This window comes from Pararobbsia alpina (assembly GCF_902859895.1).
Taxonomy (GTDB): Bacteria; Pseudomonadota; Gammaproteobacteria; order Burkholderiales; family Burkholderiaceae; genus Pararobbsia; species Pararobbsia alpina.
Map to the genome: position 1 here is coordinate 1 of NZ_CADIKM010000010.1, position 57,362 is coordinate 57,362.

Sequence of the window (57,362 nt, forward strand, 5' to 3'; positions counted from 1 at the left end):
AGAGAGTAAACGCGATCCGCCGCCAGTTTACAAGCGCCGCTCTATGTCATTGAAAGTAAACACGCTTTTTCGCGACCGAGACTCGCCAGTCAAGATGTGTATAACGAGATGCCTACACCCAGGCCTTCCCGAATCTGGCGGAACAAGGCCCTCTCGTGTTCGTCATTCCTCCGGGCGCGACAGCAGGCGGCATTCTTGATTTCTGGGAGCGCCCCATCACCGACACTGGCCAGACCGGGCCGGACAAGGGCAAGGGCGGCAAGTATTTGATACTCGGGCCGAACGACCCGGACATGCACCCGGAGGGTTACTACGTATTCCGTTCGAGCACGAATAACGTCTGGTCAGGACAACGTGCGCTGGACCCGGACCCCGCCAAGGTAAAAGAGGTCATCGCAGGTTTCAATATCTACCCTTACAGTCAGCGGGACAACCCGCCCCCCGCCAGGCACGTGTCTCCCGAAGGCAAGAAGTGGATGGCCTTCCAGCCACGCGGAATGGACTATTGGCGGTTGCTGGCGAAGACGATTGACAGTGAGCCGGTGCAGGAGCGCGACCGGCTGATGATGGCGATGCTCGTGCCACTTGGCATCGAGAAAGGTAAGCCATTCCAGCCCGACGCACGCCAAACGAAGATTCTGACCCAAGCTGTCGAAGTCGGCGAACTCACGGCGCGGGCAAATGGCTACGCGAAGCGATTCCCGGGCTCAACCGTGTGGCCGGGGCATCAGTGGGAGTACTCGCTGTTCCTGAAGAACACGAATCAGGAGTTGCCTGACCGCACACAACTCGACGAGCGTGCCTCGTGGTTCTATGAAGCTGTGGGTGTTACGGACGGGATGATGGGAAAAATCGTCGGCGCTGGCCAAGTCTATCTGGAATCCCAGAAGGACAGCACCGGCGCGTGGCTCGATGGCGGCAAGCAGTATTCGCTGCATGTTCCACCGAATGCCCCGGTGGCCCAGTTCTGGTCATCCACCGTGTATGACAACGAAAGCCGCACGCTCATCGATACCGGCAGCTACCCGGGCAGATCATCGAGAGACGATATCGTCAAGAACGCTGACGGCTCTGTGGACCTGTATTTTGGTCCCGTTCCTCCGAAAGGCAAGCCTCGTTCGAACTGGATCAAGACGTTGCCTGGAAAGGGTTGGTTCACCTATTTCCGGCTGTATGGCCCGACGCAGGCATACTTCGAAAAGACGTGGGTTCTATCGGATATACAGCCATCTCATTGAGTCGGCAAACCGAAGTTCAATGACGCTCGCGGGTCAGGTGCCGCGCGGTGGGAGAAAGCACATGAAGGCCCTGGTCATCGAACATAACGGCGAGCCGTCAGAGGTAGTCCATTCGCGTGATTTGCCCGAGCCCACGCCCGGGCCAGCTGAAGTGCGCGTGAAGATGCTGCTGGCGCCCGTGAACCCGTCCGACTTGCACGTCATCCGCGGACGTTTCGCCCCTCAGCGTCAGCCCGAACTGCCCGCCTCGCCCGGGTCCGAGGGCGTCGGAATCATCGACGCCGTGGGCAGCGACGTGCCGCGCACGCGGGTCGGAGAGCGGGTCGTTTTGCTGGACGTGCCCGGAACCTGGAGAGAGCAAGTCATCAGTCCGGCCGCCCGCGCGATACCTGTACCGGCGGCGATCTCCGACGAGGACGCCGCACAGGCCCTGGTCAACCCGATGACGGCATGGGCAATGACGATGTTGGAGCACCAGCTTGGACGCGGCGACTGGCTTGTCCAGAGCGCGGCCGGCTCGACGGTCGGTCGCCTCGTGCTGCAGATCGCGAAAGCGGAGGGGTTCCGCACCGTCAACCTCGTCCGCCGTGAAGAGCAGGTCGCAGAGATCCAGGATCTTGGCGGTGACATCGTGCTATGCACCGCGGACGAAAGCTGGCCCGAGCAGCTGAAGAAAGCCACCGGCGGCAACGGCATCGTGAGCGCGATCGACTGCGTCGCCGGCCGCACCGGCGCCACGCTTGCGCGTCAACTGGCCCCGAACGGATGCCTGCTCGTCTACGGAGCCTTGTCGTCGCACCGCCAGACCGACCCGGCGGCCTTCGAGATGCCGATTTTCGCCCCGGCGCTCGTCTACTCAGGTGCCGAGGTGCGTGGCTGGTTCCTCTTCTCGTGGCTCGCACGCAAGGGGGTGAGTGAAGGCAGCCAAGCGCTGCGCGGCCTGCTCGATCGCATGGCTGCGGGCAGCTTGAAGCCGCCGGCAGCGCGCCGCTACCCCGTCGATCGCGCACTCGAAGCCTTCACGGCCGCGGAGCGCGCCGCACACGACGCCAAACCGCTGCTGACGTTCGTGGAGGTCTGAGCTTTGCCGTGTCACACCGTGGTGTATGTAAAACGCGAGCAATCCGACGAAAACCGCGAAGCGCTGCTGGCGGGGTACAAAGCCGCGTCGTACGCCTCGATGATTACGGCAATTTGTGCGTCAATTGGTACCAACGTTACGAGTTGATGGATCGTGCGATGTCGCTATTGCTGAGGGTCTAAGCAAGGGCAGAAACTGGTCGGCGATGCGACCGTTTGCATAGTCCGAAATATGATCGCCATAGCTGTAGAGAAACTTGCCGTTCATCGCAATAGGGCACACGCCGCTCTTCAAATCACATAGCACAGATGCCGGATCGTAAACCAGCAGGTCAGGATGGCGTTGTTTCACCTGCTCGATAACGGCTCGATAAGAAGTCGTCCGCGAGAGATTCTTCTGATAGCTGATCGCGCACTTGGCGCTTGCGTTGATGGCTGTGACTCCCAATGCCGCTCGCACGACGTGCAGCGCCAGCGGCTTGCGGTCCATGCAGCTGCGCGGATCCGGCAGGGTCGGATTGTCGACGACCAGCGCGACGTGTTTACCGGCACGTTGCAATGCACTGATCGCACTGTCCAGCCCATCGAGGGCCGCAGACGGATCGCGGCGAGAGTCGCCGGTCCTTTCGTACGTCTGCCCCGTCAATACACGCGCCGCGGTCACCAGCACGACCGTCCCGAGATCGGGATTTGCAATCAGCGCGTGCAAGGCCTTCTGATCAGCCATCACGCAATCCTTCGAATCGTCGCCCACGTATGAGGATGTGCGGCGCATTCCGACCATGGGAGCACAACTGGGACGGCCGATGATCGTCCAGCTTTGACCCGGTGACGATTCGCGCACCAGCCCCCAATAGAGGGCATCGGCCTTGCTGTCGCCCCATACCGCGTAGTGGGATACGGCTCGCTTGTCGGTCTCGCAGAATTGGAACAGGTGCTGATCTGCCGACGCGACACCGCAGCTCGCTTTGACAAACTCATGCCCGGCGCCAAGCTTCGCGGTATTCACATCCGCGTTCGGACTATAGCCTTTGCGGAAATCAAGCCCGTCTCGCATATAGGTCATTTGACCCAGATAAGCGACGACAAGCATGGCAAGGCAGGGCACGAGCACTTTGGCAATGCGTGACGGACCGAACCGAACCGGCCGTTCCACCACGATCGTGGTGAGCCAGGCGAGCCCGACACTGATCGCGACAATTCCCCTGCGCACGAATGCGGGCGAATTGCCTCCTGCGATGATCGTTGCATAGGTCAGCAAGACCCAATGCCACAGATACAGCGGATAGCTGATCTTGCCGAGCCCAACCGCAACCGGATGCGCAAGTACGCGTTGGTTGACCCAGCCCTCGATACCGGCGCCGATCAGCAGGCACGCGCCCAATACCGGCAACAACGCCCACCAGCCTGGGAAAGCAAGCTGGGAATTGAACCCGATGAAAGAGCCGATGCACAATGCAAACCCGAGCGTCGACAACACATTTTGATATTGCGGCGCGAGCAAGATCCGAAAACCTCTTCGGTCTTGCAGTTGTGGCAAGTGCGCGAACAGCGCACCGGCGAGGAGTTCCCACACGCGGCTGCCAGGCAGAAAAAACGCCGCCGCCGCATGGTGCGGAATCAGCAGAACATTCAAAACGAATGAAAGGATGGCGACGCCGACGATCGTGATCAGCACGCGACCGCGCTTGAACGCAAAGGCAAGCAGGAGCGGCCAGAAGACATAATATTGCTCCTCGACGCTCAGTGACCACAAATGCAATAACGGCTTGGTGTCGGCTGCCTGGTCGAAATAACCCGCCTCGCCCCAGAGTACCCAGTTTGATACGAAGCCAACGCCGGCAATGATATGTTTGCCAAGCTGCTTGAATTCGCCGTTGAACAGGCAGAACCAGCCGAGCACGTAAGTCGTAGTGAGTACGAGAGCCAAGGCCGGGAAGATTCGCCGCACGCGGCGCGCGTAAAACGTCGCAATGCTATATCGACCTGCCTGTAGGTCGGTGCACAGAATCCGAGTGATCAGATAGCCTGAAATCACGAAGAACAGATCGACCCCGACAAATCCGCCCGGCAAAAGACGCGGGAACGCATGAAAGAGCACGACCGCCGCGACGGCAACGGCTCGCAAGCCATCGATATCAGGCCGATACCGCGGACGACCTGTTTCAGTCGCCTCGATGGGCGACATGTTCTTTTGACTCATTTTCATTGTGCAGGCCTGCCCTGCTTGCATGTGAACTTTCCGGCCTACCGAGCCGACTGCGCAAGCGGACCTCGTGGACCCCAGGGAGAGCGACTCAGACGCGCTCCCGCTACTTCGCCATTTCGAAGCTGCAGTACCAGCAATTACTCGTTGACGCAGCTTCTAGTCAGCCACGACAAGGGCGGCAAGGTAGGCGTTTGCAAAGTAGATGTTTTCCGGTTTCGCCCTGGTCATCCAACACGATCGAGGGCGCCCAATGCGCTCGTCTTACGCACGCATTAGTCCTCAGTTAACGGCAGGCAGATAAAAGTCTGAAGCGCAGTGACAGCTCTTGATGCGCTGACTTGAGAGAGTGGAAAACAGGACGTGGCCCTCACCTTCCGCCAACACGGTCGAGAGCTGCTGCGCATTATAGAAGGCAAACTCGAATCAGCACAGTCGTTCGAAACGGACGGCGAGCGCATCGTTCGTATCCATGTGCAGCGCAACCCTGAAAAGCTCGCAGGCTTCTCGAACTCAGCAATCCGCTGAAAAAGAGCACAATCGAAGAATCGATCCGTAATCTCGTGTCGATCCGGGCGTCGCAACTCAATGGCTGTGGATTTTGTCTGGACATGCACGTGAAGGAAGCGCGTATTCATGGCGAGCGCGAACTGCGCATCCATCACCTTGCGGCGTGGCGCGAGTCGACGCTCTTCGCGCCGCGCGAACGCGAGCTCTCGGACTTGACGTTCGAAGTGATGGTCATCAACGGATGGAACCGCGCGAACGTCGCGTTCAAGACGGCGCCGGGTTCGTCCGATAAGGCATCCGGTTTCGAAAAGGCGAGCCTCGTCTGAGCGGACGGGTTTCGCTGTTTCTTCAGTGTCGGCCCGCACGGACGGGCCGCGTCACTCAGGAGGACACTACCATGCATCGTTTGAAAAATAGCGCTCTGGCCTTGCTCGTCGTGGTGGGCTCGTCGATGGGCGTGGCTCACGCCGCGGCGCCCGCCGCAATCGTCGCGTCATTGATGACGCAGCCGCTTGACGACTATCCGGGCAAGGAAGTTCAGTTGATTACCGTCGAGTATCCTCCGGGTGCCGTGGACCCCGTCCATCGGCATCATGCGCATGCTTTTGTCTACGTACTGGAAGGATCGATCGTCATGCAGGTCAAGGGCGGCAAGGAAGCAACGTTGACGCCCGGGCAGACATTCTATGAGGGTCCTAACGATATTCACACGGTAGGACACAATGCAAGCCAGACGCAGCCGGCCAAGTTCATCGTGCTGCTGCTGAAGGACAAGGGCGCGCCCATTCTCGTTCCTGAGAAGTAACCGCATCTGCACGCCGCTCTTCCGCCTTGAAAAAAACGGCGGACCCTGTCACAAATGGTAGCGCGAATACGTCTAGTCGCCATGGACTCCACGACACGCGCTTCCATGCCTTTTTGCGCTTTGCTGCCAGTCCGAAACCGAGGCTGGGAATGACGTCCAACTTATTGTGGTGGAGCGGCGAAAATGACTAAGAAATTTGGAGCGACATCGACGACGGACGACGTGCTCTCAGGCGTCGATCTTCACGGCAAGCGAATTCTCGTAACGGGTGTTTCCGCGGGACTAGGCGTGGAGACGGCACGGGCGCTCGCAGCGCACGGGGCGAGCGTTATCGGCGCAGCCAGGAACCTTGAAAAAGCGAAGGAGGCGATTGATGAAGCGCGGCGCGATTCGGCCGCGGCAGGCGGCCGCATCGACCTGATTTCACTCGATCTAACCAGCCTCGAGAGCGTCCGGGCTTGCGCTGACAAGCTGCAAGAGGAAGGCAAACCCCTTGACGTCATCATTGCGAATGCGGGCGTGATGGCGACTCCCTTTGGCAAAACAGTAGACGGATTCGAGACGCAGTTCGGCACCAATCATCTGGGGCATTTTGTGCTCGTGAATCGGGTGGCCTCGCTGATCCCGTCTGGCGGTCGAGTAATCGCACTGGCGTCGTCGGGGCATCGCTTCGCGAACGTGGACCTCGACGACCCCGGCTTTGAGCGTACGCCTTACGAACCGTTCGTTGCCTATGGGCGCGCCAAGACGGCAAATATTCTTTTTGCGCTTGCTTTCGATCAGCGACATCGGGCACGCGGCGTGCGGGCAGCCGCAGTTCATCCCGGAGGGATTCAAACAGAACTCGCGCGTCACATGGAAGAGAGCCAAATGGCGGCGTTTCTGGAAGGAATCAACAATCAGCTTGCGTCGGAGGGAAAAGGACCGTTCCAGTTCAAGACCGTCCCGCAGGGGGCGGCAACTTCGGTATGGGCCGCAGTGGTGGCGTCAGCCGAAGACATTGGAGGTCGATATTGTGAGAACTGCCATGTGAGCGAGATCGTTGCCGACGATGTTGTCATTACACCCGTCAGCGAAGGCGTTCGACGCTATGCGCTTGACCCTGCAAGCGCTGATGCGCTCTGGCGCAAGAGTGAAGAGATGGTTGGGGAATCGTTCTGACACTGTACTTCGAGCGCTGTCGTATCGCTCCGACAAAGTACCTTGTATTGATTCCCTCGCGCCTCTAAGCGGGAATGCGGAAGTCATTTTGTCGGAGAAGCCGGGGGCTTTCGACATCCTTCGGGCATTGTGGTCACGCCTGAAGTACACATATCCCTGCCCTCATACGGCTTCGCGCAGCGCACACAAGGTCCGGACGATTTCATCGACGCAGGTGGACGGATTGGTCATTCCTCGACCCTCTTCGCGTGCTCGAAGCCGTGCCGCATGGGCATATGCCCGGTCGAGATGCGGCATGGTCGCCTCAAATGTGCCACCGCGGCCTTTTTTATAGTCGCGGATGTGGTCGCGAAGCAGGCGAACGACATCGTCGCGATGAATATGGCCCTCGTTGGCCTGGAAGTGAAGCAGGAGCCACAATTCGAAACACGGATTGGAAGGTATAGCGGTGAAAGCAATTGGCTCTCCGAGATCGTTCCGGTGCCGCTGGTGGAGCGCCTGCGAGGCGTGTAGTGCGTTGACGTAACTTTGATGATCGTCTCGGTCAATCACACAGAATACTTGCTCCCATTCAGACGTTTCGAGGCATCGGTCGCGGGCATATCCGACTACCTGTTGCGGACTGGTTCCATACGGGCTGTGACACACTTGGATATGTGCGGAGCTCAGGCCATAAAATCTTCGAATCTCTTCGAAGTATTTCACCTCCGTTTTTTCTCCTTCAGTGACCACGAGAATCCGGTCGTATGTCGGGCGTTTCGGATTCTTCCGCTCAAGCTGTCTGGCTTGCCGTTGTCGCGGATGGTTGTCACGTCCCAAGAGGTTTTTCTCCGGGCACAAAATCCGAGGTCAGGGGCAACGCACCATATCGCCCTTGCAAGTATCCGCGCTCCAACGCCTCGTGCTTGCGTGGACTGAAATCTGTTAGCGGCACGAGTACGCTTGCATGCTCACGATTCTTCTCCATGAACCAAACTTGATCGCGTCGGAAGATATTGGCATCGAGCAGTGACGTGTCATGGGTCGTAAAGATCAATTGCGCCGCAGTGCTACTTCCCGCCGGCCGATGGAACAGTTCAACGAGAAAGCGAACGATATACGAATGCAGACTGCTGTCGAGTTCGTCGACGACGATCACGCGCGCGGCGTTGAGCGCTTCGATCAGCGGGGCGGCGAAGGCAAAAAGTCTCTGCGTCCCTGCGGATTCCTCTTCCATCTGAAATGCGGCCTCTCCCCCTGGTCCCTTGTGGAGGAAGACTGGGAAATTCACCTCCGCCTCGGAGACCGCGTGCCGGGGCTCGCCGTCAGATACTTCGAACCTGAGCATATGTTGCTTGCGCTTGTGCACCGAGACATCGAAGATTCCGACATCGGCGGCGCCGAGGAACGCAAGCAGGGCTGGTTTCTCGACGGCACTACTGGCCCACGAGGTCGATTGTTCGAAAGGCGGCTGGCTTCCCGCGCCGAATACCACCAGACGCTCGACGATCCAGTCGTAGACCGGTCGGAGGCTCTCGCTATTGAGCTGGATAGCCGTCGATAGAAAAAGGGCATTGCGCCGAGTTGCCTGCTGCCAAACCTTGCGCGTCCCGACAAACGAAGACCCGAAGTGATAGACATCCGCTTCGGTCTTCTTGTCGAACTTTCGCTCGAACCAGACCTGGGGCTTTGAGGCCTTGTACACGAGCAGCCATTCTTCATGGATGCCATCAGGTAACAGCGCGAACCCGTACTGGTAACGGATGCCCTGGAGCAGAAACGTGAATTCAAACTCGGAGGGCTGGGCCGACGTTTTCGCATCAAGCTTGAACGGCGCCTGGTTAAGTGGCTGTCCAGGCATCAATGAAGCCGATGTCCTGACGGCGATCTGCGCAAACTGCATCGCCATGATCAGCGCGGACTTTCCGCTCGCATTCGGTCCGTAGATCACCGCGCTGCGCACAAGCGTCGGGAGCGACGTTATCCCGGTCTCGACGGTGTTGGCGTCTCTTTTTTCTTTGTCTTTGCTCGCGGTCATGCTGAGGCACAGATCGTCCCTGATCGACCGGAAGTTTCGGACCCGAAACTCGACAAGCATATATCACCCCCTGAATTACTCATGATTTTGCACAAAAAACGCGAAAACTCAATCTATTTTTAGTTATCGACCGGTTGAGCGCCATGGGATCACAGCTCGCCGACATCGTGATGCCAGTGTTGCATCGGTATGTTGCTTCGCCGATCACGCGCGGAAAATGCGAACGCCGCTGCCGGTCACCGGCTCGGGCGTCGCTCAGACAACCGATTGGAAAGCGGCTTCTTCCCTGATTCGAAGATGACGCACTCGCCTTGATTCGATCTTTTTGTGATCGACTGCCGATAACAAGACAGCGATTATCAAGCGGGGCGACGAAACCTAAGATGCTCCCAGGTTTGGGTACAACCCGAATCGTTTCGCGACCGTGCCGTTGGCACACTAGAGAAAGGAGCATCGCAATGCATATCCGCACGAGCGGCACGAGGATTCACGTCAGGGACCAGGGGGAAGGCGAACTGGCACTGGTGTTTCTTCACTATTGGGGCGGATCGTCCCGCACATGGGACGGCGTTGTCGCGGAGCTATCGAGCCAGTACCGGACCATCGCCACCGACCATCGTGGATGGGGTGATTCGGACGCGCCCGTGCACGGCTACACGATTGCCGATCTCGCGAACGATGCACAGGATGTCATCGAGGCACTGAGTCTGCGGCGCTACGTTGTAGTCGGTCACTCAATGGGTGGGAAAACAGCGCAATTGCTCGCGACGCGCCGACCGAACGGACTGGAGGGTGTCGTGCTGGTCGCACCGTCACCGCCTTCTCCGATGGTCCTGCCCGACGAGCAGCGCGCAGCGATGGCTAAAGCCTACGATTCGCGCGAGTCCATCGAGTGGGTGCTGGACAACGTACTCACAGCGAACGCGCTTGAACCACACTATCGTGAGCAGGTCGTCATCGATAGTCTGCGCGGCGCGCCGCAAGCCAAGGGTGCGTGGCCCAATGCCGCCATGCTGGAAGACATCACGGGCGACGTCGGGTCCATCAATGTGCCCGTCATGGTGATTGCAGGCGAACTGGACCAAGTCGATCGCGTAGAGACATTGCACAAGGAACTGCTACCCCGGATTGCAAGTGCTCGCCTGTGCGTGTTGCCGGACACCGGACATCTTTCGCCGCTAGAGGCTCCTTCTGCACTAGCGACAACTATCCGGCAGTTTGTCGGCGAACTGGAATCGGCACGATCACTAGTAAGCCCGACACGCCGGGCGACGATGGGATACGGAAGCTCAATCTCCAACCCGCTAGGGATCAGTCAAGCCCCCGACGTTGCTACCCAGTAGCATCCGTGCGTGTTACCGCCTCGGGGCCTATGAGCGCGCGCCCGGACTCGCCGTGGGTCGAGGCGTGCGTACCTTGCGTTGTGGCGGGATGTGATCCCACGGTGGCTCGTCGCCAAAGGCAGCGACCAGATAGTCGAGTAAGTGGCGCACTTTGAGAGGCATATGACGTGCGCTCGGATAGACCGCCTGGATCGCCAGTTCCGACGTGTGATACTCCGGCAGCAGCTCGACGAGCTTCCCACGCGCGATCTGTTCTCCAAAAACGAATGTCGGCCCATAGACGATACCGGCTCCGGCGAGCGCTGCTGCAAGCAACATCTGGGTATTGTTGGCTGCCATCCGGCATGGACCACTGACAACGTGCGCACGCTGTTTCGCATCGACAAGCGTCCAGTCTCCGACGGACACGGCTTCACTAAACGTGAGCCGCGGTGCCTGCCGCAGGTCGTCCACGCTACGCGGCGTGCCGTGGCGCCTGAGGTAGTCTGGAGATGCGCAAATGACCATTCGACACGATGCGAGCCGGCGAGCGACCAGCCCTGAATCGGGCAAACGCCCTATCCGGACGGCCAGGTCTACGCCGGCTTCGAGCAGGTCGACGTAGCGGTCGCTCAACGACACTTCAATGTTGACGTGCGGGCGCTTGTGTCGCTTGATCAGCGCGTGGAGATCGTCGTTCGTCCCGCGCGCCTCGCGCATTGTGCTGGTATCACCGTGGCAGCCTGAAACTGACCAGTCGAGCAATGCCGACAATTCACCCCATGAAACTTTCGTCGGCGCATTATGATTGCCGTTTCGACACGAAAAACTGACGCGTCATGAATGACAACGCTCCTCATTTTTTGCAACCCACCTTGGTCGGTGAGACAGTCGAACTCCAGCCCCTTCACCAGAATCATGCCTCCGCTCTGCTAGACGCCGCGGCGGACGGTCAGTTGTGGAACATGAAGGTGACTGTCGTTCCGGGACCGGAGACCGTCGACAAGTACATCGCTTTCGCATTGGAAGGGCGGCAGCTCGGGACTATGATGCCATTCGTGATCGTCAGGCGCGATACCGGCTTGCTCGTTGGCAGCACGCGTTTCTGGAAAATCGACCGTGCGAATAGAAAGCTGGAAATCGGGCACACGTGGTTGAGTCAGTCAGTCCAACGCTCGGGTGTTAACACTGAAGCGAAGTACCTTCTATTGGTTCATGCATTCGAGATCATGCAGTCTGTCCGGGTGCAGTTCACTACAGACGAACTCAACGAAAAATCGAGAGAAGCGATTCTGCGCATCGGAGCAAAGCAAGAAGGAATTGTTCGACACGAGCGCATCATGCCGGATGGCAGGAAACGCAACTCCATACGTTTCAGCATCATCGATTCCGAGTGGCCGGACGTGAAGGCAATGCTGCAAGAGAAAATCGCCCGCCCCTCTCTGCGCTGACCGTAAGTGGACGCCAAGATTTCCCTGTGAACGCCCGCTATTTGGGAAGACTCATGCCCTCGCCCGGCTCGCAAAGCTGAATGCAAGTACGAGTCCGTAGACAGCGGCCAGCACGGCGACGACCAGCCTTCACGGCTGGCTCATACAGCCCCAAAACTGCGATATTCCTCTTCCGCTCGTCTATAACTATCCGAATACGCAGCTACGCGCCCCGATTTGGTGGAGGATCGATCGATATGGCAAACGGCAACTGCGACGTCGTCATCGTTGGTGGCGGGTTGGGTGGAGCGGCACTCGGTCGCGCATTGGCGATTCACGGGATCCGCGTGCTGATCGTCGAGCGCGAGACATCGTTCAAGGATCGCGTTCGCGGCGAGGGCATGCTGCCGTGGGGCGTGGTCGAGGCGCGCGCACTCTGTATCGATGGGCTGCTGTTCGAGAGCGGAGCGCGTGAAATCCGATGGTGGAAGCGTTATCTCGGGTCGGTGGCGCGCGATGGCCGCGACCTGATGGCCACTACGCCGGGGCGTTGCGGTTGCCTCAACTTCTACCATCCTTCTATGCAAAGCACGCTGCTTGACGCCGCCGAGGCGGCAGGTGCCGAGGTACGTCGCGGTACGGCGGTCGTCGCGGTGGAGCCGGGGAATGCGCCGATCGTGACCTTGCGCTCGGATAAGCGCGACGAGCGCGTGTCGGCCCGCCTGGTCGTCGGCGCGGATGGTCGCCGCTCGATCGTGCGCAGCGTGGCGGGCTTTGTCTCGAATCAGGATCCGGCGCGGCTCGTGATTGCTGGCGTGCTACATGAAGGTCTCGCCGCGCCGGACGACGCGGTCCAGTATTTTCAGAATCCGCCGCTCGGGCAGGGGGCGTTGCTCTTTCCGCTCGGCAAGCAGCGGTTTCGGTCGTATTTTGTGTCCAGCACCTCGCAGCGGGCGCGGCCGATCAGCGGCAGCCAGCATGTCGGCGTCTTCATCGATGCGTGTGTCGAGACCGGCATGCCCCGCGATTGGTATGCCGGCGCCAGTGTGGCTGGGCCGCTCGCCGCGTTTCCCGGCGCCAGTTGGGTCGATCATCCGTATCGTGAAGGCGTCGTGCTCGTCGGGGATGCGGCCGCAACCAGCGACCCATCATGGTGCGGACTCGCGCTGACGTTGCGCGATGTCCGGGTGCTGCGCGACTGCCTGCTCGCGACCGACGACTGGCATGCCGCGGCACATGCGTACGCGCAACAGCACGACAAGTACTACGGCGCTCTGCATCGCGTCGAAGACTGGCTCACCCGGCTGATGTACGAAACCGGCCCCATCGCCGACGAGCGACGCGCGCACGCAATGCCTCATCTCGCGAAGGAGCCAAGCCGTGCGCCGGATCTGCAAGGGCTCGGACCGGAGACGCCAAGCGACGACGAGGCGCGCCGCCGCTTCTTTGCTGAGGATGTCGGTTCGACCGCGATTTTGACGCGACCTTAACGGCAATTTGTATAACCTTACAGCAGGCAATTGAAATCGGCGGCGCCATGACACACCCCATGATCAGCCTTCGTGCTCTCCTCAAACCGGGTAAGAATCCGATACAGCACCGGTCACGTCCTGTGACCAACCGCAACGTGATGATGCACGTCACCCTCGACGCGCAACACGCCACCCCACTCCGTCAGGCTCTGACCCGCGATTGCTCCGGTCAGCCGTGGACGATTCGCCTCGCACCGCTGCCTGGAACGGAGCGCATGCGGCTTTCGCTCTACCTGCCCAAGGACGCGGTGAGCGGGGCGATCGAGCGGGTCGCGCATCTGGCTCCGACTGCCGAAGTGGGGCAACTGTTTGAAGTCCCAGACACCCCTACCGACGCCTGGCGGGATTTGATGAACCCTGCGTCCCCTCCGGTTACCGACACGACCGCTCAACCGGGCAAATTGGCGGCTCGAAAGGACAGTATTGCGCAACTGCTCTCGCAGGATCATGTCCTGCTCGGTCTCGAAGTCGACAACCGTGAGTCACTCTTCGTGCAGCTCGGCGACTTCTGCGAACAACGCTTCGGGCTGTCGGCGGCGGCCGTGACCGCGGGTCTTAAAGCGCGCGAAGCGTTGGGCTCGACCGGGCTGGGCCAAGGGGTCGCCGTTCCACATGGCCAAATCAGGGGTGTGCGTCGGGCCATGGCGTTGTATGTTCGTCCGGCGACTCCCCTTCCCTTTGATGCGCCCGACGGAAGTCCTGTGACCGATATGGTCGTGCTTTTGGTCCCGGAATGGGCCAACAGCACGCACCTGCATCTGCTAGCTGACGTAGCGCAACACTTCTGCGACCACAACTTCCGGGAGCAGCTCCATGCCTGTGCCGATGCACGGGCCGTGTGCGAGTTGTTTGCCGGCTACGACGTATCGTAGGCCGCACGGGATGGTCCAAAGACATCGCCTACAGGCGCTATGCCACGGATATCAACGGCGGCACTTCGAGCATAAAGGCGCGCTACCCGCGCATGCGTCGAGTAGGTGGCTTCGTGGATTCGGTCCCGTCGTCGAGTCCTTCGAGATAGCCCTCTCGCTTCAAGAGGTCCGATAGGCTGTCATCCTCCATCGCATACACGCCGCGTGCCGCACGCCAGACGAGTCCCTTTTCCTGTAGAGCGGTGAGGGCTTGCTGCACGTTGGCCGATGAGAGTTCACTGTCGCTCGGAAAGTCCGTGAGTGCGGTTCGATATTTTTCGAGCGTCCGCGATTCAAACGGTGCGTAGCCTTTTCCCGTCGCGGCAAGGACGCGGAGAACAGCAGACTGAATCGGCGTAAGGCTGTGAAAGACGTCCAACAGGTCATCGTTGGCTTGCGCAATCTGCCCCTCTACGACTTCAGCGAACCGACGCTCTACGTCTTCAAGCTTGAGCGATAAATCGAAACGAAGCTGATCTGCGGCCGATCCGAGAATCTCGGGCCGGTTGCCGGCCTGCCTGAAAAGCGGGGCGACCAGCTCCACGGTCAATTTGGCCGGGAGATCGGTCGTGTTATCGCAGAACCACTTCACGTAGTCTTCGCCTAGCGGCGGGAAGTCGATGAGAGGTGCCCCGAAAAACGCTTGGTCCTTGCTTGCGCGCAACATAGCGAGTTTGTCGCGGTTCGACCCGGTACAGACCACGCGCAGGCCGAAATGAGCGGCATTGAGGTCGTCCCGCGCCGCCTTGAGTGAGAACATCGCGTCATTGCCCTGCTGCGTCGTGATTGCCTGCTGCGCTTCATCGATGATCAGAACAATCGGGCCTTTGGCCTCGTCCGAAAGCGCGGCGAGCGCCTGGACGAGCGATACATCCCGACCTAGCCCAATCCGATCCAGCGAAAAGTCGACGCCGCCCAGCTTCGCGCCCGCAATCCCGATGCTCTTTGCAAGTCTCGTCAACGTGAACTCGCTTTTCGCCAGTTCAGCGCGGATAGCTGCGACAATAACCTCCCCAGCGTCGGCCTTTCGATCCGCCCACAGGTCGACGTAGATCACCCGTGCACCCTGGCTTTCGAGGGCAGGCGCAAAATCTGCCCGCATGAAGGTGGTTTTGCCTGTTCGCCGGGGCGCAGCCAGGAAAAGCCCCGAGGACGACGCGGACGTTGGCGAGACGTGCAAAACCTGCTTCGCCAGGCGTGTCGCAAGCTCCGTTCGGTTGAAAATCTGTCCGCCTTCGAAACCTTGAGTGCTGGTAGCCATTGACGCCTCCGTACCATTGCGCTGTGAGTTTATGGCTAATTATAGGCAATTATAGTTGTTTATAGATGCCTATCCTTTCCGGTTCGTTAGCTGGCTTGCCAGCCTCCCGCGCACACCCATGGCGAGCACCCACGAACCGTACACAACGCGTTCTGGAGTTTTTCCCGACCGCCACCGCAACTCGTTCGCCGCCCATCGCCGGCGAATCGAAAAAACGCAAATAAGAAAAAAGCCCGAGTGCCAATGGCACACGGGCTTCAATCAACAATATTGAGACTTAGGAGGGTCTAGAACGGAATATCGTCGTCCATTTCATCAAACCCACCACCCGCCGGCGCGCTCGATCGACCACCGCCGCCCGCAGCACCGCCACCGCCTGCACCGCCGCCCGATCCACCACGGCTGCCACCCGATGCCGCACGAGCGCCACCACCCGACGAACGCGCTTCCGACGGTTCGCGATAGCTACCTTCATCGCCACCACCGCCGCCACCGCCCGCACCACCCCGCCCACCGAGCATCTGCATCTGCTCGCCGACAATCTCAGTCGAATACCGTTCCTGACCAGCCTGATCAGTCCACTTGCGCGTGCGAATGCGGCCCTCAACATAAACCGACGACCCCTTCTTCAGGTACTCGCCCGCCACCTCCGCCAGCCGGCCAAAGAACGCGACCCGGTGCCACTCGGTCAGTTCCTTCATATCGCCGCTCGCCTTGTCCTTGAACCGATCCGTTGTCGCGAGCCGGATATTGGTCACGGCATCGCCGCTCGGCAGATAGCGCGTTTCCGGATCGGCGCCCAGATTGCCGACAAGTATCACTTTATTGACGGATGCCATGATTTCTCCTCTGAATACTTAAAACTATATCGATGCGCGCTGCCGCCCAAGTCGACCAAACGACCGGCCCCGGAACGGTCCGTCACGAACGCGGCCGTCACGCGTGATTCACGCGCGCGTCCACACCACGAGTCGCCAAGGACGTCATTCTACGCACGCTGCGAGTCCGCAAGAAACCAGAGTTTCTGTGCCAGTCTTAGTGCTTTGTACTTGCCGCCTCGGCCCGCGCGCGCTGCGGGGGCCGAGCCATGGTGGCCGCCACGATCAGCCATGCAAATACGAACACGGAGCAGACAGTGAACACCGAGCTTGCGCTCACATGGGCAAGCAGCCACCCACCACCCGCGCCGCCCACGGCATAACCCAAAGACTGCGTCGTGTTGTACACCCCCATCGCCGCCCCCTTGCGCTCACCCGGCGCGAGCTTCGAGACGAGCGAAGGCTGCGAAGCCTCGAGCACGTTGAAACCCAAAAAGTAGATCAGCAAGAAGATCGCGACCGTCCAGATGGTATGCGGCATCGTCGCAAGCAGGATCTGCCCGGCGAGCAGCAAGGCGATCGCCGCGAGCATCACGGGTTTCATGCGTCCATGTTTCTCGGCCACGATGATCGCCGGCACCATCAGCACGAACGACAGGCCCATCACCGGCAGATAAAGCACCCAGTGATGCACGACCGGCAAGCCCGCCTCGACGAGCGCACGCGGAATCACGACAAACAAGGCGATCTGGGTCGCATGCAACACGAACACGCCGAAGTTCAGGCGCAGCAGTTCGGGGTTGTGAAGCACGGTCCGGAACGGCGCCTTGTGGTGAACCGGTTTCACACCCGGATCGGGCACCACCCAAAACACCACCGCGATCGCTGCGACGGCCAGCACGGCGATCAGCAGGAAAATGCCTTTCATCCCGATCCAGCCGAACAAGGGCGCAGCCGCCACGATGGCGACCGCATACGAGATGCCAATGAACCCGCCAACCATCGCCATCGCCTTGGTGCGATTCGCCTCGGCAGTCAGGTCGGCGACAAACGCGATCACGGCGGAGGACACCGCGCCGAGTCCCTGCACGGCACGTCCGAGAATCAACCCGTTCATATCGTGCGCGAGCGCGGCGATCACGCTGCCGAGCGCAAAAATCGCCAGGCCGGTGGCGATCACGGGCTTGCGGCCCAGACGATCCGATAGCCAACCGTAAGGAATATAGAACAGGGCCTGAACAAAGCCGTAGATGCCGATCGCCAACCCGACGGTGGCCGCGTTCTCTCCGCCCGGCACGGTGCGTGCGTAAATCGTAAACACCGGGATGATCATGAACAGGCCCAGCATGCGCAGCCCGATCACGGCCGCCAACGACATGCTCGAACGGAGTTCCTTGGGGCTCATCCGCGATGCGGCCGGGGGGGTGAAAGTGGTCTGCGACATGGGAATAGCTAGGCGAATGGCAAGGGAGAGGCGGTCTGGGTGGACCGATCGGCCCGCCGCAAAAGTGGTTATAGTAGCAGGTTTGGCCCCCCCTACTTTCGGCAGGTTCATGGAACAAATCCGGATCCGTGGCGCACGTACCCACAATCTGAAGAACGTCAATCTCGACTTGCCGCGGCACCAGCTCGTCGTGATTACAGGCCTGTCGGGATCGGGAAAATCGTCGCTTGCGTTCGATACCTTGTACGCGGAGGGCCAGCGCCGCTACGTCGAAAGTCTCTCGGCCTACGCGCGCCAGTTCCTCCAATTGATGGAAAAACCGGACGTCGATCTCATCGAAGGCCTCTCGCCAGCGATTTCGATCGAACAGAAGGCAACCTCGCACAATCCGCGCTCGACGGTCGGCACGGTCACGGAAATCCACGACTATCTGCGGCTGCTCTACGCGCGTGTCGGCACTCCGCATTGCCCAGACCACCACATCCCGCTGCAGGCGCAAAGCGTCTCCCAGATGGTCGATGCGGTGCTCGCGCTGCCCGAGGACACGCGCCTGATGATTCTCGCGCCGGTCGTCGCGAACCGCAAAGGCGAGCATCTCGAACTGTTCGAGGCGATGCAGGCGCAGGGGTTCATCCGCTTCCGGATTCGTTCGGGCGGCGGGACGACGAATGAAGGCGAGGCAAAAGTCTACGACGTCGACACCCTCCCCAAGCTCAAGAAGAACGACAAGCACACGATCGATGTGGTCATCGACCGCCTCAAGGTCCGCGCGGACATAAAGCAGCGGCTCGCCGAGTCGTTCGAAACGGCGCTGCGCCTCGCCGACGGCCGCGCGATCGGGCTCGAAATGGACAGCGAGCGCGAACACCTGTTCAGCTCGAAGTTCGCCTGTCCGATCTGCTCCTACTCGCTGCAGGAACTCGAGCCGCGACTGTTCTCGTTCAACAATCCGATGGGCGCCTGCCCTGATTGCGACGGGCTTGGCCAGATCACGTTCTTCGATCCGAAACGGGTCGTCGCGCATCCGTCGCTATCGCTCGCCTCGGGTGCGGTCAAAGGCTGGGACCGCCGCAACCAGTTCTACTTCCAGATGCTCCAGGGCCTCGCGGCGTTCTACGAATTCGACATCGATACGCCGTTCGAAGACCTTCCGCCCGCGACACGCAAGGTCATCCTGCACGGTTCGGGCAAGCAGGCGATCCCGTTCACCTATATGAACGAGCGCGGACGACCGCAGGTTCGCGACCATGCCTTCGAAGGGATCATCCCGAATCTCGAGCGCCGCTATCGCGAAACGGATTCGGCCGCGGTCCGCGAGGAGCTCGCGAAGTACCAGAACAACCAGGCTTGCCCCGCATGTGAAGGCACGCGCCTGCGCACCGAGGCGCGCCACGTGAAGCTCGGCGACGGTGAAAACGCCCGGCCGATCTACGAGGTCAGCAATATGCCGATGCGCGACGCGCTCGGCTATTTCCTGACTTTGCGTCTTGAAGGCTCCAAGCATGAGATCGCCGACAAGGTGGTCAAGGAGATCACCGCACGGCTGAGCTTCCTGAACAATGTCGGGCTCGACTACCTGTCGCTCGACCGCAGTGCCGACACGCTCTCGGGCGGCGAGGCGCAACGCATCCGGCTCGCCTCGCAGATCGGTTCGGGCCTCACGGGTGTCATGTATGTGCTCGACGAGCCGTCAATCGGGCTGCACCAGCGCGACAACGACCGGCTGATCAAGACGCTCAAGCATCTGCGCGATCTCGGCAACTCGGTGATCGTCGTCGAACACGACGAAGACATGATCATGGCCTCGGACCACGTGGTCGACATGGGCCCCGGCGCCGGCGAGCATGGCGGGATCGTGGTCGCGGAAGGCACGCCCGCGCAGATCAAAGACAATCCCGCCTCGATGACGGGCCAGTACCTGTCGGGCGTGCGCTCGATCGCCCTGCCGGCAAAACGCAATGCGCCCGGCGAACGGCGGCTCTCGATCGTCGAAGCCTATGGGAACAATCTCAAGCACGTGACGCTCGACCTGCCGGTCGGACTGCTCACCTGCGTGACGGGCGTCTCGGGCTCGGGCAAGTCGACGCTGATCAACGACACGCTCTATCACGCGGTCGCGCACCACCTCTACGGCTCGGCGGCTGAGCCCGCCCCCTACGAGTCGATCGACGGTCTCGAGCATTTCGACAAGGTCATCAACGTCGACCAGTCGCCGATCGGCCGCACGCCGCGGTCAAACCCGGCGACCTATACGGGTCTGTTCACGCCGATTCGCGAACTCTATGCGGGCGTGCCGTCGGCCAAGGAACGCGGCTATGAGGCGGGACGCTTCTCGTTCAACGTCAAGGGCGGCCGCTGCGAGGCCTGCCAGGGTGACGGCGTGCTCAAGGTCGAGATGCATTTCCTGCCGGACGTCTATGTGCCCTGCGACGTATGCCATGGCAAGCGCTACAACCGCGAGACGCTCGAAATCCTCTACAAGGGCAAGAACATCAGTGAAGTGCTGGACCTCACGGTCGAGCAGGCTCACGAGTTTTTTCGGCCGGTGCCGGTCATCGCGCGCAAGCTCAAGACGCTGCTCGAGGTCGGGCTCGGCTATATCCGGCTGGGCCAGTCGGCGACGACCTTGTCGGGCGGCGAGGCGCAGCGTGTCAAACTGTCGCTGGAACTGTCCAAGCGCGACACCGGCCGCACGCTCTATATACTCGACGAGCCGACCACCGGCCTGCATTTCCACGATATCGCGCTGCTGCTCGAAGTGATTCACCGGTTACGCGATCAGGGCAATACGGTCGTCATCATCGAGCATAATCTCGATGTGATCAAAACGGCGGACTGGGTGATCGATCTCGGGCCGGAAGGTGGCGCGGGCGGCGGCCAGATCATCGCCCAAGGCACCCCCGAGCAAATAGCAGCGGCGAAGGCAAGTTTTACAGGGCACTATCTCACCCCGCTGCTCGAACGCAACGTGCAGGCGGCGCTCGGCAAGGTTTGAGCGCGGCGCGGCGCTTGCTGGAGGAGCGTCCAGGCAGGGCATGCCGCCGTGCTTGTCAACCAGGCTAACGAAGGAGAACATGCAAGGAAGTTCACCAGAGGAGCGTATCGACCGGCTCGATAGACCGGGCATTGCGCTCATCCGGGCGCGTGGCACACGAGCATGGAGCAAGTCAGGCCCGCTCGTTGCGAGCAGAAAGAGTGACGGAAACGTCGACAGAACGGCACGACACGGCAATCCGTGCTGCCATTCGATTGAAATCAGGATGCCTTCCAGAGCATCCACGGAGGTTACGCGATGTCACGTCAGGCGCCAAATGTCCGCAAAGACAAGCTCGAGCGACCCGCATCGCGGGATACCGGGGCGCAAGACACTGTGCGCCCCGAATTGAGCGCGGAGCGGCGCATGCCCGCACGGGCGCTTCGCACGTTCATTCAGGAGCCCCTGCTGTTCACGAAGATCGAGATCGCGAGTTTTCTACTGGCCGGTGTCGCACTGGTCGCGATCATGCAGCTTCACCTTCTCTCGGGCGTCCTCTCCGGCCTGCTCGTGTTCCAGTTGATCAACCTGACGGCGCCGCTACTGGCCAAGCGGCTTTCGAGCAAGCGCTCGCTCTGGTTTTCGGTCGTGCTGCTGTCGGCGGCCATCATCGGACTCCTGGCCGCGGCGATTCTCGGCACGATCGAGCATATCGAGCGCGCGGTCCCGCATGCGCAGGCGCTGGTCCAGCAGCTTACGGGCATTCTCGACGATGCGCGCAACCGGCTGCCCGAATGGGCGCAGGTCTATATGCCGACCGACAACGCCGATATACGTGACAAGGTGTTCAACTACGCGCGCACCCACATAGTCGATTTGCAGCAGGGCGGCATGAGCGTCGCACGGACTTTCACGCATATCCTGATCGGCATGATCCTCGGAGCGATGGTCGCGATCAGCGTCGCGTCCAATCACGCGCATAAACTGCCGCTGACGGTCGCGCTGGTCTCGCGTGCCTCGCGCTTTGCCGATGCGTTCCGGCGCATCGTTTTCGCGCAGGTGAAGATTTCCTTCATCAACACCGTGTTCACCGGCATCTATCTGGCCGTCGCCTTGCCGCTCTTCCACGTGGGCCTGCCGCTCACCAAGACGCTGGTGCTGCTGTCATTCGTGGTCGGCCTGCTGCCGGTGATCGGCAACTTGATCTCGAATACGGCCATCTTCGTCATCTCGCTGTCGGTCAGCTTGCCCATCGCGATTGCATCGCTGGTGTTTCTCGTGCTGATTCACAAGCTCGAATACTTTCTGAACGCACGGATCATCGGCGGCGAAATCGAGGCAAAGGCATGGGAGCTCCTGCTCGCCATGCTCGTGATGGAAGCGACCTTCGGGCTGTCGGGCGTCGTCGCGGCGCCGATCTTCTATGCGTACATCAAGCGCGAACTGATCATCGCGCGGCTGGTGTGAAGGGCTGCAGCTTCAGGCTCATTGTCTGAAGCTGCCTGCCCCCTGCTTGCCGCCTTGCCTACTTGAACACCACTGTCTTGTGCCCGTTGAGCACGACGCGGTGTTCGACGTGCCACTTGACCGCCCGTGCGAGTGTGACGCACTCGACATCGCGGCCGATCGCGCTCAGTTGATCCGGATCCATGCCGTGATCGACGCGCTCGACTTCCTGCTCGATGATCGGGCCTTCGTCGAGAGCGCCCGTCACATAGTGAGCGGTCGCACCGATCAGCTTCACGCCGCGGTCGAACGCCTGGTAGTAGGGCTTGGCACCCTTGAAGCTCGGCAGGAACGAATGGTGGATATTGATCGCGCGCCCTTCGAGCCGCCGGCAAAGCGCGGGCGACAGGATCTGCATATAGCGCGCGAGCACCACGAGATCGATCTGCTGTTCGTCGAGGATTTCGACGATGCGCGCCTCCTGCGCGGCCTTGGCTGTGTCACTCGCACCGGCAGCGAGCGGCAGATGGTGGAACGGCACGTTGTAGCTGGCCGCGAGCTGATAGAAATCCTTGTGGTTCGAAACGATCGCGGAGATCTCGATCGGCAACTGGTCAGTCCGATAGCGGAACAGCAGGTCGTTCAGGCAATGGCCGATCTTTGACACCATGATCAGCACGCGCGGCTTGACGCCCGCATCGTGCAATTCCCAGCGCATCCCGAAGGTATCGGCGAGCACGCCGAAGTCTCCGCGCAGCTTCTCCTCGCCCGGATCGCCACCGATCTGCTGGAAGTGCACGCGCATGAAGAACTCGCCCGTATAGCGGTCGCCGAACTGGGCCGAGTCGATGATGTTCGCGCCACGCTCGAACAGGAAGCCGGATACCGAATGAACGATGCCCGGCCGGTCCGCGCACGACAGTGTCAGGATGAAGCTGTGCTCGGTGGTCATGCCCTGAATTCCTTTTATTGCTCTGTGTGAAATTGCCCGAGAGATTACCTGAAGGATCGTGCGAGGGGCGATTGGGGCACTGTCCGAAACCCTGTCCATGCCCTGCCCGAAGTACCCGAAGTACCCGAAGAAGTGCCCCGAAGCACTACCCAAGCACTACCCAAAGCACTGCCCAAAGCACTGCCCAAGCACTACCCGAAGCACGGCCCGAAGGATTCCCCGAACGACGACCTCCGAGCTTACCGAAGTAACTGCTCGCCGGCCTCCATGAGCGGAAACGTCGCCAGCCCCGCCAATTCCGCGCGTGTGCCGGCGTCGAGCGCTTCATGCCGGTCCATCCAGTCGAGCGCGGCGAGACTCGCGTCGACCGTCATCCGTGCGTCGGCGATCCACTCCCGCACCTGCGCGATTCCGGCAAGCCGGTGATCGGCCACTTCGCCATCCTGGTTCCGCGGCACGAAGTCCGCATCGAGGTCGAGGTCGAAAATAAACAGCTGCTCGGCCTGCGTCCCCTCCTCGATTTCCTGCAGCACGTGGAGCGTGCCGCCGCGAACGGCCCGCCTGGCCAGGTCTTCGGGGAGGCCGGATTCCTCCCAGCATTCCTTGTACAACGTCTGCTCGACGCCATACCCCCATCCGATGCCGCCGCCGACCAGATTGTCGAGCATGCCTGGATCGGTTGCCTTGCTCAGGCTGCGGCGCGCGATCCACATTTGCGGCGCCTGTGCGTCGGCCAACCGCACGATACCGTTCAGGTGCGCGGCGAAGGTCTGGGTGCCGAAGAATCGAGAAGCCGCGCGTTCGATGAACGCGAGTGGCGGATCGTCGAAGCGGTTGCGCACTGCATAGATCTCGTTGCGCCAACCCGTGATCCGGCCGCGCGCGGCGAGCGCATCGATCACGCCGCCGAGCGCGCGGCTGCGTGCGTCGACGCTCGTCAGCGCGCGTGAGAGCTCGACGCCTCGCGGGCCAATATGGAATACCGACTCCGAACCCGCGAGCAAGGGCAGATCGGTACGGCGAATCCAGCCGACCTGTGTCTCGCCGATCAGAAACGGCAGATGCCGGCTCGGCTCGAAACGGCGCGCGGCCGTCAGGCAAGGAAAGCGCATCAGTCCCCCTCGAACTCGCAGATCGTGAACACCGGCAGGCCGCTGGCCCGCAGGCGCTGCGCACCACCGAGGTCGGGCAAGTCGATCAGCGCCGCGGCCTCGATCACCTTGGCGCCGAGCCGTTCGAGCAGGGCCTTGCCGGCGAGCATCGTGCCGCCGGTTGCAATCAGGTCGTCGATCAACACGATCCGGTCGCCCGCGTCGCAGGCATCCGCATGGATCTCGACGGTCGCACTGCCGTATTCGAGGTCGTACGACTCGTGCACGGTCTTCCAGGGCAATTTGCCTGCCTTGCGGATCGGTACGAAACCGACGTTGAGTTCATAGGCGACGATCGGGCCAATCAGGAAGCCGCGTGCATCGAGGCCCGCGACATAGTCGAGCCTGGCATCGAAATAGCGGTCGACGAAGATGTCGACCAGCGTGCGCAAGCCCCTCGCGCTCTTGAGGACCGGCGTGATGTCGCGAAACTGAACGCCGGGCTCGGGCCAGTCCGGCACGGTACGGACAAGGCTGCGCACATAATCGCGCGCATCGCTGCGCTGCGTCGGCAATTCCGACATGGTGACTCCATTTGTAAAAGATCAGGCGGTGTTCGGCTGGCTGCGCCGGTTTACCGACAATAGTTGTTCAGCTTTCGAAAGCGCGTCGGGCAAACCGCGCAATACGAGGATATCGTCCGCGCGCAGGCGCGTACTCGGGTCCGGTTCGACACCCCGGATGCCGTGGCGGCGAATCGCCGTCACGCTCACCCCGAGCGAATCGAGCTCGAGGTCGCCGAGCGTGCGGCCGACTGCGTCGGCATTGCCGGGCAGCGATACCGATTGCAGACGCACGCCTTCGTGATCGTAGTCGTCTTCCTCGTCGTCGGCACCGTGAAAATAGCCGCGCAGCAGACTGTAACGCGCATCGCGCATTTCCTCGACCCGTCGCAGCACGCGCCGCATCGGCACGCCGACGAGCACGAGTGTATGCGAGGCGAGCATCAGGCTGCCCTCGACGATCTCGGGAATGACCTCGGTCGCGCCCGCGGCGATCAGTTTATCCATATCGGCGTCGTCAACGGTGCGCACGATCACCGGCAGCGCCGGCACGAGCTCGTGGACGTGATGCAGCACTTTGAGCGACGACGGCGTCTCCGCATAGGTAATCGCGATCGCGGCCGCGCGATGCAGCCCGGCCGCGATCAGCGCCTCGCGCCGCGCCGCATCGCCATACACGACTGATTCGCCGGCCGACGCGGCAGCGCTCACTCGATCCGGATCGAGGTCGAGCGCCACATAGGCCAGCCCTTCCTGTTCGAGCATGCGCGCGAGGTTCTGGCCGCTGCGGCCGTATCCGCAGATGATCACATGGCCGCTGGTCTTGATCGTCTGCGTCGCAATCTTCGTCATCTGCAGCGACTGCCGCAACCATTCGGTCGAGGACAATCGCATCACGATGCGGTCGGCATTCTGGATCATGAACGGCGCCACGAGCATCGAGAGAAGCATGGCCGCGAGGACCTCGTTGAGCAATTCAGGCGGCACGAGCGGATTGCCCGAGATCACGTTGAGTATCACGAAGCCGAATTCACCCGCCTGCGCGAGGCCGATGCCCGTACGCATCGCGACGCCCGGCGACGCGCCGAACAGCCGCGCGAGGCCGGTGATGAGCAGGGCCTTCGCGAGGGTCGGCGCGATGAAGAAGAGGAGGACCATCCACGGATGCGCGACCAGGATCGAGGGATTCAGCAACATCCCCGTCGTAATGAAGAACAGCCCGAGCAGCACATCGCGGAACGGCTTGATGTCGTCCTCGACCTGATGGCGATAAGGCGTCTCGGCGATCAGGATCCCCGCGATGAACGCGCCGAGCGCCATCGACAGCCCGAGCTCCGCCGTGACGAAGGCAATGCCGAGCGTCACGAGCAGCAGGTTCAACATGAAGAGTTCCTGCGAACGGCGCCGCACGACGAGATTGAACCACGGCGTCATGAGCCGCTGGCCGACCCAAAGCAGCAGCGCGAGCGCACCGACGATCTTGACGGCTGCGAGCATCAGCGATTCCGCCAACTGGCTGGGATCGCCGCCGAGGGCCTCGAGCAGGATCAGCAGCGGGACCACCGCGAGGTCCTGGAACAGCAGCACGCCCATGATGTTGCGGCCGTGCGCGGAATCGATTTCGAGCCGCTCGGCCAGCAGCTTGGTGACGATCGCCGTCGACGACATCGCCATCGCGCCGCCCAGGGCAAGGCTCGCCTCCCAGCGGAACGGCATGAAGAAATTGAGCAGCAAGCCCGCGCCCATCGCGATCAGGATGGACAGCACCACCTGAGCGAGGCCGAGCCCAAACACGATCTGGCGCATCGCGCGCAGCTTGGCGAAGGAAAACTCAAGCCCGATCGAGAACATCAGGAACACGACACCGAACTCGGCGAGATACTGGACGTGTGGCGCATCCGTTGCGACACCGAATGCATGCGGACCGATCAGGATGCCCACCACGAGATAGCCGAGTATCGGCGGCAGGTTCAGACTGCGGAATACCACGACCCCCACGACTGCGGCAGCCAAAAGCAAGAGGGTCAATTCCAGCGGTGAAGTCATCCGGGCTACGTCTCCAGGTTGCATCGAAGGGCCGGAACCGCCTGTGCGGCTTGGCTGGAAGGGCTTTGTTATACTCCGCGCATGATAGCGAAAATCAATGGCAATCGGGCACTGGAACTGGCGCGCGACGTACTGGAGACCGAAGCGGAGGCGATCCGTTCGCTCGTGGAACGTCTCGACGAGAACTTCGTGCGAGCGGTTGAAATCCTGTTGGGATGCAAGGGACGCGTGGTGGTCTCAGGGATCGGCAAATCGGGGCATATCGCAAGAAAACTCGCGGCGACGTTCGCGAGCACGGGCACGCCCGCGTTCTTCGTGCATCCGGCTGAAGCCAGTCATGGCGACCTCGGCATGGTAACCGCCGACGATGTCTTCGTTGCGTTGTCGAACTCGGGTGAGACCGAGGAACTGCTCAATATCGTGCCGCTCGTCAAGCGCACGGGTGCGCAATTGATCGCCATGACCGGCCGTGCCGAGTCGAGCCTCGCAACGATCGCGAACATTCATCTGGACGCGCGCGTCGACAAAGAGGCCTGCCCGCACAATCTCGCGCCGACGGCGAGCACGACGGCCGCGCTCGCGCTCGGCGACGCGCTCGCGATCGCCGTGCTCGATGCGCGTGGCTTCAGCCCGGAGGATTTCGCGCGCTCGCATCCGGGCGGTATGCTCGGCCGGCGCCTGCTGACCTTTGTGCGTGATGTCATGCGCACCGGCGAGCGGATCCCCCATGTGGGCCTGCACGCGACGGTGGCCGAGGCACTGCTCGAAATCACCCATAAGCGCATGGGGATGACGGCGATCGTCGATGACGCATTCCACGTCGCGGGCATCTTCACCGATGGCGACCTGCGCCGGGTGCTTGGCAGCAATGGCGATTTCCGCAATCTGCCGATCACCGAGGTCATGACGGCACGTCCGCGTTCGATCGGCCCCGACCACCTTGCGGTGACCGTCGTCGAAATGATGGAACGCCACCGCATCGGCCAGATGCTTGTCGTCGACGAGAGCGGCGTGCTGATCGGCGCGCTCAATACGATCGACCTGCTCGAAGCAAAGGTAATGTGATGAGCGAGCACGACCCGGCAGCTACGCTGCACACCCCCATCGCCCGCCCGGTCGCTGAGCCGGCGACGGATGCAAGCGGGCGCGCCGCGCGCGTGCAATTGATGATCTTCGACGTCGACGGGGTGCTGACTGACGGGCGCCTCTACTTCGGCCCGCAAGGCGAGATGCTGAAGGCTTTCGACACCCTCGACGGTCATGGCGTGAAACTGCTGCGCGGGGCCGGCGTGCAGACCGCGATCATCACGGGACGCAGTTCGCAGATCGTCGCGAGCCGCGCGCGCGAACTTGCGATCGACCACGTGTTCCAGGGCGTGCACGACAAGACGGCCGCGTTCGCCGAACTGCTGGCGGCCACCGGCATTGCCGCGGCCGATACCGGCTATATGGGCGACGACTGGCCCGATCTCGCCGTGATGCTGAAGGCGGGTTTCGCCGCGGTGCCCGCGAACGCGCATGTCGAGCTCCTGCGCCGCGCGCACTTCGTTGCGAGCGCGCGCGGCGGATATGGCGCGGTTCGCGAGGTGTGCGACCTGATCCTGCGTGCACGCGGCTACTACGATGTGCTACTCGACCATGCGTGCGGAGGCGCGGCATGACACGTCGCATCCGCCTGCTCCAGTGGTTGCCGGTGCTCGCCATGGCGGCCCTCGCGGCTAGTACCTACTGGCTCCTGCACCTCAATCTGCCGACCATCACGCATCAGCCAATCCGGCCGAAGAGCCATACGGCCGACTATTTCGCCGACAACTTCTCGATCACGACGCTCGACGTGTCCGGGCAGACCCAGTACCGGATCAATGCGACGAAGATGATCCACTATGAGGACGACGACAATATCGACGCGACGCTGCCGTCGATCCGCGCCTTCAACCCGGGCCAGCCGGACGTGACCGCCTTCGGCAACCGCGGCGTGATCAAGGGCGACGGTTCGATCGTCGATCTCTACGACGATGCGCGCGTGCTGCGCGCACCCGGCAGCGGCGACCCCGCGATGTCGGCGTATTCCCAACATTTCAAGGTGCTTGTCAATGACGACATCGTGAAAACCGAAAAGCCGGTTAAACTGGTGCGCGGACCGTCTGTCATGACGGCGAGCGGCATGATCTACAACAATGTCACGCGAGAAATGCACCTGCTCGGCCAGGTGCGCGGCCAGATCGCCGCGTCGGACACGCTACCAGGCAGCTCGAAATGACGCGCCCGCGGTGGTCCACTCGCTCACCCGACCAGCACAATTTGACGCGCTCAATGACTGACCCGTTTGTTCGCCGCTCCCCTCGCAGGGAGCGACTGCTCACCGCACTGGCGGTGCTGTTTGCCGTTCTGTTGCCCGGCGCAGCGGCGCATGCCGAACGCGCGGACCACGACAAGCCGATCAATATCGAAGCCGACAACATGACGTACGACGACCTCAAGCAGGTCAACGTCTTCATCGGCCACGTCGTGCTGACCAAGGGCACGATCCTGATCAAGGCGGATCGCGTCGTCGTGACGCAGGACCCCCAGGGCTATCAGTACGCGGTCGGCACCGAGGACGCAGGCGGCCTCGCGTATTTCCGGCAAAAGCGCGACGGCGTGGACGAATACATCGAAGGCAATGCCGAGAAGCTCGACTACGATGGCAAGCGCGATTTCACGACCTTGACGAGCCGCGCGACGGTGCGCCGCCTGCAAGGTCTCTCCAAAGTCGTCGACACGGTCAGCGGCGACGTGATCACCTACGACGGCCAGAAGGACTTCTACACGGCGAGTGCGACCGGCACGCCGACCAGCTCGGGTAGCGGCACCGGCCGCGTGCGCGCGATGCTCGCGCCGTCGACCAGCACCGGCGCCACCGCAGCCGCAAGCGCGGCCTCGGCCACCGGCGCCGCCGCAGCCGTACCCGCGAGCGCGGCCTCGGGCACCCGTGTCGACGGCAAGGGCAGTCCCGGCGGGCAAAGCGGTGCGGCCAGCGGCGGCAGCAGCACCGGCAGCAGCAACGACGGCCTATCACTGACGCCGAGTAACAAACTTCCCGGGACGAACAAGCCTTGAACGCACCCGCGCTTCCCCAGTTCAACGCGCCCGGCACGACCGCCACGCTCAATGTACGCAACCTGCAGAAGCGCTACGGCGCGCGTACGGTGGTCAAGGACGTTTCGCTCGACGTCAAGAGTGGCGAAGTAGTCGGGCTGCTCGGCCCGAACGGCGCCGGCAAGACGACTTCGTTCTATATGATCGTGGGCCTGGTATCGCTCGACAACGGCGATATCGTGCTCAATGACCACTCGATCAGCAAGATGCCGATTCACCAGCGCGCGCGGCTCGGTCTGTCCTATCTGCCGCAGGAAGCATCGGTATTCCGCAAGCTGACCGCCGAGCAGAACATCCGCGCGGTGCTCCAGCTGCAGGTCGACAAGCAGCTCAAGCCGCTGACGGCGCAGGACGTGACCGAACGCGCCGAAGCGCTGATGGAAGAACTCCAGATCGCCCATCTGCGCGACAGCCCCGCGTTGTCGCTGTCGGGCGGCGAGCGGCGGCGCGTCGAAATCGCGCGTGCGCTGGCGACCAATCCGAGCTTCATCCTGCTCGACGAGCCGTTCGCGGGGGTCGACCCGATCGCCGTGCTTGAAATCCAGAAGATCGTGCGCTTCCTGAAAGGCCGCAACATCGGGGTCCTGATCACGGACCACAATGTGCGCGAAACGCTCGGCATCTGCGACCACGCGTACATCATCAGCGACGGCAGCGTGCTCGCGGCCGGCGCGCCGACCGAAATCATCGAAAACGAACGCGTGCGCCGTGTCTATCTCGGCGAACATTTCCGGATGTAGGTCACGGGCTCGTCGACCGAGGCCAAGGGCGAATCGCGATTGGGGCCCTTGGGTATTGCCCTGGTGACGCCCCTCCGGAGACCCCGCTGTGCTTGCCCCAATGCGGCAGCACAGCGGCACCACGGCTTTTCTTCAGGCCTCTGCACGCCGCATGCCCCCGGGTTCGCCGCCGAGCCCCTATCCCCGCCTCCCTAGTGCCTCGTTCACCCCGCGTCAAGCGCTCTTGCATGGGCTTTTTAGGAGGTTTCCGCTGCGCTGCAAACTCTCTACAATGATTAGGTCCGTCGTCGGAGGCATCGGCCTGACCGACCGCCGACGAGGAACCGACGGACCCCATATCCAGCCATGAAAGCGAGCCTCCAACTCCGTCTCTCACAGCATCTTGCGTTGACCCCGCAATTGCAGCAGTCGATCCGCCTGCTGCAATTGTCGACGCTCGAACTGCAACAGGAGGTGGCCACCGCCGTCCAGCAGAATCCCCTGCTCGAGAACGACGAGGACTGGCTCAGCAGCCCCTTACGCGTAACCTCCGACGGCGCACTGCTGGCATCGCAGCAAAGCGCGCCGTCGACCGCGCCCGAGGCACCGGTCGTGTCGAGCTCGAGCAGCAGCAGTAGCAGCACCGATGGCGAGGAAGGCCGCGAACGCAACGGCCTCGACGATTTCAGCAACGGCGCGGGCGATAGCGATACGCCGTGGAGCCTCGACGACTATTCGCGGCCCGGCAGCGGCGCCGACGACGACGATATGCCGCCGATGCAACTCCAGGAATCGAGCACGAGCCTGCGCGACCATCTTGGCGTGCAGCTCCGCCTGACCAATGCGAGCCTGCGCGACCGCGCGCTCGTCACCTTCCTGATTGAATCGCTCGACGACGATGGCTATTTGTCGGTCTCGCTCGACGAAGTCTGCGCCGACCTCCCAAGCGAACTCGAGATTGACGCGGACGAGGCCGGCGCCGCGCTGGCCCTGTTGCAGAGCTTCGATCCGCCAGGTGTCGGCGCGCGCTCCGCGTCCGAGTGCCTGAAGCTGCAACTACTGCGGCTCGAGAGTTCGCCGGTGCGCACGCTCGCGCTCGAAATCGTCTCACAGCATCTCGAATTGCTCGCTGCGCGCGATTTCACGCGTTTGCGCAAACAGCTCAAGGCCAGCGACGACGAACTGCGCGATGCTCACGCGTTGATCCGCTCGCTCGAGCCATTCCCGGGTGCGGCCTATGGCAAGGCCGAGGCCGACTATGTAGTGCCCGATGTGATCGTGCGTAAGACAAAGGACGGCTGGTTCGCCGATCTCAATTCAGACATCGTGCCGCGTCTGCGTATCAATCACCTGTATGCCAATATTCTGCGCAACAATCGCGGCGATCCGGGCAGCGGATCGCTGCGCCAGCAACTGCAGGAAGCGCGCTGGTTGATAAAAAACATCCAACAACGCTTCGAAACCATACTGAGAGTTGCCCAGGCCATTGTCGACCGGCAGAAGAATTTTTTTGTCCACGGCGAAATTGCCATGCGCCCCTTGGTCTTGCGCGAGATTGCTGATACGCTGGGTTTACACGAATCAACGGTTTCGCGTGTGACGACCGGCAAGTACATGCTCACGCCCTTCGGGACGCTCGAGTTCAAGTATTTTTTTGGTTCACACGTGTCGACCGATACCGGCGGGGCTGCTTCCTCGACGGCGATCCGCGCGCTCATCAAGCAACTGATAGGAGCTGAAGAACCGAAGACACCCCTTTCAGACAGCCGTATCGCTGAATTGCTGGCTGAACAGGGCTTCGTGGTCGCGCGCCGCACCGTGGCCAAGTATCGCGAAGCTTTGAAGATTCCGGCAGTCAACCTGCGCAAGTCACTATAGCCTGCGGCAACCCGCTGTGGGCATCACCCGGCCGTGACGCCTCGTGCGATTCTGGCCGGCCGACGAAGAGCGCGCCTCGACGAGATCTCAGCAAGCCTCGGCTGGCCTGGGTATCGATTGCCGGACGTTCTCCGCTTGCCAGCGCAGCCCGCTGTCAGGCGGGAGGCTCAAGCCGACCGACGGAATCGCGCAGAATACTGCGTTGCGGCTCTCTGTACGGAGAGCACTATGAATTTGAAGATCAGTGGGCACCATCTCGAAGTCACGCCCGCACTGCGCGAATACGTGACGACCAAGCTGGACCGCGTGCTACGCCACTTCGATCAGGTGATAGAGACCGCGGTACTACTGACCGTCGACAATCATAGGGAAAAGGAGAAGCGCCAGAAGGCGGAAATCAACCTTCACCTGAAGGGTAAGGATATCTTCGTGGAGATCTGCGACGTCGATATGTATGCGGCAATCGATCTATTGATCGACAAGCTCGATCGGCAGGTGCTGCGCTACAAGAACAGGATTCAGGGTCATCCGCACGAGGCGCTCAAGTACCAGAGCGAAACTTTGCTCAACGAACAGCCCGCAACGTAGTTCCAACCGAGCGGCACGGCCTGGGAACCATGGCCGGACCGTCGGGACGAATTCACCCCCCGTATCGCCCTGTATCGCCCCGCATCGCGGGGCGATGTCGTTTCCGGCGCGTCGAATTGCGGCCCTGCCTCTCGGCCTTTTTTCTAGCCCGGTTTAAGCCTCATTCCCACCCGCGAGCCGATCCCTTGCAGCGCGGGGGGTTCTGCGTCGCACCATCGCCCGTTTGGCTGACATATAATGTCCCGACTCTTTACGGGGACAAATACAGCCGGAGTACGCGACACGCCGCGCCGAATGCAAATGGTCAATTCGAAGCGTCGTGCCGGATGCGCCGTCCAGAGCGCGATCCGCCTGCCAATATGAATCGTCTAGCCAAACTTCTACCGCTCGAAAACGTCGTCCTAGGCCTTGCCGTTACCAGCAAGAAGCGCGTGTTCGAACAAGCCGGCCTCATTTTTGAGAACCAGCACGGAATCGCGCGCAGCCTCGTTACCGACAATCTGTTCGCACGCGAGCGGCTTGGTTCGACTGGACTCGGCGAAGGCGTGGCCATCCCGCATGGCCGCATCAAGGGGCTCAAGCAGCCGCTTGCCGCATTCGTGCGGCTCCACGAGCCGATCGCCTTCGAGTCTCCCGACGGCCAACCGGTCGGCTTGCTGATTTTTCTGCTCGTACCCGAACAGGCTACGCAGCAGCACCTCGAGATACTGTCCGAGATTGCGCAATTGCTGTCCGATCGCGAAGCGCGCACGCGGCTGACCACCGAGACTGACCGGACCGCTGTCCATCAGTTGATTACCGCGTGGCAACCCTGATGCGCCGCTGCCGCCCCGGCCCCATGTGGGCCCATGTCAACGACCGCGGCTGATCGCCGCGGCCCCCCCATACCGTAGACCATGGACACGTCAAGCATCAATGCGCAAAGCATCTTCGACGACAATGCGGCGTCGTTGAAACTCAGCTGGCTTACGGGTCATGAGGGGTGGGAACGCGGCTTTCTACCCGAGACGGTCGCCACCGCAACGTCGAGCGCCGACCTCGTCGGCCACTTGAACCTGATCCATCCGAACCGGATCCAGGTGCTCGGCGATGCCGAGATCGAGTACTACCAGCGCCAGTCGGAAGAGGACCGCCGCCGTAACATGGCCGAGCTTATCGCGCTCGAGCCGCCGTTCCTGGTCGTCGCGGGCGGCATTGAAATCCCGCCCGACCTCGTGCTGCGCGCGACACGCTCGTCGACGCCGCTGTTCACGACGCCGATGTCCGCCGCGGCCGTGATCGACAGCCTGCGGCTCTATATGTCGCGCATTCTCGCGCCGCGCGCGACGATGCATGGCGTATTTCTCGACATTCTCGGTGTCGGCGTGCTGCTGACCGGCGATTCGGGCCTCGGCAAGAGCGAACTCGGCCTCGAGCTGATCAGCCGCGGCCACGGCCTCGTCGCTGACGACGCGGTCGACTTCGTGCGGCTCGGTCCCGACTTCGTCGAAGGCCGTTGCCCCCCCTTGCTCCAGAACCTGCTCGAAGTCCGCGGACTGGGCCTGCTCGATATCAAGACGATCTTCGGCGAAACCGCCGTGCGCCGGAAGATGAAACTCAAGCTCATCGTTCAACTGGTGCGCCGTCCCGACGGCGAATTCCAGCGGCTACCGCTCGAATCGCAGACCATCGACGTGCTCGGCCTGCCGATCAGCAAGGTCACGATCCAGGTCGCCGCGGGCCGCAACCTCGCGGTGCTCGTCGAGGCCGCCGTGCGCAACACGATCCTGCAACTGCGCGGCATCGATACGCTGCGCGACTTCATGGACCGTCAGCGGCTGGCGATGCAGGATCCGGACAGCCAGTTTCCCGGCAAGCTGATCTGAGCGGTCGGCTTGCATCGGCGGGGTTGCATCAACCGAGTTGTGTCGGCCAGATTGCATAAACCGGCTTGCCTCGGGCGGCCAGGTCCGAGGGCCGCATGCGAAGTCCGAACCCTGTCCGCGATCCCATTCTGACGGTATGATGGGGTGAAACTCCTTTTGCCCCATGCGTATTATTCTGATCACCGGGATCTCCGGCTCCGGCAAGTCCGTCGCGTTGAACGCACTTGAAGACGCAGGCTACTACTGCGTCGACAACTTGCCTGCCGGCTTCCTCCCCGAACTCGCCGCCTTCCTCTCGCGGGATGGTCAGACACGTCTGGCCGTCGCGATCGACGCGCGCTCGGGCGCATCGATCGCCGACCTGCCCGCGGTGATTCGCGAGCTGCGCACACAGCATCAGGTCAGCGTGCTGTTTCTGACCGCGAGCACGACGGCACTGATCCAGCGCTTCTCCGAGACGCGCCGCCGCCATCCCCTGTCGGGCAACGCCTCCAACGACCCCGGCCTTGGCGCCGACTCGCTTGCCGATGCGATCGAGCGTGAACGCGACCTCCTCGCGGGGCTCGCCGAACTCGGCCACCAGATCGACACGAGCAATCTGCGCGCGAATGTGCTGCGCGCCTGGGTCAAGAAGTTCGTCGAGCACGAGCATTCCGGTCTGCTGCTGATGTTCGAGTCGTTCGGCTTCAAGCGCGGCCTGCCGCTCGACGCCGATCTCGTGTTCGATGTGCGCAGCCTGCCCAACCCCTATTACGACCATCGCCTGAGACCGCTCACGGGCCTCGACCGGCCGGTCATCGAGTTTCTCGAGGCCGAGCCCGATGTGCTCGATATGATCGACGATATTTCGTCGTTCCTGCACAAATGGCTGCCCCGCTTTCGTGACGACAACCGCAGCTACCTGACCGTCGCGATCGGCTGCACGGGCGGCCAGCACCGGTCGGTGTACATCTCCGAGACGCTCGGCAAGCGCTTTGCGGGTGAAGCGCAGGTATTGGTCCGGCACCGCGAGATCGCACCGCCGGACGATCTCAGGAAAACCGCCTGACCCATTGCATCACGATGCGGAGCGCCATGTCATCCATCCTTGCCGACCTGCCGCTGTTCCCGTTGCATACCGTGCTTTTCCCCGACGGCCTGCTGCCGTTGAAGATTTTCGAAGCACGTTATCTCGACATGATGCGAGACTGCCTGCGCGAACAATCGCCGTTCGGCGTCTGCATGATCAAGACCGGAAATGAAGTCGCGCGACCCGACGAGCCGACCGTGCCCGAGAATGTCGGCTGCCTGGCCCATCTGGTCGACTGCGATGTTCAGGAATACGGCCTGATGCAGATCAGGGTCAGGGGCGGCCAGCGTTTTCGCCTGCTCTCCACGCGGCTCGAGCCGAGCAGCCTGTTGCGCGGCATGGCCGAACCGATCGGCGATGACTCGGTGCCCCAGGGTACGCAGCATCTCGCCGCGCATGCGGCGTGTGCCGAGGTACTCGAGCGCATCATCAAGGGCGTCTCCGAACGCGACCCGGCCAATGTGCCGTTTTTCCAGCCCTATCGGTTCGACGACGTGGTCTGGCTATCGAACCGGCTTGCCGAAATTCTGCCGATTCCGCTGCGCGCGCGGCAGAAGCTCATGGAGATCGAAGACGCGGAAGCGCGGCTCGAAATCGTGCACCACTTCATGCAGCAGCATCAGATGCTGTAGCGATCGGGCAGGCCTGCTCCCGCGGTCGAAGCGCGAGGTCGTCTCCGGGAGACGCTGGGCAACGCCCAAGCCGGATCATAGGAGCGTTCCTGTAAGCCCCTGCAGAAGCTTCTTGACTGGCGCGGGCAGGCCCACCGAGTCGAGATCCGCAAGCGCGACCCAGCCTGCCTCGGCCTCGGCGAGCTGAAGTGTCTTTGCGGCAACGGGCAAGTCGAGCAGCAGCGGTTCGATCTCGAGCCGGAAATGCGTGAACGTATGCGAGATTGGCGTCAGGGGCTGGAGTTCGACCGCACTGTCGTTGATGCCGATCCGGTCGGCGATGCGCGCAAGCGTCGCGGTGTCCTCCCCTTCGGGCAGACTCCAAAGACCGCCCCAGATTCCGCTCGGCGGCCGACGCTGCAGCCAGACCTGTGCGCCACGCCTCATGACGAGCATCAGCGTATGCCGCACGGGCACCGCCTTACGCGGCCGCGCGGCGGGTAGCTCGCGCTGGCGCCCGGTCGCGTTCGCCACGCAATGAGCGGCAAACGGGCACCGCGCACAATCGGGCCGGCCACGTGTGCAAAGCGTCGCACCAAGGTCCATCAGCCCCTGCGTGTAGGCATCCATGCCCACATCGCCCACGGGCGGCAACAGCGATTCCGCAAGCAGCCACATCGCGTTCTCGATTTTCTTTTCGCCCGGAAATCCTTCGATGCCGAACACGCGTGCGAGCACGCGTTTCACATTGCCATCGAGAATCGTCTCGCGCACGCCGAACGAAAAGGCCGCGATCGCCGCGGCCGTCGAGCGCCCAATACCGGGCAGTTCGGCGAGGCGTTCGGCCGAGATGGGAAATTCGCCGCCATGCTGCTCGACGACGGCCTGCGCGCAGCGGTGCAGATTGCGTGCGCGCGAGTAGTAGCCGAGCCCGGCCCACAGGCTCATCACGTCGTCGATCGGCGCCGCCGCAAGTGCTGCGACTGTGGGAAAGCGCTCGAGAAAACGCGCGTAGTACGGAATCACCGTCGACACCTGGGTTTGCTGCAACATGATTTCCGACAGCCATACCCGGTAGGCATCACGCGTGTTCTGCCAAGGCAGGTCGTGACGGCCATGCTCGCGCTGCCAGGCAATGAGGGTTGGCGCAAAGCCGGCGACCATCGATTCGCGCGTGCTGGCGGGGCCCAGCGTCTGGGCAAGCGAAACGGCCTGTTCGGTTGCGGTTTTACGGCGGGTGGCAGACAAAGGCTTCATCGTCGAGGGTTCAATGCCTTGCGAGTGGGGCGTGTTGGACGGATCATTGGACGGATCATTGCACAGCTGATCGCGCGACTCTTTGCACGACTCATGAAGCGGCCATGCAGCTATCGCAGACTATGGCACACGGCATGGACCGATTCGCTCACCGCTGGCACTGAATGCAGTAGAACGTCGAACGCTGCCCCTGCACGATCTGCCGGATCGGCGTGCCGCATACACGGCAAGGTTCGCCCGCGCGGTCATAGACAAAATAATCGAGCTGGAAGTAACCGCGTGCGCCATCGCTGCCGACAAAGTCGCGCAGCGTACTGCCACCCTTGGTAATCGCCTCGGCGAGCGTATCGCGAATCGCCTCGGCAAGCTTTTCATAACGCGCCTTCGAAATGCGTCCGGCTGCGCGGGCGGGATGAATGCCGGCGCGAAACAGACATTCCGAAGCATAGATATTGCCGACGCCGACCACGATATCCCCCGCGAGCAAGGCCTGCTTGATGGACATTGAACGTCCACGCGTCCGGTCGAACAGAAGCTGCGTCGTGAATTCGGGCGAAAACGGCTCGACGCCGAGCGGCAACAGCAAGGGATGCCGGGCCACGTCGCCCGCTTCACGCGGATGCCAGAGCACCGCGCCGAACCGTCGCGGATCCCGCAGCCGCAGGACACACTCACCGAATACGATATCGACGTGATCGTGCTTCTCGGGCCGCGTCTCGAGCGCCGAGCGCGGCAGGATTCGCAAGGTCCCGGTCATGCCGAGATGGACGATCAGCCAGCCCGTGTCGACCTCGATCAGTAAATACTTGCCGCGCCGTTCGACGCGCTCGACCCGGCGCCCTGCGAGCATCGCATCGAGGCCGGACGGAATCGGCCAGCGCAAGGCCGGCGTACGCACATCGATGCGCTCGATATGCTGGCCGGTAATGTGCGGTGATATGCCGCGGCGAGTGACTTCGACTTCCGGCAACTCTGGCATCTTGAAATGGTCTGCTGTCTTACGAGCGGGGCAAGTTGCGCGTTATTGTAGCCACCCGCGTTACAATCAATGCAAACCTGGCCCGGATATTTATGGACTTCTCTTTCGCGGAGCTTCTCACGAAGCGGTCGATGCCCCAAAACTCACCAACGCGCGCTTTAACCCGTTTCAGCGCTGCGATGCTGGCGGCCTTTACTCTGATGGTTTCCGGCGCGCAGGCGCAGCAACCCTCGAGCGATCCGGACGACGACGCCGTGGCGAGCTCCGTCGTCAGCAATGTCACGGCCAATGACGAGAAGGACCTGCCGGACGTCCCGCTTACGGGAGAGATCCTGTTCCAGGTGCTGGCCGCGGAAATCGCGCTGCAACGCGGCGAACCGGCGCCCGCCTACCAGACTTATATTGCCCTCGCGCGCTCGACAAAAGACCCTCGCATGGCACGCCGCGCGGCCGAGATCGCCTTGCGCGCGCAGAGCCCGGCGGACGCGCTGACGGCCGCCCGGCTCTGGCATGAATATTCGCCGAGTTCGAATTCCGCCGCGCAGCTTTCCGCGTCGCTGCTCGTGCTCAACGGCAAGCTCGACGAAGCCCGGCCGCTGCTTGCGGCCCAGCTCGCGGCAGTGCCCGAAGAGCAGCGCACGAGCGCGATCGTTTCGCTGCAATTGCTGATTTCGCGCGGCCCCGATCGCGAGGGCGGCCTCAAGCTGCTGCAGAACCTGCTGCAAAACGATATGACGCGGCCCGAGACGCCGCTCGTTATCGCGCGCCAGCAATTGATCGCCGGCGACCCGGTCGGCGCGCGCCAGTCGCTCGAACAATCGCTCAAGCTCAAGCCCGATTTCGCGCCGGCTGCCTTGTTGCTTGCCCAGATCGGTCCGGATGAACGCAAGGAGGCGATTGCGCTGATGGAAAAGGCGGTGGCCGCCGCCCCGACCTCGCGTGACCTGCGCACGACGCTTGCCCAGCTCTATCTCGGCGACGAGCAGATCGACAATGCGCGCAAGCAATTCGAGGCCATGCGCAAGAATGATCCGAACGATCTCGCCCCCCTGCTTGCACTCGCGCTGATCGACCTTCAGCAGAAGCAATACGACCAGGCGAGCACCTATCTCCAGCAATACGCGGTGGCTGCTGAGAAGCAGGGCACCTCGTTGCGCGTCGATGCGGGCCAGGCCTACATCTACCTTGCTGAAATCGAGATCAGCCGGAAGGACTTCGCAGCTGCGGAAAAATGGCTCGACAAGGTCAGCGAGAACAGCCCGGAGTTCGTCACCGCCCGCATCACGCGCGCCCAGGTCGTGGCCCAGCAGGGCGACATCGACGGCGCCCGCAAGGTGCTCGCGGCCTTGCAGCCGCTAGCACCGAGCCCACGCGACGAGGCCGCAATCGCACGCGCCGATGCCGGCATCCTGTTCGACGCCAAGCGCTACGCTGAGTCGCGTGCGCGGCTCGATGGCGCGGTCGCCGAGTTTCCGAATGATCCGGACCTGCTATACGACCGTGCGATGTCCGAGGAAAAGCTCGCCGACTGGCCCGCGATGGAAGCCGATCTGCGCAAGCTGATCAGCATGCAGCCGAACAATCCGAACGCCTACAATGCGCTCGGCTATTCGCTCGCCGATCGCAATGAGCGACTTGCCGAAGCAGAGACGCTCGTCGAAAAGGCGACCGCGCTGTCGCCTCGCGATGCCTTCATCATGGACAGCCTCGGATGGGTCAAGTACCGCCAGGGCGACAAGGACCAGGCGATCACCCTGTTGCGGCGCGCGTACCAGATCCAGCCGAATGCCGAGATCGGCGCTCACCTCGGCGAAGTGCTCTGGGTCGCGGGGCATCAGGACGAGGCGCGCCAGGCCTGGAGCGAAGCACTCAAGCTCGAGCCGGGCAACGACACCGTGCTTGGTACGCTCAAGCGCCTCGACGTTCCGTCACCCTGATATGCGCGCGCTCCCATTCCACGCCGCGCTTTCGGCAGCGGCGCTCGCGCTGCTGCTGAGCGCCTGCGCGCCGACACAGGTGCGGCCGCCTTCGGCTGAACAGACCGCCGCGACCGCGCGCACACAGGTCGACTACGATGGTCGTTTTGCCATCAAGTACAACGATCAGAACGGTACCGAGCGCAACGCCTACGGCAATTTCACCTGGCATCAGCAAGGCGACACGATCAATATCGAACTCAAGAGCCCGCTCGGGCAAACCCTTGCGATCATCGAGTCCGCACCGTCGAGCGCCACGCTCCAGTTGCCGAACAAGCCGCCGCAGTTCGCCGCGAAAGTCGACGACCTGATGCGTGATGCGCTCGGTTTCTCGCTGCCGGTCTCAGGGCTGCGCTACTGGCTCGAGCCAGCGCCCGCGCCAGACTCGAAGGCGACTATCGAGACCGATCCGCACAACGGACGCATCAAGCAGCTGGAGCAGGACGGGTGGACCGTCGACTATTACGAATACACGCCCGAGAACAACGTGAAACGGATGAATCTCTCGCATGAGAATCCACCGCTTGCGATCCGGCTGGTACTCGACCGCTGACCCGGCGCGCATCGGGCAACGACCGGGCGCGCTGATGGCTCTGGTTTGGCGCTCGACGCGCCCTTGCCTGGCTCCTGGTTCCTTGCCTTCGGCCCTGCATCCCTGAGACGCTTTTTTCCGCTCCCACGAACACGCTTCATCGATCCCGTGACAACTGCATATAGCGCGACGCTGCGCGACTGCCCAGCCCCCGCGAAACTCAACCTGTTCCTGCACATCACGGGCCGCCGTCCCGACGGCTACCATACGCTGCAGACCGTGTTCCAGCTCGTCGACTGGGGCGATGTCCTTCATTTCGGCCGCCGCGACGACGGCGAGATCCGGCGTGTCAGCGAGCTCGCGAACGTGCCGGCCGATACCGACCTCACCGTGCGTGCCGCGCGCCTGCTGCAGGCGCATACGGGCACGCGCTACGGCGTCGACATCGAGATCGACAAACACCTGCCGATGGGCGGCGGCATCGGCGGCGGCAGCTCCGACGCCGCGACCACGCTGCTCGCACTGAATCGCCTTTGGCAGACCAGCGTGCCGCGCGCCGAATTGCAGCAAATCGCCCTCAAGCTTGGCGCCGATGTGCCGTTCTTCATCTTTGGACAAAACGCATTTGCGAGCGGAGTCGGTGAAGATCTTGAAGCGGTCGAATTGCCCTCACGGCACTTCCTCGTGGTTACACCGAATGCACATGTTCCGACTGCGGAAATTTTTTCGGATCCGGAATTGACACGTTCCAGTCAAGCCGTCACAATGACGGACTTTCTTGCACAGAACGCCAGCACGAAGGGATGGCCAGACAGTTTCGGCCGGAACGACATGCAAAACGTGGTTGCAAAAAAGTACGAAGAAGTTGCGAAAGTGCTCGATTGGTTGGATATAATCGCGGCCTCGCGCATGACGGGTTCCGGGGCGTGTGTGTTCGCAGCGTTTCCCAGCCAGGCAGCAGCACTCGATGCGCAAGCGAGAGTGCCGGCCGGATGGAAAAGCGCAGTAACCGCAAGTCTGCAGCGTCATCCGCTGTTCAACTTCGCGTCATAGAGTTTGCGTTGTCGGGTCGCCTACGTGCCCGGCAATCTACAGGTTAGTGTAGGGGAGTCGCCAAGTTGGTTAAGGCACCGGATTTTGATTCCGGCATCCGAAGGTTCGAGTCCTTCCTCCCCTGCCAAATATCTCGCTTTTTGCCAGAGATTGCGTCCAAGTGCCCTGCGCTGGGCGCTCATTTGCAGGTATACGATGAGTAGCGACGGTCTGATGGTTTTCACTGGCAATGCCAATCCAGGGCTTGCACAGGAAGTAACCCACACTCTCGGTATCCCGCTCGGCAAGGCAATGGTCAGCCGTTTCTCCGACGGCGAGATCCAGGTCGAAATCCAGGAAAACGTGCGCGGCAAGGATGTCTTTGTGCTGCAATCCACCTGTGCGCCGACCAATGACACCTTGATGGAACTGATGATCATGGTCGATGCGCTCAAGCGCGCATCAGCCGGCAGGATCACCGCGGCGATTCCGTATTTCGGCTATGCACGCCAGGACCGCCGTCCGCGTTCGGCACGTGTCGCCATTTCGGCCAAGGTCGTGGCGAACATGCTGCAGATCGCCGGGGTCGACCGGATCATCACGATGGATCTGCATGCCGACCAGATCCAGGGTTTCTTCGACATTCCCGTCGACAATATTTACGCAACGCCGATCCTGCTGCAGGACCTGCGCAAGCAGAATTACGAGAATCTGCTGGTCGTCTCACCGGATATCGGCGGTGTGGTTCGTGCACGAGCGCTCGCGAAGCAGCTCAACACGGATCTCGCGATCATCGACAAGCGGCGCCCGAAGGCGAACGTTGCCGAAGTCATGAATATCATCGGCGATGTTTCGGGCCGGGCCTGCGTGATCATGGACGATATGGTCGATACCGCGGGTACGCTGTGCAAGGCCGCGCAGGTGCTCAAGGAACGCGGCGCCGTGACGGTATTCGCCTACGCGACGCACCCGGTGCTCTCGGGCGGCGCGGCTGCCCGGATCGCGGCGTCGGAACTCGACGAACTCGTCGTGACCGATACCATTCCGCTGCGCGAGGAAGCGCTCCAGTGTTCCAAGATCCGTTCGCTGTCGAGCGCACCTCTGCTTGCGGAAACGTTCAAGCGGATCCGCCGCGGCGAGTCGGTGATGTCGCTGTTCGCGGAACAAGGTTTCTGAGGCTTGTTCAGGGTTGTTGGACAAGTGTTGTTGAAGGTGAAGTGAGAATTTCCCGATACGCGTCCGTATCGGGAGTCGGAGCGACGCATACGGCGTCGCTTTCGTTATTTTTGAAACTGGACTCATCGAGTCCTAATCCACTATCTGGTCGCGGATAGTTTTTGGAGAAACCCCATGAAAGTCGTCGCTTTCGAGCGCAGTTTGCAGGGAACGGGTGCGAGCCGCCGCCTGCGCAATTCGGGCAAGACCCCGGCCATCGTTTACGGTGCCTCGGCTGAACCCCAATTGATCGAGCTGGATCACAACGCACTGTTTCACGCGCTCAAGAAGGAAGCCTTCCATTCGTCGATTCTCGACCTGGAAATCGCCGGCAAGACCGAACCCGTGCTGCTGCGCGACGTTCAGTACCACCCGTGGAAACAGATCATCCTGCACGTGGACTTCCAGCGTGTCGACCCGACGAAGAAGCTGCACACCAAGGTGCCGCTGCACTTCATGAACCAGGAAAGCTCGAAGGCCGTGAAGTTCGGCGGTGCGGTGCTGACCCACGTCATGAACGAAGTCGACGTCGCCTGCCTGCCGGGCAACCTGCCGGAATTCATCGAAGTCGACCTGTCCGCAGTCGAAATCGGCAAGTCGCTGCACGTGAAGGACCTGACGCTGCCGAACGGCGTCGAGCTGTCCCAGCATCTGGAACAGGAAAACCCGGTGTTCCTGTCGGTCACCGTGCCGGCTGCCGTGATTTCCGAGGAAGGCGAAGCTGCCGCTCCGGCCGAAGGCGCCGCACCGGCTGCCTGAGTCCGGCAACGAGATGGAATGCGCGGCACCAAGATGCCGTGCATTCTGTTTCCGCGCACCCGTGCAGCGATGCTCTGGCGCGCAACGCCCAATGCTATGCTCTCGATCCGTTTCGCGACGGTCGAACTGATCCGCCGCGGCGTATTGCCCGGCGGTTTTTTTTCGCGTTTTTTTTCGCTCTTCGACTTCGCATTCCATGATCAAGCTGATCGTCGGTCTCGGCAATCCGGGCGCGGAATACGCGGCGACGCGCCACAATGCGGGCTTCTGGTTTGTCGACCTGCTCGCGCGTGAAGCCGGTGCGACGCTGCGCAGCGAATCACGCTTCCACGGGTATGCCGCAAAAGCGCGCCTGCATGGCGAAGAGATCTGGCTGCTGCAGCCGCAGACCTTTATGAACCGCTCGGGGCTGTCAGTCGTCTCGCTCGCGCGTTTTCATAAGATCCTGCCTGACGAGATCGTCGTCGTGCACGACGAGATGGATCTGCCGCCCGGTGTCGCGAAGCTCAAGCTCGGTGGTGGCAGCGGCGGGCACAATGGCCTCAAGGACATCAGCGCGCACCTGACGACGCCGCAGTACTACCGTTTGCGTATCGGCGTGGGCCATCCGCGCGACCTGATTCCTGGCGGCGGCAAGCCCGACGTGATCAATTTCGTGTTGAAACCTCCGCGCAAGGAAGAACAGGAAACGATCGACGCCGCTCTCGAACGCGCGAGCGCTGTGATGCCGATGGTCATCAAGGGCGAAGTCGAGCGCGCGATGATGCAGTTGCACCGGCAGTAATGAAGTGGGCGTAGTTCGGACGCGTTATCGGGTCGCGTTGTACAGTCGATAGCACCCGTGCTGAACCGTGGCACGGGCGGCATTGTCCAGCGCCCACGCAGTACCGTCACCACCAGGCAGCATCCCTACCGCAGAACATCATGAGCCGATTCTGGAGCGACATCGTCCACCGCCTGATTCCGTACACGCCGGGCGAACAACCGGTGCTCGCGCACCCCGTCAAGCTGAACACGAACGAGAACCCGTACGGCCCGTCGCCGCGCGTGCTCGAGGCGATCAAGGCGGAGCTCGGCGATCATGCGGACGCGCTGCGCCGCTATCCCGATCCGACCGCGCGCACGCTGTGTGAGACCATCGCACGGCACCTCGGGGTGCGGGCGGGCCAGGTCTTCGTCGGCAACGGCTCGGACGAAGTGCTCGCCCATGTGTTCCAGGGCTTGCTGCGCCACGCGCACCCGATCCTGTTCGCGGATATCACCTACAGTTTCTATCCGACGTATGCGCGGCTGTTCGAGATCGACTATCGGCTCATTCCGCTCGAGGCGGACTTCTCACTCGATGTCGATGCCTATCGCCAGCCGAACGGCGGCATCCTCATCGCGAACCCGAACGCGCCGACCGGCCGCGCATTGTCGCTGAAGTCACTCGAACGGCTGCTCGATGCGAATCCGGATTCGGTCGTCGTCATCGATGAAGCCTACGTGGATTTCGGCGCGGAGTCGGCGGTCGGCTTGATCGACCGGTATCCGCAATTGCTGGTCGTGCAGACCTTGTCGAAGTCGCGTTCGCTCGCGGGCATGCGGGTCGGATATGCGATCGGGCATCGCGATCTGATCGACGCCTTGACGCGGGTCAAGGACAGCTTCAATTCCTACCCGTTGGACCGGCTTGCCCAGGTCGGCGCGATTGCGGCTATCGAGGATGTCGCCTGGTTCGACAAGACGCGGCAGGCCGTCATGGCAAGCCGCGAGACGCTGAGCGCGCAGCTTGAGGCACTCGGTTTTCGCGTGCTGCCGTCGGCCGCGAATTTCGTCTTCGCGACCCATCCCGATGAGGATGCGGGCGCGATCGCCGCGGCCCTGCGTGAGCGTGAAATATTTGTCCGGCATTTTCGCCTGCCGCGGATCGAGCAATTCCTGCGAATCTCGATCGGGACGGATGCCGAATGCGCGGCGCTGGTCACCGCATTGAAGGAACGAGCCAGGGTGACGGAATAGCGGGTCGGCTTGCGGGTCTCAGTGAGGAATAATAATCGCGCCTGGTCGTCCGCTCGAGCCGATGCGCTGTTTCGAAAAAACGCGAGATGCGGCTGTGCGGGTTCGGCTATCCGTTTTTCGCAGCCGTGAGCCGCAGGTACTTGGCCATCAACTGGTCTTTCGACTCGACCCAGTCGGGATGCAGCGGAATGCAGTCGACCGGACAGACCTGGCGGCATTGCGGCTCGTCGAAGTGGCCGACACATTCCGTGCACTTATTCGGATCGATCTCGTAAAAATCGATCCCCATCGCAATCGCATCGTTCGGGCACTCGGGCTCGCATACGTCACAATTGATGCATTCGTCGGTTATCAACAAAGCCATAATATTCGGTGCACCGCGTTATTCGCGCTTGAGCACCGCCACCTTCTCCATCAAGCGTTCCTCGACCGAGGGGAACACGAATTTACTGACGTCGCCGCCCAATTGGGCGATCTCACGAACGATGGTGCCGGAAATGAACTGGTACTGGTCGGAAGGCGTCATGAACATGGTTTCGACATCGGGCAGCAGGTAGCGGTTCATGCCGGCCATCTGAAACTCGTATTCGAAGTCCGACACGGCGCGCAAGCCGCGCACGATGACCCGCGCGTCGTTCTTTCGGACAAAGTCCTTGAGCAGGCCCGTAAAACTCTCGACCTCGACATTCGGATAGTGCCCTAGCACTTCGCGTGCGATATCGAGCCGCTCTTCGAGGCTGAAAAACGGCTTCTTGTTCCGGCTGTCCGCCACGCCGACCACGAGCTTGTCGAAAATGCTCGAAGCACGCCGCACCAGGTCTTCATGACCGCGCGTCAGCGGATCGAATGTGCCGGGATATACCGCAACCACCATAGCTTTCTCCTCTTTGCGCCGCGCGACTCGCGCATTATTCATCAATTTCGCGGCGCAGCAAATGATAATGCACGAGGCCGGCCTTGCCTTGACGGTCGACCGACCATCCTGGTGGTAATTCGTCGGCCGCTTCCTGGGTCGCTTCGTTCATCGCCCCGCTCGCGCCTTTCGTCGTTTCCGTTGCCTTTTTAGTCATCCCGACTACCCTGTCGATCGGTACCGCAGCTTCGACGTACAGCACGCCACCCGGCGCGACGAGCGGCATGGCGAGCTTCAGCGCATCGCCGAGCAATGCCGAATCGAACGGCGGATCGAGAAACACGACGTCGAAGCTCGACGGCGGAAGATTCGTCGCGAAGCGGATCGCATCCGCCTCGGCGATTTCGACTGTCACCGCCCCGAGCTTGTCCTTGATCGCGTGCAATTGCTTCGCCGCGCGCGGATGCCGTTCCACCAGGACGACCCGCGCCGCGCCGCGCGAAGCGGCTTCGAAGCCGAGTGCACCGGTGCCGGCGAAAAGATCGAGACAGCGCAGACCGTCCAGCGTCTGCCCGAGCCAGTTGAACAGAGTTTCGCGCACGCGATCGGGAGTCGGACGCAGGCCGTCGATCACCGTGACCGGCAGCGGCGTGCGTTTCCATGCGCCGCCGATGATCCGCACCTGCTGGGGGGCGTGGCGAAGTTTGACCGCGGGCGGACGCGGCGTGGCAACAGACTTGTTGGGGCGCGGCATGACGAATTCCTTCGAGAGCCTCGGATTATGCCCGATGAGCTATGCACGGTGCTGCTCACGATACCCGCCTGCCCCCTGGACCCTCGCGGAGACCGCCTCTGTTAAGATTCGCGTTCACCGACCCGACGCCCTGACGGGTGCCGACCTTCCCGCCATGTTCAGCTTTTTCAAACGTTTCAAGTCCGGCTCGAAATCTTCGAGCGAGGCATCCTCGACAACGCCCGAACCGGCTCCCGAGACGCCGGAAGAATCGCCAGCAGCGCCTGTGCCCCCCGCTCGGGCATTCGCGCCGCATGCTCCAGCGTCGTCCGCAACTGCTTCGGTCTCCTCGCCGGCCCATGCTATGCCGGCGCCGGCACGCACGGATGCGGACCGGCCCGGACAGACGCCGAACCGAGGTGCTGATTTCGGTACGCCGGCTCCGGGGTCCGCTCCGGCATCGACTCCCGCAGCCGCGTCCATCCCGGCCACGCCCCCCGTTCAGCCTCGCGCGGCTTTTGCCGCCGCGCCGGTTGCCCGCGAAGCCGTGGAAATCGAGGAAACCATCGTCATTCCCCCGCCTCCGGTCGAGCCCGAGGCGAAAACATCGTGGCTCGCACGGCTGCGCAGTGGACTGTCCAAGACCAGTTCAAGCCTGAGCGCCCTGTTTGTCGGCGTGAAGATCGACGAGGCGCTCTACGAGGAACTCGAAGCCGCCCTGCTGATGGCCGACGCCGGTATCGAGGCCACCCAGTATCTGCTCGACGCGCTCCACGAAAAAGTGCGCGCCGAACGCCTGACCGACGGCGCGCAAGTCAAGGCCGCGTTGCGCACGCTGCTCGTCGAATTGCTCAAGCCGCTCGAACGCTCGATGGTGCTCGGCCGCGCCGAGCCGCTGGTCATCATGATCGCGGGCGTCAACGGCGCGGGCAAGACAACCAGCATCGGCAAGCTCGCCAAACACCTGCAGGGCTTTGACCAGACTGTTTTGCTCGCCGCGGGCGACACGTTCCGCGCAGCAGCGCGCGAACAGCTCGCGATCTGGGGCGAACGCAACAAGGTGACCGTCGTCTCGCAGGAAGGCTGCGATCCGGCCGCGGTGATTTTCGACGCGGTCGGCGCTGCCCGCGCGCGCAAGATCGATGTCGTGATGGCGGATACCGCGGGCCGGCTGCCGACCCAGCTTCATCTGATGGAAGAACTCCGGAAGATCAAGCGGGTCATCGGCAAGGCGATGGTCGATGCGCCGCACGAAGTGCTGCTCGTACTCGATGCAAACACGGGCCAGAATGGCCTCGCGCAGGTCAAGGCATTCGACGATGCGCTCGGTCTGACCGGCCTGATCGTCACGAAACTCGACGGCACCGCGAAGGGCGGCATTCTCGCGGCCATCGCGCGCCAGCGGCCCGTGCCGGTTTACTTTATCGGCGTCGGCGAAAAGGTCGAAGACCTTCAGCCGTTCTCGGCTGAAGAGTTCTCGGACGCGTTGCTCGGCTAATGGCGCTTTCACTCATGGCAACAACGACGCCGCGATCGACCACATGACGATGCCAATCACGCCGTCGAGTATCCGCCACGAGATATCACGCTCGAACACGGGCCGCAACAGCTGTGCGCCGAACCCCAGCGTGAAGAACCACACCACCGACGCACTCATCGCCCCGAACGCGAAATAGACATCGCCGGGCCAGCCGTTGCGCGCACCGATCGCACCGAGCAGTACGACGGTATCGAGATAGACGTGCGGATTGAGCAGCGACAGCGCGAGCACGGTCAACACTGTCGTGCGTACGCTCGCGCCTTCAACGGCGCTTGCGTCGAGGTGTCCGGCGCCCCGCCATGCGGCAACAAACGCACGCAGGCCGTAGAGAAACAGGAACACCGCGCCGAACCATCTGACAATGGTCAGAAGCAGGGGCGAATGCTGGATCAACACCCCCATCCCTCCGACCCCGAGCGCGATCAATGTCATGTCGATCGCCGCGCAGATCGACACGATCAGCAGCACATGCCGCCTCATGAGCCCCTGCTTGAGCACATAGGCGTTCTGCGCGCCAATCGCGACGATCAGGCTCGCGCCCAATCCGAAGCCTGACGCATACGTCGCCAGCGCCTGATAGGACGCGAACGCCTGCGCCATCAGCGAGCGCGGACCTGAAGCTCGCCGACGCCCGCGACGCCGCCCTCGAGCAGTTGCCCGCGCTGCACCGGACCGACACCCGACGGCGTGCCGCTGAAAATCAGGTCGCCGGCCTTGAGCTCGAAGAACCGCGACAGATAGGCGATGGTCTCGGCGACCGACCAGATCAGCTCGTCGAGGTTGCCACGCTGCGCCTGCTTGCCGTCCACGTCGAGCCAGATCGCACCGCTCGTCGGATGTCCAATGTCTGCCGCCCGGTGGATCGGCCCGATCGGCGCGCTGCCATCGAAACCCTTGGCGACATCCCACGGACGACCCGCCTTCTTCGCCTCGGCCTGGCGGTCGCGGCGCGTCATGTCGAGGCCGACCGCATAACCGAATACATGTTCGAGCGCCTGCTCCACGGCGATGTTCGAACCGCCCTTGCCGAGTGCGACGACCAGCTCGATCTCGTGATGCACGTCTTCGCTTTCAGCCGGGTAGGGGAATTCTCCAACCGTTCCCTCGGGGATCGAGATGATCGCATCGGCTGGCTTGGCGAAGAAGAACGGCGGCTCTCGATTCGGGTCCCCGCCCATTTCGCGCGCATGCGCCTCATAGTTGCGGCCGACGCAATAAATCCTGCGCACCGGGAATTGTTCGGCCGCGCCCGCGACCGGCACCGACGCGACAGGCGCCGGTGGGAAAACGTAAGTCATGAAACCTCCGAAAGGAAAGACCAGACGGCCTTGAATCCAGCTGCTATGTTACAGTCCACGCCGCCGGCCTGCCCCGCCCGGGTACGAGCGCTGGTGTGGAACTTGCACAGCACACGTTCGTCCGCCCGAGCCATGAGTTCGTCCATGCCGCCGCCCTCTGCTCCGCGCAGCCCCTCCAAGGGGACAGCCCTGCGCATCCTGCTCGTGCGCGACCCGTTCAATTCGCGCGACGAAGACGTCGAGGCGATCCGCGCGGGTCTCGCCGATGCGGGCTATCAGCTTGTCAGCGTCGCCGATGCGGACGTCGACCTGCCCATACTGATCGACGAGTCGAAACCCGATCTGCTGATCATCGAATCCGAAGCCGCGGCGCGCGACGTGCTCGAACATGTCTGCGTGTCGACCCGCAACGCGCCGCGACCGATCGTGCTCTTCACCGACAACGACGATGCCGAACGGATGCGCACCGCGTTCGCGGCCGGCATTACCGCCTATATCGTCGACGGGCTCACGGCCGAGCGCGTCAAGCCGGTGCTCGATGCGGCGCTCGCACGTTTCGGCTTCGAGCAGCAATTGCGCGACGAGCTGGCATCGACGCGCAATCAGTTGTCCGAACGCAAGCTCGTCGAGCGCGCGAAGGGCATGCTCATGAAACAGCTCGGAATCACGGAGGACGAGGCTTATCACCGTCTGCGACGCCTTTCGATGGAAAAGAAACTCCGCCTCGCGGACGCGGCACAGCGGATCATCGATATCTCAGCGGCGCTGGACGAATAAGGGATCCGACGGCCTGCCGGAGGGTCGATTCGGCTTTCCGGCGCAGGGATTGAATCAGCCGTGCCGGCCGCAGAATTAAAGCGGCCGCGCCGCCTATTGTCGCGATCGCGTGATCGACCGGACGCGTGCCCATTGCCGCGCACCACGCGACAGCATCGTGCACTACGCCGCAACGCGGGGCACCGCGACGCTGCATCGCCCGGCATTCACCCGCATGCACGCGATGAAGCTCCGCACAGACGCGTGAGCCTTGCCAGCAAAAGCATTGCAGCCTTCTTTGCGCTTTGCACAACCACAGTGGCATGACGCTTGCGTAGATCTCACCCGAGCCAACGAAGGCTCGCGGGACGAGCGCCATGCCGGCGATCTCCCTGGGACAACGGCGTCCCGATCCGACACGTCTTCGACGTCCGGATCGGGACGCTTTTTTTTGCCGATCGATTCGAGCCATGACCGACACCGTCGACAGTGCCAATGAATTGCCAGCCCACGCGCCGGATGCTGCGCGCGCCGTGGGCGCCGACGCGCGCGAGGCCGCGGCACCCGCCAGCGGTACGCCGCCCGCCGCTGGCGCCTGGCTGGCCGGCTCGGACCGCCCCGAAAAAATCGAGATTCGCGTCGGCTTCCTGCCGCTGACCGATTGCGCTCCTGTCGCGATGGCCATCGCGCTCGGTCTCGATCAAAAATACGGTATCCGAATCGTCGCGCGCCGCGAGGCATCCTGGGCCGCCGTACGCGACAAACTCGTCAACGGCGAGCTCGATGCCGGGCACGCCCTGTACGGCATGGTCTATGGCGTCGAGCTCGGTATCGGCAGCCACCAGAGCGCCATGGCCGTGCTCATGACGCTGAACCAGAACGGCCAGGCGATCACGCTTTCCTCGCGGCTCGCCGCGGCCGGCGTGACAGACGGCGCCTCGCTCGCGGCGCATCTGCGCGCGGATGGGCGCAGGGCCGTGTTCGCGCAGACCTTCCCGACCGGCACCCATGCGCTCTGGCTCAACTACTGGCTCGCCGCACATGGCATCGATCCGCTGCGCGACGTGCGCACGGTCACCGTGCCGCCACAACAAATGGCCGCGAACATTGCCCAGGGCCGCATTGATGGCTTCTGCGCGGGGGAACCGTGGCACGCGCATGTGATCTCGAGCGGCACGGGTTTTACCGCCGCAACCTCACAGGATGTATGGCCCGACCATCCCGAGAAAGTCCTCGCGTCCACGGCCGAGTTCGTGCAACGCCATCCGAACGCCGCACGCGCATTGATCGCCGCACTGCTCGAAGCCGCTCGCTTTATCGACGCGTCCGCCGAAAACCGCTCGCGCACGGTCGCGACGATCGCATCGGCCGACTACATCGACGTGCTGCCCGAAACGATCGAGCCCCGCATGCAGGGCCGCTACCGCAACGGCATTGGCCGTACCTGGGACGATGCGCATCCGCTGCGATTCCACGCCGAAGGCGCGGTCAATTTCCCCTACCTGTCCGACGCGATCTGGTTCATGACCCAGCAGAAACGCTGGGGCATGTTGAATGCCCACCCCGACTATCTGGCGATCGCGAACCGGGTCAACCGCCTCGACCTCTATCGCGACGCAGCAGCCGCCGCCGGCGTGCCGCTGCCCGGTCACGCATCGCGGCACTCGACGCTCATGGACGGCACGGGCTGGAGCGCAGCCGATCCGCGGGCCTATGCAGACACCTTTTCGATCCATGCCTGAGCGAATGAAATTGGAGAACACAGTGATGACCAAGCAAAAACTGGTGATGGTCGGCAATGGCATGGCCGGCGTGCGCACCCTCGAGGAACTGCTCAAGCACGCGCCGGATCTCTACGAGATCACGGTGTTCGGCGCGGAGCCGCATCCGAACTACAACCGGATCCTGCTCTCGCCGGTGCTGGCGGGTGAACAGACGATCGACCAGATCATTCTCAACAGCTATGACTGGTATGCCGAACACAACATCACGCTGCATACCGGTAAACAGATCGTCAGCATCAACCGCGCGCGCCGGATCGTCACGGCAAGCGACGGCACGACTGCGCACTACGACCGGCTGCTGCTCGCAACCGGCTCGAATCCGTTCATCCTGCCGATACCCGGCAAGGACCTCGAAGGCGTAGTCGGCTATCGCGATATCGCCGACACGCAAGCGATGATCGATGCAGCCACGACCCACAAGCACGCTGTCGTGATCGGCGGCGGCCTGCTCGGTCTCGAAGCGGCCAACGGTCTCAAGGTCCGCGGCATGGAAGTGAGCGTCGTGCACCTGGCCGACTCCCTGCTCGAACGCCAGTTCGATCGCAATGCGGGCACGCTGCTGCGCAAGTCGCTCGAAGCGCGCGGCCTCACGTTCAAAATGGAAACGCAGACCGAGGCGCTGATCGGCGACTCGGCTGACGGCACGGCGGGCCGCGTGCGCGCGGTGCGCTTCAAGGACGGTTCCGAAGTCCCGGCCGACATCGTCGTGATGGCGGTCGGCATCCGCCCGAACACGTCGCTCGCGCAGAGCGCGGGCCTGCACTGCGATCGCGGCATCGTTGTCAACGACACGATGCAGACCTTCGATCCGCGAATCTACGCGGTAGGCGAATGCGTCAGCCATCGCGGCATCGCCTATGGCCTCGTCGCCCCCCTGTTCGAACAGGCCAAGGTCGCGGCGAATCATCTCGCGCATTTCGGCATCGGCCGGTACGTGGGCTCGGTGACCTGGACCAAGCTCAAGGTCACGGGCATCGACCTGTTCTCGGCGGGCAACTTCACCGGCGGTGAAGGCACCGAGGACATCACCTTGTCGGACCCGCTCAGCGGCATCTACAAGAAGCTCGTGATCAAGGACGACAAGCTCGTCGGTGCCTGCCTCTATGGCGATACCGCCGACGGCGCCTGGTATTTCCGGCTGTTGCGCGAGGGCCGCAATATCGCCGACATTCGCGACACCCTGATGTTTGGCGAATCGAGCCTCGGCGATACCGGCCACAGCGGTGAGAGCCGGGCGATGTCGATGGCACCCGAGGCGGAAGTCTGCGGCTGCAACGGTGTCTGCAAGGGGACGATCGTCAACGCGATCAAGGGCAAGGGCCTGTTCACCCTCGAGGAAGTGCGCAAGCATACCAAGGCTGCGGCTTCGTGCGGTTCGTGCACGGGACTCGTGGAACAGATCCTCATGAACACGCTCGGCGGTGATTACTCGGCTTCTCCGAAAGCTAAGCCGATGTGTGGCTGCACTGACCGTACGCATGCCGAAGTACGACAGGCGATCCGCGAGCACAAACTGCTGTCGATTCCCGCGGTCCAGCGCTTTCTCGAATGGCGCACGCCGAACGGCTGCGCAAGCTGCCGCCCGGCGCTCAATTACTACCTGCTGAGCACCTGGCCGCACGAGGTCGAGGACGACCCGCAGTCGCGTTTCATCAACGAGCGCGCGCACGCGAACATCCAGAAGGACGGCACCTTCTCGGTGATCCCGCGCATGTGGGCCGGCGAAACGAACTCGAGTGAACTGCGCCGGATCGCCGACGTTGTCGACAAATACCAGATCCCGACCGTCAAGGTGACAGGCAGCCAGCGCATCGACCTGCTAGGCGTCAAGAAGCAGGATCTCCAGGCCGTCTGGAAGGACCTCGGCATGCCGAGCGGTCACGGCTATGCAAAGGCGCTGCGCACCGTGAAGACCTGTGTCGGCTCCGAATGGTGCCGCTTCGGCACGCAGGATTCGACCTTGATGGGCAAGCAGCTCGAACGCGCACTGTGGCGCATGTACGCACCTCACAAGGTCAAGCTCGCCGTGTCGGGCTGCCCGCGCAACTGCGCGGAATCGGGCATCAAGGACGTCGGCGTGATCGGCGTGGATTCGGGCTGGGAACTCTACGTCGCCGGCAACGGCGGCATCAAGACCGAGGTCGCGCACTTCTTCGTGAAAGTCCGCACGCACGAGGAGGTACTCGAATACGCGGGGGCGTTCCTGCAACTCTATCGCGAGGAAGGCTTTTATCTCGAGCGGACCGTGCACTACGTGAGCCGTGTCGGTCTCGAGTACGTGAAGAAGAAGGTGCTCGACGATGCCGACAACCGCCGCGCACTTTGGGAGCGACTTCAGTTCACGCTCAAGGACGAGCCCGATCCGTGGCACCAGCCTGTCGAGGCCAAGCTGGACTTGCGGCAGTTCGCGCCGCTTTCGCTTACTGCCGAATAGGGGAAACGAATCGTGCGAATCATGCGAAACGTACACCAGGTACGAGCGGTAGAGGCCGTGGAAGCCGTGCAAGTCGAAAAGGAAGTTGCACGAGCGCGGCGTAATGAAACCATGCGCGCAAGGAACAATCATGACTGTCAGTGAATGGCTGTATGTCTGCGAGGCAGACGATATCCCCGCACTCGGCGCGCGCGTGGTCGAGCGTGCCCATGGATTGCCGATCGCCGTGTTCCGCAATGCGGCCGACAATGTATTTGCCCTGCTTGATCGCTGCCCGCACAAGGGCGGCCCGCTGTCGCAGGGGATTGTCCATGGCGACCAGGTGACCTGCCCGCTGCACAGCTTCGCGATTTCGCTGGACAGCGGCCTCGTGCAGGCGCCCGACGAAGGCTGTGCGGCGATCTTCGCCATCCGGCGCGACGGGCAGGCGATCTACCTGAAACGCAGCGAAGTCGCATCGATCGGGATCGACGACGGGGCGGGCGCACCGCAGCCCATTTCGTTCGAGACCCGACGCGCATGATGACGCCGCTGCGGCCCGGCGAAGTTCGCAGCACCTGCTGCTATTGCGGCGTGGGCTGCGGCGTGATCGTCGAGACACAGGAGACGGCTCGCGGCGCGCGCGAGATCACCGGCGTGCGCGGGGACCCCGACCATCCCGCGAATTTCGGCCGCTTGTGCTCGAAAGGTGCGTCGCTTCATTTGAGCGCGACCGGACATCGCTATGAGCAGACTCGCGCGGCGCACCCCGAAATGCGCATCGAACGCGGCGAGCAGCGGCGCCGCATCAGCTGGGACGAAGCGCTCGCGCATGTCGCGGGGCGGTTCGCCGAGATCGTGCGCAAACACGGTTCCGATTCGGTGGGCCTGTATATTTCGGGCCAGTTGCTGACTGAGGATTACTACGTGTTCAACAAGCTCGCAAAGGGCTTGCTCGGCACGAACAATATCGATTCGAATTCGCGACTCTGCATGAGCTCCGCGGTGTCGGGCTACAAGCTCACGCTCGGCGCCGATGCGCCGCCGTGCAGCTATGACGATCTCGATCATGCGGGCACGGTGTTCATCGCGGGAGCCAACCCGGCCTTCGCGCATCCGATCCTTTACCGGCGGCTCGAGGATGCACGCGCGGCGAACCCCGCCATGCGCGTGATCGTCGCCGATCCGCGCCGCACCGACTCGGCGAGCGATGCGACACTCCATCTGCCGATCGCGCCCGGCACTGATATCGCGCTATTCCATGCGATGTTGCATGTGATGCTCTGGGAGGGTCTTGTCGATCGCTCATTCATCGAGGCGCACACCGAAGGCTTCGATGCGCTGCGCGATACGGTCCGCGACATGACGCCCGCCATCGCGAGCGGGCTGTGCGGCGTGCCGACCGACGATATCGTCACGGCCGCGCGCTGGTTCGCCACCGGGCCCACACTTTCGCTCTATTGCCAAGGCCTGAACCAGTCCGCGTCGGGGAGCGCGAAGAACGCCGCGCTGATCAATCTGCATCTGGCGAGCGCACAGATCGGCAAGCGCGGCGCCGG

The 57,362-nt window shown here is 62.4% G+C and carries 50 protein-coding genes, 1 tRNA gene and 6 pseudogenes (1 of these 57 running past the window's edge); 39 read left to right on the forward strand and 18 right to left on the reverse strand.

Annotated elements, in window-relative coordinates; genetic code table 11:
• Positions 1–125 precede the first annotated feature (125 nt).
• From HV670_RS31860 to HV670_RS12650, 3 genes and pseudogenes are all read left to right on the forward strand, one after another.
• Positions 126–404: pseudogene (locus tag HV670_RS31860) on the forward strand (DUF1254 domain-containing protein); the annotation flags it as partial.
• A 48-nt stretch (positions 405–452) separates the two neighbouring features.
• Positions 453–1,238 carry a DUF1214 domain-containing protein gene (locus HV670_RS32025; protein ID WP_343054425.1) on the forward strand — a complete coding sequence of 262 codons (786 nt, stop codon included), beginning with the start codon at positions 453–455 and terminating at the stop codon, positions 1,236–1,238.
• Between the two features lie 61 nt (positions 1,239–1,299).
• Positions 1,300–2,319, forward strand: coding sequence for a zinc-dependent alcohol dehydrogenase family protein (locus tag HV670_RS12650; protein WP_175105138.1), 1,020 nt, complete (start codon positions 1,300–1,302; stop codon positions 2,317–2,319).
• Between the two features lie 120 nt (positions 2,320–2,439).
• Here the strand turns inward: HV670_RS12650 and HV670_RS12655 are convergent, their stop codons facing one another.
• Positions 2,440–4,527 (reverse strand): acyltransferase family protein, encoded by a 2,088-nt coding sequence (locus HV670_RS12655; RefSeq protein WP_246257316.1) that lies wholly within the window; start codon positions 4,525–4,527, stop codon positions 2,440–2,442.
• Between the two features lie 393 nt (positions 4,528–4,920).
• Here HV670_RS12655 and HV670_RS12660 point away from each other — a divergent pair.
• From HV670_RS12660 to HV670_RS12675, 4 genes and pseudogenes are all read left to right on the forward strand, one after another.
• Positions 4,921–5,052 (forward strand): annotated as a pseudogene (locus HV670_RS12660) (RNA polymerase subunit sigma-24); the annotation flags it as partial.
• Positions 5,022–5,360 (forward strand): annotated as a pseudogene (locus HV670_RS12665) (carboxymuconolactone decarboxylase family protein); the annotation flags it as partial. The pseudogenes HV670_RS12660 and HV670_RS12665, both read left to right, overlap by 31 nt.
• 71 nt (positions 5,361–5,431) lie before the next feature.
• Positions 5,432–5,839: a cupin domain-containing protein gene (locus HV670_RS12670; protein ID WP_175105139.1), complete on the forward strand. Its 408-nt coding sequence runs from the start codon at positions 5,432–5,434 to the stop codon at positions 5,837–5,839.
• 183 nt (positions 5,840–6,022) lie between these two features.
• Entirely contained in the window at positions 6,023–7,000 is a 978-nt protein-coding gene (locus HV670_RS12675) for an SDR family NAD(P)-dependent oxidoreductase (protein WP_175105140.1), read from the forward strand.
• Between the two features lie 162 nt (positions 7,001–7,162).
• Here the strand turns inward: HV670_RS12675 and HV670_RS12680 are convergent, their stop codons facing one another.
• Both HV670_RS12680 and HV670_RS12685 read right to left on the reverse strand, forming a co-directional pair.
• Entirely contained in the window at positions 7,163–7,819 is a 657-nt protein-coding gene (locus tag HV670_RS12680) for an RloB family protein (protein ID WP_175105141.1), read from the reverse strand.
• Positions 7,809–9,017: an AAA family ATPase gene (locus tag HV670_RS12685; protein WP_246257318.1), complete on the reverse strand. Its 1,209-nt coding sequence runs from the start codon at positions 9,015–9,017 to the stop codon at positions 7,809–7,811. The genes HV670_RS12680 and HV670_RS12685 overlap by 11 nt, the downstream gene beginning before the upstream one ends.
• A 458-nt stretch (positions 9,018–9,475) precedes the next feature.
• Here HV670_RS12685 and HV670_RS12690 point away from each other — a divergent pair, with 458 nt between their 5' ends.
• Complete coding sequence (locus HV670_RS12690; protein ID WP_175105143.1) at positions 9,476–10,360, forward strand: alpha/beta fold hydrolase; 885 nt, start codon at positions 9,476–9,478, stop codon at positions 10,358–10,360.
• Between the two features lie 27 nt (positions 10,361–10,387).
• On the opposite strand, the pseudogene HV670_RS12695 reads toward HV670_RS12690, so the two are convergent.
• Positions 10,388–10,999: pseudogene (locus HV670_RS12695) on the reverse strand (substrate binding domain-containing protein); the annotation flags it as partial.
• On the opposite strand from HV670_RS12695, the pseudogene HV670_RS30980 reads away from it, so the two are divergent.
• From HV670_RS30980 to HV670_RS12710, 4 genes and pseudogenes are all read left to right on the forward strand, one after another.
• Positions 10,994–11,086: pseudogene (locus tag HV670_RS30980) on the forward strand (XRE family transcriptional regulator); the annotation flags it as partial. The pseudogenes HV670_RS12695 and HV670_RS30980 overlap by 6 nt on opposite strands.
• Positions 11,087–11,178: 92 nt before the next feature.
• Positions 11,179–11,790, forward strand: coding sequence for a GNAT family N-acetyltransferase (locus HV670_RS12700; protein ID WP_175105144.1), 612 nt, complete (start codon positions 11,179–11,181; stop codon positions 11,788–11,790).
• A 236-nt stretch (positions 11,791–12,026) separates the two neighbouring features.
• Entirely contained in the window at positions 12,027–13,259 is a 1,233-nt protein-coding gene (locus HV670_RS12705; RefSeq protein WP_175105145.1) for an FAD-dependent oxidoreductase, read from the forward strand.
• 59 nt (positions 13,260–13,318) lie between these two features.
• Positions 13,319–14,173, forward strand: coding sequence for a PTS sugar transporter subunit IIA (locus HV670_RS12710; RefSeq protein ID WP_246257320.1), 855 nt, complete (start codon positions 13,319–13,321; stop codon positions 14,171–14,173).
• An 82-nt stretch (positions 14,174–14,255) separates the two neighbouring features.
• On the opposite strand, the gene HV670_RS12715 is transcribed toward HV670_RS12710, so the two are convergent.
• From HV670_RS12715 to HV670_RS12725, 3 genes are all read right to left on the reverse strand, one after another.
• Positions 14,256–15,473, reverse strand: a complete 1,218-nt coding sequence (locus HV670_RS12715; protein WP_175105147.1) for an ATP-binding protein — start codon at positions 15,471–15,473, stop codon at positions 14,256–14,258.
• A gap of 287 nt (positions 15,474–15,760) precedes the next feature.
• A complete protein-coding gene (gene ssb, locus HV670_RS12720; RefSeq protein ID WP_175105148.1) occupies positions 15,761–16,312 on the reverse strand; it encodes a single-stranded DNA-binding protein in 552 nt (183 codons plus the stop codon).
• Between the two features lie 196 nt (positions 16,313–16,508).
• Positions 16,509–17,696: an MFS transporter gene (locus HV670_RS12725; RefSeq protein WP_175105283.1), complete on the reverse strand. Its 1,188-nt coding sequence runs from the start codon at positions 17,694–17,696 to the stop codon at positions 16,509–16,511.
• 148 nt (positions 17,697–17,844) lie between these two features.
• Here HV670_RS12725 and uvrA point away from each other — a divergent pair, with 148 nt between their 5' ends.
• Both uvrA and HV670_RS12735 read left to right on the forward strand, forming a co-directional pair.
• Positions 17,845–20,730 (forward strand): excinuclease ABC subunit UvrA, encoded by a 2,886-nt coding sequence (uvrA, locus tag HV670_RS12730; protein ID WP_175105149.1) that lies wholly within the window; start codon positions 17,845–17,847, stop codon positions 20,728–20,730.
• 405 nt (positions 20,731–21,135) lie between these two features.
• A complete protein-coding gene (locus HV670_RS12735; RefSeq protein WP_175105150.1) occupies positions 21,136–22,176 on the forward strand; it encodes an AI-2E family transporter in 1,041 nt (346 codons plus the stop codon).
• Between the two features lie 58 nt (positions 22,177–22,234).
• On the opposite strand, the gene purU is transcribed toward HV670_RS12735, so the two are convergent.
• The 4 genes from purU to HV670_RS12755 form a co-directional block, all read right to left on the reverse strand.
• Positions 22,235–23,107: a formyltetrahydrofolate deformylase gene (gene purU, locus HV670_RS12740; protein WP_175105151.1), complete on the reverse strand. Its 873-nt coding sequence runs from the start codon at positions 23,105–23,107 to the stop codon at positions 22,235–22,237.
• Between the two features lie 239 nt (positions 23,108–23,346).
• Positions 23,347–24,219: an NUDIX hydrolase gene (locus HV670_RS12745; RefSeq protein WP_175105152.1), complete on the reverse strand. Its 873-nt coding sequence runs from the start codon at positions 24,217–24,219 to the stop codon at positions 23,347–23,349.
• Entirely contained in the window at positions 24,219–24,782 is a 564-nt protein-coding gene (locus tag HV670_RS12750; RefSeq protein WP_175105153.1) for an adenine phosphoribosyltransferase, read from the reverse strand. Before HV670_RS12750 ends, HV670_RS12745 begins: the two co-directional genes overlap by 1 nt.
• A gap of 21 nt (positions 24,783–24,803) precedes the next feature.
• Entirely contained in the window at positions 24,804–26,807 is a 2,004-nt protein-coding gene (locus HV670_RS12755; protein WP_175105154.1) for a monovalent cation:proton antiporter family protein, read from the reverse strand.
• Between the two features lie 81 nt (positions 26,808–26,888).
• On the opposite strand from HV670_RS12755, the gene HV670_RS12760 reads away from it, so the two are divergent.
• The 11 genes and pseudogenes from HV670_RS12760 (at position 26,889) to HV670_RS12810 (ending at position 36,696) form a co-directional block, all read left to right on the forward strand.
• Entirely contained in the window at positions 26,889–27,872 is a 984-nt protein-coding gene (locus HV670_RS12760) for a KpsF/GutQ family sugar-phosphate isomerase (protein WP_175105155.1), read from the forward strand.
• Positions 27,873–27,973: 101 nt separating this feature from the next.
• On the forward strand, positions 27,974–28,468 hold the full coding sequence (locus HV670_RS12765) for a KdsC family phosphatase (RefSeq protein WP_246257356.1): 495 nt from the start codon (positions 27,974–27,976) through the stop codon (positions 28,466–28,468).
• The gene (gene lptC / locus HV670_RS12770; protein WP_175105157.1) at positions 28,465–29,067 is read left to right on the forward strand and encodes an LPS export ABC transporter periplasmic protein LptC; all 603 of its coding nucleotides are present in this window, start codon (positions 28,465–28,467) and stop codon (positions 29,065–29,067) included. Before HV670_RS12765 ends, lptC begins: the two co-directional genes overlap by 4 nt.
• Positions 29,068–29,120: 53 nt before the next feature.
• Positions 29,121–29,735, forward strand: a pseudogene (gene lptA, locus HV670_RS12775) (lipopolysaccharide transport periplasmic protein LptA); the annotation flags it as partial.
• 167 nt (positions 29,736–29,902) lie between these two features.
• Positions 29,903–30,685 (forward strand): LPS export ABC transporter ATP-binding protein, encoded by a 783-nt coding sequence (lptB, locus tag HV670_RS12780; RefSeq protein ID WP_175105158.1) that lies wholly within the window; start codon positions 29,903–29,905, stop codon positions 30,683–30,685.
• 345 nt (positions 30,686–31,030) lie between these two features.
• On the forward strand, positions 31,031–32,542 hold the full coding sequence (locus HV670_RS12785) for an RNA polymerase factor sigma-54 (protein WP_175105159.1): 1,512 nt from the start codon (positions 31,031–31,033) through the stop codon (positions 32,540–32,542).
• Positions 32,543–32,770: 228 nt separating this feature from the next.
• Complete coding sequence (hpf, locus tag HV670_RS12790) at positions 32,771–33,130, forward strand: ribosome hibernation-promoting factor, HPF/YfiA family (RefSeq protein ID WP_175105160.1); 360 nt, start codon at positions 32,771–32,773, stop codon at positions 33,128–33,130.
• Positions 33,131–33,456: 326 nt separating this feature from the next.
• The gene (ptsN, locus tag HV670_RS12795) at positions 33,457–33,945 is read left to right on the forward strand and encodes a PTS IIA-like nitrogen regulatory protein PtsN (RefSeq protein WP_175105161.1); all 489 of its coding nucleotides are present in this window, start codon (positions 33,457–33,459) and stop codon (positions 33,943–33,945) included.
• Positions 33,946–34,026: 81 nt separating this feature from the next.
• Positions 34,027–34,995 (forward strand): HPr(Ser) kinase/phosphatase, encoded by a 969-nt coding sequence (gene hprK, locus HV670_RS12800; RefSeq protein ID WP_175105162.1) that lies wholly within the window; start codon positions 34,027–34,029, stop codon positions 34,993–34,995.
• 163 nt (positions 34,996–35,158) lie between these two features.
• Positions 35,159–36,043 carry an RNase adapter RapZ gene (gene rapZ, locus HV670_RS12805; RefSeq protein ID WP_175105163.1) on the forward strand — a complete coding sequence of 295 codons (885 nt, stop codon included), beginning with the start codon at positions 35,159–35,161 and terminating at the stop codon, positions 36,041–36,043.
• 26 nt (positions 36,044–36,069) lie between these two features.
• A complete protein-coding gene (locus HV670_RS12810; protein WP_246257328.1) occupies positions 36,070–36,696 on the forward strand; it encodes an LON peptidase substrate-binding domain-containing protein in 627 nt (208 codons plus the stop codon).
• A gap of 75 nt (positions 36,697–36,771) precedes the next feature.
• Here HV670_RS12810 and mutY read toward each other — a convergent pair whose 3' ends face one another.
• On the reverse strand, positions 36,772–37,839 hold the full coding sequence (gene mutY, locus HV670_RS12815; RefSeq protein ID WP_246257358.1) for an A/G-specific adenine glycosylase: 1,068 nt from the start codon (positions 37,837–37,839) through the stop codon (positions 36,772–36,774).
• A 241-nt stretch (positions 37,840–38,080) separates the two neighbouring features.
• Positions 38,081–38,911 carry a bifunctional DNA-formamidopyrimidine glycosylase/DNA-(apurinic or apyrimidinic site) lyase gene (mutM, locus tag HV670_RS12820; protein ID WP_175105166.1) on the reverse strand — a complete coding sequence of 277 codons (831 nt, stop codon included), beginning with the start codon at positions 38,909–38,911 and terminating at the stop codon, positions 38,081–38,083.
• Between the two features lie 92 nt (positions 38,912–39,003).
• On the opposite strand from mutM, the gene HV670_RS12825 reads away from it, so the two are divergent.
• The 8 genes from HV670_RS12825 (at position 39,004) to hisC (ending at position 46,426) form a co-directional block, all read left to right on the forward strand.
• Positions 39,004–40,848 carry a tetratricopeptide repeat protein gene (locus HV670_RS12825; RefSeq protein ID WP_175105167.1) on the forward strand — a complete coding sequence of 615 codons (1,845 nt, stop codon included), beginning with the start codon at positions 39,004–39,006 and terminating at the stop codon, positions 40,846–40,848.
• Position 40,849: 1 nt separating this feature from the next.
• On the forward strand, positions 40,850–41,440 hold the full coding sequence (lolB, locus tag HV670_RS12830) for a lipoprotein insertase outer membrane protein LolB (protein WP_175105168.1): 591 nt from the start codon (positions 40,850–40,852) through the stop codon (positions 41,438–41,440).
• Positions 41,441–41,587: 147 nt separating this feature from the next.
• Positions 41,588–42,472: a 4-(cytidine 5'-diphospho)-2-C-methyl-D-erythritol kinase gene (gene ispE / locus HV670_RS12835; RefSeq protein WP_175105169.1), complete on the forward strand. Its 885-nt coding sequence runs from the start codon at positions 41,588–41,590 to the stop codon at positions 42,470–42,472.
• A 50-nt stretch (positions 42,473–42,522) separates the two neighbouring features.
• Positions 42,523–42,599 (forward strand) — tRNA-Gln (locus HV670_RS12840).
• A 68-nt stretch (positions 42,600–42,667) separates the two neighbouring features.
• Positions 42,668–43,627 carry a ribose-phosphate pyrophosphokinase gene (locus HV670_RS12845; protein ID WP_175105170.1) on the forward strand — a complete coding sequence of 320 codons (960 nt, stop codon included), beginning with the start codon at positions 42,668–42,670 and terminating at the stop codon, positions 43,625–43,627.
• 174 nt (positions 43,628–43,801) lie between these two features.
• A complete protein-coding gene (locus HV670_RS12850) occupies positions 43,802–44,425 on the forward strand; it encodes a 50S ribosomal protein L25/general stress protein Ctc (protein WP_175105171.1) in 624 nt (207 codons plus the stop codon).
• A gap of 196 nt (positions 44,426–44,621) precedes the next feature.
• Entirely contained in the window at positions 44,622–45,209 is a 588-nt protein-coding gene (pth, locus tag HV670_RS12855) for an aminoacyl-tRNA hydrolase (protein ID WP_175105172.1), read from the forward strand.
• A 140-nt stretch (positions 45,210–45,349) separates the two neighbouring features.
• Complete coding sequence (hisC, locus tag HV670_RS12860) at positions 45,350–46,426, forward strand: histidinol-phosphate transaminase (protein WP_175105173.1); 1,077 nt, start codon at positions 45,350–45,352, stop codon at positions 46,424–46,426.
• Positions 46,427–46,532: 106 nt separating this feature from the next.
• Here hisC and HV670_RS12865 read toward each other — a convergent pair whose 3' ends face one another.
• Genes HV670_RS12865 through rsmD form a run of 3 tightly spaced genes read right to left on the reverse strand, consistent with a single transcriptional unit; the run spans position 46,533 to position 48,033 of the window.
• A complete protein-coding gene (locus HV670_RS12865) occupies positions 46,533–46,790 on the reverse strand; it encodes a YfhL family 4Fe-4S dicluster ferredoxin (RefSeq protein ID WP_175105174.1) in 258 nt (85 codons plus the stop codon).
• Positions 46,791–46,808: 18 nt separating this feature from the next.
• Positions 46,809–47,300 carry a pantetheine-phosphate adenylyltransferase gene (gene coaD / locus HV670_RS12870; protein ID WP_175105175.1) on the reverse strand — a complete coding sequence of 164 codons (492 nt, stop codon included), beginning with the start codon at positions 47,298–47,300 and terminating at the stop codon, positions 46,809–46,811.
• 34 nt (positions 47,301–47,334) lie between these two features.
• A complete protein-coding gene (gene rsmD / locus HV670_RS12875; RefSeq protein WP_175105176.1) occupies positions 47,335–48,033 on the reverse strand; it encodes a 16S rRNA (guanine(966)-N(2))-methyltransferase RsmD in 699 nt (232 codons plus the stop codon).
• A gap of 154 nt (positions 48,034–48,187) precedes the next feature.
• Here rsmD and ftsY point away from each other — a divergent pair, with 154 nt between their 5' ends.
• Positions 48,188–49,510 (forward strand): signal recognition particle-docking protein FtsY, encoded by a 1,323-nt coding sequence (gene ftsY / locus HV670_RS12880; protein ID WP_175105177.1) that lies wholly within the window; start codon positions 48,188–48,190, stop codon positions 49,508–49,510.
• A gap of 12 nt (positions 49,511–49,522) precedes the next feature.
• Here ftsY and HV670_RS12885 read toward each other — a convergent pair whose 3' ends face one another.
• Both HV670_RS12885 and HV670_RS12890 read right to left on the reverse strand, forming a co-directional pair.
• Positions 49,523–50,152 carry a LysE/ArgO family amino acid transporter gene (locus tag HV670_RS12885; RefSeq protein WP_175105178.1) on the reverse strand — a complete coding sequence of 210 codons (630 nt, stop codon included), beginning with the start codon at positions 50,150–50,152 and terminating at the stop codon, positions 49,523–49,525.
• On the reverse strand, positions 50,152–50,850 hold the full coding sequence (locus HV670_RS12890; protein ID WP_175105179.1) for a fumarylacetoacetate hydrolase family protein: 699 nt from the start codon (positions 50,848–50,850) through the stop codon (positions 50,152–50,154). Before HV670_RS12890 ends, HV670_RS12885 begins: the two co-directional genes overlap by 1 nt.
• 132 nt (positions 50,851–50,982) lie before the next feature.
• Between HV670_RS12890 and HV670_RS12895 the strand changes: the two genes are divergently transcribed.
• From HV670_RS12895 to HV670_RS12915, 5 genes are all read left to right on the forward strand, one after another.
• Positions 50,983–51,627, forward strand: a complete 645-nt coding sequence (locus HV670_RS12895; protein WP_175105180.1) for an ANTAR domain-containing response regulator — start codon at positions 50,983–50,985, stop codon at positions 51,625–51,627.
• Positions 51,628–52,076: 449 nt separating this feature from the next.
• A complete protein-coding gene (locus HV670_RS12900; RefSeq protein WP_175105181.1) occupies positions 52,077–53,348 on the forward strand; it encodes a CmpA/NrtA family ABC transporter substrate-binding protein in 1,272 nt (423 codons plus the stop codon).
• 25 nt (positions 53,349–53,373) lie between these two features.
• Positions 53,374–55,824 carry a nitrite reductase large subunit NirB gene (nirB, locus tag HV670_RS12905; protein ID WP_175105182.1) on the forward strand — a complete coding sequence of 817 codons (2,451 nt, stop codon included), beginning with the start codon at positions 53,374–53,376 and terminating at the stop codon, positions 55,822–55,824.
• 130 nt (positions 55,825–55,954) lie between these two features.
• Positions 55,955–56,347 carry a nitrite reductase small subunit NirD gene (nirD, locus tag HV670_RS12910; RefSeq protein ID WP_175105183.1) on the forward strand — a complete coding sequence of 131 codons (393 nt, stop codon included), beginning with the start codon at positions 55,955–55,957 and terminating at the stop codon, positions 56,345–56,347.
• Positions 56,344–57,362, forward strand: partial view of a nitrate reductase gene (locus HV670_RS12915; protein WP_175105184.1) — the 5' portion only. Its footprint extends 1,786 nt past the window's final position; the window shows 1,019 of its 2,805 coding nt (coding positions 1–1,019); the start codon lies at positions 56,344–56,346; its stop codon lies off the right edge, out of view. Before nirD ends, HV670_RS12915 begins: the two co-directional genes overlap by 4 nt.

Excerpts from the sequence above, each read along its gene's own strand:
- HV670_RS12845 (WP_175105170.1), top strand. The coding sequence starts at position 42,668 with ATGAGTAGCGACGGTCTGATGGTTTTCACTGGCAATGCCAATCCAGGG.
- HV670_RS12655 (WP_246257316.1), bottom strand. The coding sequence starts at position 4,527 with ATGAAAATGAGTCAAAAGAACATGTCGCCCATCGAGGCGACTGAAACA.
- HV670_RS12690 (WP_175105143.1), top strand. The coding sequence starts at position 9,476 with ATGCATATCCGCACGAGCGGCACGAGGATTCACGTCAGGGACCAGGGG.
- HV670_RS12825 (WP_175105167.1), top strand. The coding sequence starts at position 39,004 with ATGGACTTCTCTTTCGCGGAGCTTCTCACGAAGCGGTCGATGCCCCAA.
- HV670_RS12850 (WP_175105171.1), top strand. The coding sequence starts at position 43,802 with ATGAAAGTCGTCGCTTTCGAGCGCAGTTTGCAGGGAACGGGTGCGAGC.
- lptC (WP_175105157.1), top strand. The coding sequence starts at position 28,465 with ATGACACGTCGCATCCGCCTGCTCCAGTGGTTGCCGGTGCTCGCCATG.
- ssb (WP_175105148.1), bottom strand. The coding sequence starts at position 16,312 with ATGGCATCCGTCAATAAAGTGATACTTGTCGGCAATCTGGGCGCCGAT.
- HV670_RS12750 (WP_175105153.1), bottom strand. The coding sequence starts at position 24,782 with ATGTCGGAATTGCCGACGCAGCGCAGCGATGCGCGCGATTATGTGCGC.
- HV670_RS12705 (WP_175105145.1), top strand. The coding sequence starts at position 12,027 with ATGGCAAACGGCAACTGCGACGTCGTCATCGTTGGTGGCGGGTTGGGT.
- pth (WP_175105172.1), top strand. The coding sequence starts at position 44,622 with ATGATCAAGCTGATCGTCGGTCTCGGCAATCCGGGCGCGGAATACGCG.
- mutM (WP_175105166.1), bottom strand. The coding sequence starts at position 38,911 with ATGCCAGAGTTGCCGGAAGTCGAAGTCACTCGCCGCGGCATATCACCG.
- nirB (WP_175105182.1), top strand. The coding sequence starts at position 53,374 with ATGACCAAGCAAAAACTGGTGATGGTCGGCAATGGCATGGCCGGCGTG.
- HV670_RS12670 (WP_175105139.1), top strand. The coding sequence starts at position 5,432 with ATGCATCGTTTGAAAAATAGCGCTCTGGCCTTGCTCGTCGTGGTGGGC.
- HV670_RS12710 (WP_246257320.1), top strand. The coding sequence starts at position 13,319 with ATGATCAGCCTTCGTGCTCTCCTCAAACCGGGTAAGAATCCGATACAG.
- nirD (WP_175105183.1), top strand. The coding sequence starts at position 55,955 with ATGACTGTCAGTGAATGGCTGTATGTCTGCGAGGCAGACGATATCCCC.
- uvrA (WP_175105149.1), top strand. The coding sequence starts at position 17,845 with ATGGAACAAATCCGGATCCGTGGCGCACGTACCCACAATCTGAAGAAC.
- ftsY (WP_175105177.1), top strand. The coding sequence starts at position 48,188 with ATGTTCAGCTTTTTCAAACGTTTCAAGTCCGGCTCGAAATCTTCGAGC.
- hisC (WP_175105173.1), top strand. The coding sequence starts at position 45,350 with ATGAGCCGATTCTGGAGCGACATCGTCCACCGCCTGATTCCGTACACG.
- purU (WP_175105151.1), bottom strand. The coding sequence starts at position 23,107 with ATGACCACCGAGCACAGCTTCATCCTGACACTGTCGTGCGCGGACCGG.
- HV670_RS12700 (WP_175105144.1), top strand. The coding sequence starts at position 11,179 with ATGAATGACAACGCTCCTCATTTTTTGCAACCCACCTTGGTCGGTGAG.
- HV670_RS12765 (WP_246257356.1), top strand. The coding sequence starts at position 27,974 with ATGATCTTCGACGTCGACGGGGTGCTGACTGACGGGCGCCTCTACTTC.
- HV670_RS12725 (WP_175105283.1), bottom strand. The coding sequence starts at position 17,696 with ATGAGCCCCAAGGAACTCCGTTCGAGCATGTCGTTGGCGGCCGTGATC.
- lolB (WP_175105168.1), top strand. The coding sequence starts at position 40,850 with ATGCGCGCGCTCCCATTCCACGCCGCGCTTTCGGCAGCGGCGCTCGCG.
- HV670_RS12735 (WP_175105150.1), top strand. The coding sequence starts at position 21,136 with ATGCCCGCACGGGCGCTTCGCACGTTCATTCAGGAGCCCCTGCTGTTC.
- rsmD (WP_175105176.1), bottom strand. The coding sequence starts at position 48,033 with ATGCCGCGCCCCAACAAGTCTGTTGCCACGCCGCGTCCGCCCGCGGTC.
- HV670_RS12900 (WP_175105181.1), top strand. The coding sequence starts at position 52,077 with ATGACCGACACCGTCGACAGTGCCAATGAATTGCCAGCCCACGCGCCG.
- HV670_RS12760 (WP_175105155.1), top strand. The coding sequence starts at position 26,889 with ATGATAGCGAAAATCAATGGCAATCGGGCACTGGAACTGGCGCGCGAC.
- ptsN (WP_175105161.1), top strand. The coding sequence starts at position 33,457 with ATGCGCCGTCCAGAGCGCGATCCGCCTGCCAATATGAATCGTCTAGCC.
- HV670_RS12715 (WP_175105147.1), bottom strand. The coding sequence starts at position 15,473 with ATGGCTACCAGCACTCAAGGTTTCGAAGGCGGACAGATTTTCAACCGA.
- HV670_RS12675 (WP_175105140.1), top strand. The coding sequence starts at position 6,023 with ATGACTAAGAAATTTGGAGCGACATCGACGACGGACGACGTGCTCTCA.
- HV670_RS12785 (WP_175105159.1), top strand. The coding sequence starts at position 31,031 with ATGAAAGCGAGCCTCCAACTCCGTCTCTCACAGCATCTTGCGTTGACC.
- hprK (WP_175105162.1), top strand. The coding sequence starts at position 34,027 with ATGGACACGTCAAGCATCAATGCGCAAAGCATCTTCGACGACAATGCG.
- HV670_RS12685 (WP_246257318.1), bottom strand. The coding sequence starts at position 9,017 with ATGACCGCGAGCAAAGACAAAGAAAAAAGAGACGCCAACACCGTCGAG.
- HV670_RS12810 (WP_246257328.1), top strand. The coding sequence starts at position 36,070 with ATGTCATCCATCCTTGCCGACCTGCCGCTGTTCCCGTTGCATACCGTG.
- HV670_RS12890 (WP_175105179.1), bottom strand. The coding sequence starts at position 50,850 with ATGACTTACGTTTTCCCACCGGCGCCTGTCGCGTCGGTGCCGGTCGCG.
- HV670_RS12895 (WP_175105180.1), top strand. The coding sequence starts at position 50,983 with ATGAGTTCGTCCATGCCGCCGCCCTCTGCTCCGCGCAGCCCCTCCAAG.
- HV670_RS12865 (WP_175105174.1), bottom strand. The coding sequence starts at position 46,790 with ATGGCTTTGTTGATAACCGACGAATGCATCAATTGTGACGTATGCGAG.
- coaD (WP_175105175.1), bottom strand. The coding sequence starts at position 47,300 with ATGGTGGTTGCGGTATATCCCGGCACATTCGATCCGCTGACGCGCGGT.
- rapZ (WP_175105163.1), top strand. The coding sequence starts at position 35,159 with ATGCGTATTATTCTGATCACCGGGATCTCCGGCTCCGGCAAGTCCGTC.
- HV670_RS12745 (WP_175105152.1), bottom strand. The coding sequence starts at position 24,219 with ATGCGCTTTCCTTGCCTGACGGCCGCGCGCCGTTTCGAGCCGAGCCGG.
- mutY (WP_246257358.1), bottom strand. The coding sequence starts at position 37,839 with ATGGTCGCCGGCTTTGCGCCAACCCTCATTGCCTGGCAGCGCGAGCAT.
- HV670_RS12755 (WP_175105154.1), bottom strand. The coding sequence starts at position 26,807 with ATGACTTCACCGCTGGAATTGACCCTCTTGCTTTTGGCTGCCGCAGTC.
- HV670_RS12650 (WP_175105138.1), top strand. The coding sequence starts at position 1,300 with ATGAAGGCCCTGGTCATCGAACATAACGGCGAGCCGTCAGAGGTAGTC.
- hpf (WP_175105160.1), top strand. The coding sequence starts at position 32,771 with ATGAATTTGAAGATCAGTGGGCACCATCTCGAAGTCACGCCCGCACTG.
- HV670_RS12885 (WP_175105178.1), bottom strand. The coding sequence starts at position 50,152 with ATGGCGCAGGCGTTCGCGTCCTATCAGGCGCTGGCGACGTATGCGTCA.